At 70.5% G+C, this 56,236-nt stretch carries 53 protein-coding genes (2 of these 53 cut by a window edge); 29 read left to right on the forward strand and 24 right to left on the reverse strand.

Features of this window, described 5'->3' with window-relative positions:
• Positions 1-385, forward strand: the 3' portion of a protein-coding gene (locus BLQ63_RS23140) for a phosphotransferase (RefSeq protein WP_091039900.1). Its footprint begins 359 nt before the window's first position; only the last 385 of its 744 coding nucleotides appear in the window; its start codon lies beyond the left edge, outside the window; the stop codon is at positions 383-385.
• Between the two features lie 80 nt (positions 386-465).
• Here the strand turns inward: BLQ63_RS23140 and BLQ63_RS23145 are convergent, their stop codons facing one another.
• The 5 genes from BLQ63_RS23145 to BLQ63_RS23165 all read right to left on the reverse strand — a co-directional run bounded on the left by BLQ63_RS23145 (position 466) and on the right by BLQ63_RS23165 (position 6,746).
• Positions 466-876, reverse strand: a complete 411-nt coding sequence (locus BLQ63_RS23145) for a hypothetical protein (protein ID WP_091039901.1) — start codon at positions 874-876, stop codon at positions 466-468.
• Complete coding sequence (locus BLQ63_RS23150; protein WP_091039902.1) at positions 873-1,466, reverse strand: hypothetical protein; 594 nt, start codon at positions 1,464-1,466, stop codon at positions 873-875. Before BLQ63_RS23150 ends, BLQ63_RS23145 begins: the two co-directional genes overlap by 4 nt.
• Before the next feature lie 526 nt (positions 1,467-1,992).
• The gene (locus BLQ63_RS23155; RefSeq protein ID WP_091039903.1) at positions 1,993-4,938 is read right to left on the reverse strand and encodes an RICIN domain-containing protein; all 2,946 of its coding nucleotides are present in this window, start codon (positions 4,936-4,938) and stop codon (positions 1,993-1,995) included.
• 202 nt (positions 4,939-5,140) lie between these two features.
• On the reverse strand, positions 5,141-6,274 hold the full coding sequence (locus tag BLQ63_RS23160) for a PP2C family protein-serine/threonine phosphatase (protein WP_091039904.1): 1,134 nt from the start codon (positions 6,272-6,274) through the stop codon (positions 5,141-5,143).
• 76 nt (positions 6,275-6,350) lie between these two features.
• Positions 6,351-6,746, reverse strand: coding sequence for a winged helix-turn-helix transcriptional regulator (locus BLQ63_RS23165; RefSeq protein WP_091039905.1), 396 nt, complete (start codon positions 6,744-6,746; stop codon positions 6,351-6,353).
• 115 nt (positions 6,747-6,861) lie between these two features.
• Between BLQ63_RS23165 and BLQ63_RS23170 the strand changes: the two genes are divergently transcribed.
• Positions 6,862-7,719, forward strand: coding sequence for an SDR family oxidoreductase (locus tag BLQ63_RS23170; protein ID WP_091039906.1), 858 nt, complete (start codon positions 6,862-6,864; stop codon positions 7,717-7,719).
• 52 nt (positions 7,720-7,771) lie between these two features.
• Here BLQ63_RS23170 and BLQ63_RS23175 read toward each other — a convergent pair whose 3' ends face one another.
• From BLQ63_RS23175 to BLQ63_RS23185, 3 genes are all read right to left on the reverse strand, one after another.
• Entirely contained in the window at positions 7,772-8,590 is an 819-nt protein-coding gene (locus tag BLQ63_RS23175) for an NmrA family NAD(P)-binding protein (protein WP_091039907.1), read from the reverse strand.
• 315 nt (positions 8,591-8,905) lie between these two features.
• On the reverse strand, positions 8,906-9,874 hold the full coding sequence (locus BLQ63_RS23180; protein WP_091039981.1) for a zinc-binding dehydrogenase: 969 nt from the start codon (positions 9,872-9,874) through the stop codon (positions 8,906-8,908).
• A gap of 8 nt (positions 9,875-9,882) precedes the next feature.
• The gene (locus BLQ63_RS23185) at positions 9,883-10,425 is read right to left on the reverse strand and encodes a PadR family transcriptional regulator (RefSeq protein ID WP_091039908.1); all 543 of its coding nucleotides are present in this window, start codon (positions 10,423-10,425) and stop codon (positions 9,883-9,885) included.
• 76 nt (positions 10,426-10,501) lie between these two features.
• Between BLQ63_RS23185 and BLQ63_RS23190 the strand changes: the two genes are divergently transcribed.
• The 7 genes from BLQ63_RS23190 (at position 10,502) to BLQ63_RS23220 (ending at position 16,403) form a co-directional block, all read left to right on the forward strand.
• Complete coding sequence (locus BLQ63_RS23190) at positions 10,502-11,314, forward strand: ABC transporter ATP-binding protein (RefSeq protein ID WP_091039909.1); 813 nt, start codon at positions 10,502-10,504, stop codon at positions 11,312-11,314.
• Positions 11,311-11,967 carry an ABC transporter permease gene (locus BLQ63_RS23195; RefSeq protein ID WP_091039910.1) on the forward strand — a complete coding sequence of 219 codons (657 nt, stop codon included), beginning with the start codon at positions 11,311-11,313 and terminating at the stop codon, positions 11,965-11,967. The genes BLQ63_RS23190 and BLQ63_RS23195 overlap by 4 nt, the downstream gene beginning before the upstream one ends.
• Complete coding sequence (locus BLQ63_RS23200; RefSeq protein WP_091039982.1) at positions 11,964-12,677, forward strand: ABC transporter permease; 714 nt, start codon at positions 11,964-11,966, stop codon at positions 12,675-12,677. Before BLQ63_RS23195 ends, BLQ63_RS23200 begins: the two co-directional genes overlap by 4 nt.
• Positions 12,674-13,579, forward strand: coding sequence for an ABC transporter substrate-binding protein (locus tag BLQ63_RS23205; protein WP_091039911.1), 906 nt, complete (start codon positions 12,674-12,676; stop codon positions 13,577-13,579). Before BLQ63_RS23200 ends, BLQ63_RS23205 begins: the two co-directional genes overlap by 4 nt.
• Positions 13,580-13,624: 45 nt before the next feature.
• The gene (locus tag BLQ63_RS23210) at positions 13,625-14,149 is read left to right on the forward strand and encodes a hypothetical protein (RefSeq protein WP_091039912.1); all 525 of its coding nucleotides are present in this window, start codon (positions 13,625-13,627) and stop codon (positions 14,147-14,149) included.
• A gap of 176 nt (positions 14,150-14,325) precedes the next feature.
• Positions 14,326-15,516: a cellulose binding domain-containing protein gene (locus BLQ63_RS23215; protein ID WP_091039913.1), complete on the forward strand. Its 1,191-nt coding sequence runs from the start codon at positions 14,326-14,328 to the stop codon at positions 15,514-15,516.
• Between the two features lie 395 nt (positions 15,517-15,911).
• Positions 15,912-16,403 carry a VOC family protein gene (locus BLQ63_RS23220; protein ID WP_091039914.1) on the forward strand — a complete coding sequence of 164 codons (492 nt, stop codon included), beginning with the start codon at positions 15,912-15,914 and terminating at the stop codon, positions 16,401-16,403.
• Here BLQ63_RS23220 and BLQ63_RS23225 read toward each other — a convergent pair whose 3' ends face one another.
• From BLQ63_RS23225 to BLQ63_RS23250, 6 genes are all read right to left on the reverse strand, one after another.
• Positions 16,404-17,447: a glycoside hydrolase family 43 protein gene (locus tag BLQ63_RS23225; protein WP_091039915.1), complete on the reverse strand. Its 1,044-nt coding sequence runs from the start codon at positions 17,445-17,447 to the stop codon at positions 16,404-16,406. It lies immediately after the preceding gene.
• A 32-nt stretch (positions 17,448-17,479) separates the two neighbouring features.
• Positions 17,480-18,250 carry a helix-turn-helix domain-containing protein gene (locus BLQ63_RS23230; protein ID WP_091039916.1) on the reverse strand — a complete coding sequence of 257 codons (771 nt, stop codon included), beginning with the start codon at positions 18,248-18,250 and terminating at the stop codon, positions 17,480-17,482.
• Positions 18,247-18,627, reverse strand: coding sequence for a nuclear transport factor 2 family protein (locus BLQ63_RS23235; protein WP_177155069.1), 381 nt, complete (start codon positions 18,625-18,627; stop codon positions 18,247-18,249). Before BLQ63_RS23235 ends, BLQ63_RS23230 begins: the two co-directional genes overlap by 4 nt.
• 114 nt (positions 18,628-18,741) lie before the next feature.
• A complete protein-coding gene (locus BLQ63_RS23240) occupies positions 18,742-19,572 on the reverse strand; it encodes a class I SAM-dependent methyltransferase (RefSeq protein ID WP_091039918.1) in 831 nt (276 codons plus the stop codon).
• Entirely contained in the window at positions 19,569-20,255 is a 687-nt protein-coding gene (locus tag BLQ63_RS23245; RefSeq protein ID WP_091039919.1) for a haloacid dehalogenase type II, read from the reverse strand. The genes BLQ63_RS23240 and BLQ63_RS23245 overlap by 4 nt, the downstream gene beginning before the upstream one ends.
• A gap of 185 nt (positions 20,256-20,440) precedes the next feature.
• On the reverse strand, positions 20,441-22,537 hold the full coding sequence (locus tag BLQ63_RS23250; RefSeq protein ID WP_091039920.1) for an MMPL family transporter: 2,097 nt from the start codon (positions 22,535-22,537) through the stop codon (positions 20,441-20,443).
• Positions 22,538-22,729: 192 nt separating this feature from the next.
• On the opposite strand from BLQ63_RS23250, the gene BLQ63_RS23255 reads away from it, so the two are divergent.
• The 3 genes from BLQ63_RS23255 to BLQ63_RS23265 all read left to right on the forward strand — a co-directional run bounded on the left by BLQ63_RS23255 (position 22,730) and on the right by BLQ63_RS23265 (position 24,677).
• Positions 22,730-23,335, forward strand: coding sequence for a DUF402 domain-containing protein (locus BLQ63_RS23255; protein WP_091039921.1), 606 nt, complete (start codon positions 22,730-22,732; stop codon positions 23,333-23,335).
• 58 nt (positions 23,336-23,393) lie between these two features.
• Positions 23,394-24,284, forward strand: coding sequence for a phosphotransferase (locus BLQ63_RS23260; RefSeq protein WP_091039983.1), 891 nt, complete (start codon positions 23,394-23,396; stop codon positions 24,282-24,284).
• A 132-nt stretch (positions 24,285-24,416) separates the two neighbouring features.
• Positions 24,417-24,677: a hypothetical protein gene (locus BLQ63_RS23265; RefSeq protein WP_091039922.1), complete on the forward strand. Its 261-nt coding sequence runs from the start codon at positions 24,417-24,419 to the stop codon at positions 24,675-24,677.
• Positions 24,678-24,823: 146 nt separating this feature from the next.
• On the opposite strand, the gene BLQ63_RS28615 is transcribed toward BLQ63_RS23265, so the two are convergent.
• On the reverse strand, positions 24,824-24,988 hold the full coding sequence (locus BLQ63_RS28615; protein WP_177155070.1) for a hypothetical protein: 165 nt from the start codon (positions 24,986-24,988) through the stop codon (positions 24,824-24,826).
• Between the two features lie 164 nt (positions 24,989-25,152).
• Here BLQ63_RS28615 and BLQ63_RS23270 point away from each other — a divergent pair, with 164 nt between their 5' ends.
• From BLQ63_RS23270 to BLQ63_RS23290, 5 genes are all read left to right on the forward strand, one after another.
• Positions 25,153-25,797, forward strand: coding sequence for a dihydrofolate reductase family protein (locus BLQ63_RS23270; RefSeq protein ID WP_091039923.1), 645 nt, complete (start codon positions 25,153-25,155; stop codon positions 25,795-25,797).
• Between the two features lie 259 nt (positions 25,798-26,056).
• Positions 26,057-27,373, forward strand: a complete 1,317-nt coding sequence (locus BLQ63_RS23275; RefSeq protein ID WP_177155071.1) for an aminoglycoside phosphotransferase family protein — start codon at positions 26,057-26,059, stop codon at positions 27,371-27,373.
• Between the two features lie 210 nt (positions 27,374-27,583).
• The gene (locus tag BLQ63_RS23280; protein ID WP_091039925.1) at positions 27,584-28,504 is read left to right on the forward strand and encodes an alpha/beta fold hydrolase; all 921 of its coding nucleotides are present in this window, start codon (positions 27,584-27,586) and stop codon (positions 28,502-28,504) included.
• Positions 28,505-28,631: 127 nt separating this feature from the next.
• Positions 28,632-29,471: a serine protease gene (locus BLQ63_RS23285; RefSeq protein ID WP_177155072.1), complete on the forward strand. Its 840-nt coding sequence runs from the start codon at positions 28,632-28,634 to the stop codon at positions 29,469-29,471.
• Positions 29,472-29,761: 290 nt separating this feature from the next.
• Positions 29,762-30,463 (forward strand): hypothetical protein, encoded by a 702-nt coding sequence (locus BLQ63_RS23290; protein WP_091039927.1) that lies wholly within the window; start codon positions 29,762-29,764, stop codon positions 30,461-30,463.
• On the opposite strand, the gene BLQ63_RS23295 is transcribed toward BLQ63_RS23290, so the two are convergent.
• Both BLQ63_RS23295 and BLQ63_RS23300 read right to left on the reverse strand, forming a co-directional pair.
• The gene (locus BLQ63_RS23295) at positions 30,453-31,148 is read right to left on the reverse strand and encodes an NAD(P)-dependent oxidoreductase (RefSeq protein ID WP_091039928.1); all 696 of its coding nucleotides are present in this window, start codon (positions 31,146-31,148) and stop codon (positions 30,453-30,455) included. The two genes, BLQ63_RS23290 and BLQ63_RS23295, sit on opposite strands and share 11 nt — an antisense overlap.
• 82 nt (positions 31,149-31,230) lie before the next feature.
• Positions 31,231-32,256, reverse strand: coding sequence for an aldo/keto reductase family protein (locus BLQ63_RS23300; protein WP_091039929.1), 1,026 nt, complete (start codon positions 32,254-32,256; stop codon positions 31,231-31,233).
• Between the two features lie 251 nt (positions 32,257-32,507).
• Between BLQ63_RS23300 and BLQ63_RS23305 the strand changes: the two genes are divergently transcribed.
• Positions 32,508-32,948 carry a hypothetical protein gene (locus BLQ63_RS23305; protein ID WP_143015055.1) on the forward strand — a complete coding sequence of 147 codons (441 nt, stop codon included), beginning with the start codon at positions 32,508-32,510 and terminating at the stop codon, positions 32,946-32,948.
• A gap of 16 nt (positions 32,949-32,964) precedes the next feature.
• Here the strand turns inward: BLQ63_RS23305 and BLQ63_RS23310 are convergent, their stop codons facing one another.
• On the reverse strand, positions 32,965-33,780 hold the full coding sequence (locus BLQ63_RS23310) for an SDR family oxidoreductase (RefSeq protein ID WP_091039931.1): 816 nt from the start codon (positions 33,778-33,780) through the stop codon (positions 32,965-32,967).
• Positions 33,781-33,869: 89 nt separating this feature from the next.
• On the opposite strand from BLQ63_RS23310, the gene BLQ63_RS23315 reads away from it, so the two are divergent.
• The 6 genes from BLQ63_RS23315 (at position 33,870) to BLQ63_RS23345 (ending at position 41,805) form a co-directional block, all read left to right on the forward strand.
• Positions 33,870-34,256 (forward strand): winged helix-turn-helix transcriptional regulator, encoded by a 387-nt coding sequence (locus BLQ63_RS23315; RefSeq protein ID WP_091039932.1) that lies wholly within the window; start codon positions 33,870-33,872, stop codon positions 34,254-34,256.
• A 155-nt stretch (positions 34,257-34,411) separates the two neighbouring features.
• Entirely contained in the window at positions 34,412-35,164 is a 753-nt protein-coding gene (locus BLQ63_RS23320) for an SDR family NAD(P)-dependent oxidoreductase (RefSeq protein WP_091039933.1), read from the forward strand.
• A gap of 2 nt (positions 35,165-35,166) precedes the next feature.
• Complete coding sequence (locus BLQ63_RS23325) at positions 35,167-36,393, forward strand: metallophosphoesterase (RefSeq protein ID WP_218125457.1); 1,227 nt, start codon at positions 35,167-35,169, stop codon at positions 36,391-36,393.
• A gap of 533 nt (positions 36,394-36,926) precedes the next feature.
• Positions 36,927-39,959, forward strand: a complete 3,033-nt coding sequence (locus tag BLQ63_RS23335; RefSeq protein WP_091039935.1) for an NACHT domain-containing protein — start codon at positions 36,927-36,929, stop codon at positions 39,957-39,959.
• Positions 39,960-40,015: 56 nt separating this feature from the next.
• Positions 40,016-40,717, forward strand: a complete 702-nt coding sequence (locus tag BLQ63_RS23340; RefSeq protein WP_091039936.1) for an alpha/beta fold hydrolase — start codon at positions 40,016-40,018, stop codon at positions 40,715-40,717.
• A 221-nt stretch (positions 40,718-40,938) separates the two neighbouring features.
• Complete coding sequence (locus BLQ63_RS23345) at positions 40,939-41,805, forward strand: phage antirepressor KilAC domain-containing protein (protein ID WP_091039937.1); 867 nt, start codon at positions 40,939-40,941, stop codon at positions 41,803-41,805.
• Between the two features lie 205 nt (positions 41,806-42,010).
• On the opposite strand, the gene rhaS is transcribed toward BLQ63_RS23345, so the two are convergent.
• Genes rhaS through BLQ63_RS23365 form a run of 4 tightly spaced genes read right to left on the reverse strand, consistent with a single transcriptional unit; the run spans position 42,011 to position 46,602 of the window.
• Positions 42,011-43,078 (reverse strand): rhamnose ABC transporter substrate-binding protein, encoded by a 1,068-nt coding sequence (gene rhaS / locus BLQ63_RS23350; RefSeq protein WP_218125458.1) that lies wholly within the window; start codon positions 43,076-43,078, stop codon positions 42,011-42,013.
• A gap of 11 nt (positions 43,079-43,089) precedes the next feature.
• Positions 43,090-44,100 carry an ABC transporter permease gene (locus BLQ63_RS23355; RefSeq protein ID WP_091039939.1) on the reverse strand — a complete coding sequence of 337 codons (1,011 nt, stop codon included), beginning with the start codon at positions 44,098-44,100 and terminating at the stop codon, positions 43,090-43,092.
• A complete protein-coding gene (locus tag BLQ63_RS23360) occupies positions 44,090-45,109 on the reverse strand; it encodes an ABC transporter permease (RefSeq protein WP_091039940.1) in 1,020 nt (339 codons plus the stop codon). Before BLQ63_RS23360 ends, BLQ63_RS23355 begins: the two co-directional genes overlap by 11 nt.
• Positions 45,106-46,602 (reverse strand): sugar ABC transporter ATP-binding protein, encoded by a 1,497-nt coding sequence (locus tag BLQ63_RS23365; RefSeq protein WP_245681069.1) that lies wholly within the window; start codon positions 46,600-46,602, stop codon positions 45,106-45,108. Before BLQ63_RS23365 ends, BLQ63_RS23360 begins: the two co-directional genes overlap by 4 nt.
• A gap of 287 nt (positions 46,603-46,889) precedes the next feature.
• Between BLQ63_RS23365 and BLQ63_RS23370 the strand changes: the two genes are divergently transcribed.
• A complete protein-coding gene (locus BLQ63_RS23370; protein WP_091039942.1) occupies positions 46,890-48,110 on the forward strand; it encodes a beta-1,3-glucanase family protein in 1,221 nt (406 codons plus the stop codon).
• A 175-nt stretch (positions 48,111-48,285) separates the two neighbouring features.
• On the opposite strand, the gene BLQ63_RS23375 is transcribed toward BLQ63_RS23370, so the two are convergent.
• Positions 48,286-49,953 carry a sialidase family protein gene (locus BLQ63_RS23375; RefSeq protein ID WP_091039943.1) on the reverse strand — a complete coding sequence of 556 codons (1,668 nt, stop codon included), beginning with the start codon at positions 49,951-49,953 and terminating at the stop codon, positions 48,286-48,288.
• Positions 49,954-50,106: 153 nt separating this feature from the next.
• Positions 50,107-51,120, reverse strand: a complete 1,014-nt coding sequence (locus BLQ63_RS23380) for a LacI family DNA-binding transcriptional regulator (RefSeq protein WP_091039944.1) — start codon at positions 51,118-51,120, stop codon at positions 50,107-50,109.
• Positions 51,121-51,199: 79 nt separating this feature from the next.
• Here BLQ63_RS23380 and BLQ63_RS23385 point away from each other — a divergent pair, with 79 nt between their 5' ends.
• The 4 genes in view from BLQ63_RS23385 to BLQ63_RS23400 are tightly spaced (at most 3 nt apart) and all read left to right on the forward strand, a layout consistent with a single transcriptional unit that may run on beyond the window.
• Complete coding sequence (locus tag BLQ63_RS23385; protein ID WP_091039945.1) at positions 51,200-52,561, forward strand: ABC transporter substrate-binding protein; 1,362 nt, start codon at positions 51,200-51,202, stop codon at positions 52,559-52,561.
• Positions 52,558-53,493 carry a carbohydrate ABC transporter permease gene (locus BLQ63_RS23390; protein WP_091039946.1) on the forward strand — a complete coding sequence of 312 codons (936 nt, stop codon included), beginning with the start codon at positions 52,558-52,560 and terminating at the stop codon, positions 53,491-53,493. The genes BLQ63_RS23385 and BLQ63_RS23390 overlap by 4 nt, the downstream gene beginning before the upstream one ends.
• Before the next feature lie 2 nt (positions 53,494-53,495).
• A complete protein-coding gene (locus tag BLQ63_RS23395) occupies positions 53,496-54,362 on the forward strand; it encodes a carbohydrate ABC transporter permease (RefSeq protein WP_091039947.1) in 867 nt (288 codons plus the stop codon).
• Positions 54,363-54,365: 3 nt separating this feature from the next.
• On the forward strand, positions 54,366-56,236 hold the 5' portion of the coding sequence (locus BLQ63_RS23400) for a glycoside hydrolase family 2 protein (protein ID WP_091039948.1). It continues 196 nt past the right edge of the window; only the first 1,871 of its 2,067 coding nucleotides appear in the window; it begins with the start codon at positions 54,366-54,368; the stop codon falls past the right edge of the window.

Consider the following 56,236-nt stretch of genomic DNA (forward strand, 5'->3'; position numbering starts at 1 on the left):
CACCGTCTACGCCCATCCGGGCCCCGGTGCGCCGCCGATCGCGCTCATCGACTGGGACGGGGCCGCGCCCGGCGAGCGCCTCCACGACATCGCCCACCTGTGCTGGGAGTTTCTCAGGCTGGGCACCCCGGTCACCGACGTCGGCGAGACGGCCCGCAGGATGCGGCTGGTCTGCGACGCCTACGGCCTGGACGCCGACCGGCGCGCCCGGCTGGTCGAGACGGTGCTGTGGTGGCAGGACCGCTGCTGGCGCGGCATCGAGGATCGGGCGGCAGCGGGCGATCCGGCGATGATCCGCATCCGCGACCTCGGCGCGCCGGTCTGGATCCGGGGCGACTACGACTGGGTCCAAGCAAACCGGGCGGCCCTCGAAGCGGCCCTGTGAGCACCGTGAACACCCGATCGCCGGAGTGCCCGGCCCGGTGATACCGCGCGACGCGGGTCCCGACCGGGCGGGCCTGAAGTTCAGTCGACGCGGCTCGACCGGCTGATCGAACGCAGCATGCCCCGGACGGCGACCCGGTGGCCGCCGCTGCCGACCACCAGCAACCGGTAGACGCGGCCGGACAGACCCGGGAAGTCCGCGTAGGTCAGCGCCGCCAGCCCGGTCGAGCCTCCGCCGAGATCGTCGAGCTCGAAGTGCAACCGGTACTGCGCGAACCGATGGCGCCCTTCCAGTTCGAGCCACTTTCCGGGCGCCTGCGCCGCGATCGTGAACCCGGTGCGCGGCTCGGTCCCCAGGAGTCTGAACAGGGGACTGTCGCGGTCCTTCACGAGGGACCGCTCGCAGTAGTCCCGCGCGGCCGCCCACACGCGCTCGCGCGGCGCGCCGACGGTGATGCGGTGCTCGTCGACGAACGGCGGTGACCCGCTCACGCGACGCTCCCGGCGAGGACCCTCGTCGGCAGCGCCGACGTGCGGCGCCGGTAGTAGTGCACGGTCAAGACGGCCAGCAGCGGCCCCCACAGCGCGAGCGGCGCGTACGCGACCCAGAAGACGACGGTCTGCCAGCCCGAGACGACGAGCCGCGTGGGCTCGCCGTCGACGCCCAGGCCGAACCCGAGCATGACGAGCGTGTACGGCAGGAACAGCAGCAACGCGGCGCCGATCGCGGCCGGGACCACCGCGGCGGCCACCGGGACGCGGCGGCCCCGCAGCACCGGGACCCACCGCGGCCAGACCTCGCCCCAGGTGGTCACCAGCCCGACCGCGAGGAACGCCAGCGCTTCGCTGACGACGCTGAGCGAGACGATGTACCACCACGGGCCCTCGGCGAGGGTGCCGGTCTGCGTCGGTGCGGCGGCGACGTGCTCGAGCAGCGGCACCCCGGCGACCATCGCCGCGATCCGCCACAGGGCGGACGGCAGCGCGGTGAGCGCGGTGGCGTAGGCCGTCCAGACGGCCCAGCGGGGGACTCCCGGAGCGGTCCTGCCGTGGAGGCGTTCGGCGAATCCGACTGAGGTCATGCGGTACTCCTGCTCTCGAGGGGCCGGCGCGGCACCCGGCCCGGCCGGCTCCAGCGAGCATCGCCCGAACGGAGCGGGAACAGCCTCCCCCGAGAGCGCCGATGCGCTCCCCCGCAAGGGGGAACGACGAGAAGTACCGAAGGGAGCAGCGCGAAGGTTCCTCGCCTCGCGCTGGCGACCTCCGCGCCGCATCGGCCGTCACCGAGAATGTCGGACCCGTGTGTCACGGTTTTTGAACCGGGGGCCCATCGGACCGCCTCCGTCGGCTCGACCCCTGCCCGAAAAACGGCTCCGGAACCGAATGATTCTCGTCTCGCGCTGGCGACCATTTCGCCTCATCGGCCGTCGCGGAAAGTGTCGGACCCGTGTGTCAGGGTTTTTGAACCGGGGGCCCATCGGACCGCCTCCGTTGGCTCGACCCATGCCCGAAAAACATCCCTGCGGCCGGAGTCGCGATCCCTAGAGCACTTCGGGGCCCTTACCGCCGAACGGCGGTAAGGGCCCCGAAACCTCATACGACGATCGCCTAAGCGGCCGGGGCCTTCGCGTAGACCTCGATCTCGCTCAGGACGATCCAGCCGACGGTGCCTCCCGAGCCGGCGGTCATCGCCACCCGGATCGCCGAGGTCGTCGCGTTCACCTCGACGTCGATCACCGGCACCTCGTCGGTCGGCACGTCGACCACCGCGCCGGCGTTCTGCCAGTTCCCTTCGGCGTCCAGATATTGCACCTGGAGCGTGTCGGCGTAGCTCGCCCGGCCGCCGTCGCTCCAGAAGTGCGAGACCACCCGCGTCACGTCCCGCTCCTGGGGAAGCGCCACGGTGATCGTGTCCTCGGCGTTGAACGGCCCGGACTTCCAGTTCGACCAGCCCTTGTCCGTCAGATTCCCGTTGCGCAGCGCCTCGGTCGAATAGCCCGGCTCCGTGTAGGTCGCCGAGGTCGTCACGCCCTCGCCCGTCGCCACGTTGACCTCGATCGGGTCGGTCACCTCGACCTCCAGGACCGCGTCCAGCGCGGTCCCGTCGATGAGCGTGGCCGTGCCCTCCAGCGTCACCGTGCCGTAGTCGTCGAAGGCCCCCTCGGCGGGCTCCTCCCACACCACCGGCACCGCGGCCTCGGTACCCCTGTCTCCCAACGCGATCACCGTATCGGGCAGGTCCGGCGTGAAGCCCGGATACGTCACGGCCGATGCCGGGGCCGTCTCCGAGAACCGGTCGACGCTCACCTTCGCCTTGGCGCGGAACGTGTTCCCGAGCGCATCGGTCGCCTCGCCCCACACCGTCACCGTCCCAGGACGGTCCCATTTGGACTCTCGCGGCATGTCCCACTCGACCGGGAGCGCCCCGCGCTCCCCGTCCCGGTAGACCCCCGGCACGACGCCAGGCATCTCGGGCACGTGGCCGGGGACGGTGTACGTCGCGACGTCGGCCGCGCGCAGCACCGTCTCGTCGGTGACGCCCCAGCGCTGGTTGCTCGCCGCCGTCGGCGTGTACGTCTGGATCGGCGAACCGTCCGCGGTCGCCTGCCCCCACACGTCCAGCACCAGTCCCGTCGCCACGTTCACCGGCACGAAGGTCCCGTCACCGGTGGTCGAGAGGTACCACCGGGCCGCATCGGACGCGTCGTCCTCCGCGGACTCCAGCACCGCCAGCCCGTCGGCCACCGCCAGACGTGAACCCGTGTCGGCGTTGGTGATCGCGTACTCCTCGCGGTTGGAATAGCCGTCGGTCAGCTGCTCGACCGACCATAGCTGCCCGCCGTCGGACGCGTCGTCGGTGGCGAGCACGATCCCGGTGCCGTCCTCGGACGGGGCGATCGACCTGCCGCTCTGCACACCGTCGAAGCGGTACACGTGGCCGTCCTGGAACAGCTCGGCGTCGCAGTCGACGCCCGAGACGCCCTTCACCACGAAGGTGGTCACCGACTTGGCCGGGACCGTCAGCGTCGCGGACTCGCCGCGCACCTCGACCCGGTCGCCCTCGACGAGCGCGCCGTCGGCGCTGGTGACCACCGGGGTCACGGTCGCGCTGTGCTTGACGCGCTCGAACCCGGACAGGTCGAGCGTCACCTCGATCGCCTGCTCGGAGTTGTTGGTGTACACCACGTTCGCCCCGCCGCCCGAGGCCTCGATCGCGGCCGTCGCCGAAGCGCTGTCGGTCCCGATGACGTGGTCGCCCGGCTCGATGTAGTGCGTGAAGTTGCGGATCGTGTCGTACTTCGTGTTGGTCATGATCGGGCACGTCTCGAGGGTGTCCTCGGCGGTGCAGTCGAAGGGCAGCTGGATCTCGCCCCAGCTGTGGCCCTCGTTCCTGTCCTCGACCGGCTGCCACAGCACCCACGCCGACGGCTCGAGCTCGCGCAGGTCGTCGGTGATGCGGGTGGCGATGCCCAGGCCGTTCTCCATGGAGGTGTAGTCCTGGCCGTCGGTCCAGGCGCCGCCCACCTCGCTCATCCACAGTGGCTTGTCGCTGCCCTTGGCGAGGTCGCGGACGCCGGTGCGCCCGCCGGTGCCGTAGGTGTGGACGTTCATCTGGTCCACGTTCGCGCGCGATTCCTCGGTGTACGCGTTCCAGTTCGCGGTGAAGGTGCCCGGGTTGGTCTCGTCCATCGCGGCGATGACGGCCTCGGTCTCCGAGGCCGAGAGCCGCTCGGCGAGCGCGTTGACGACGAGCTGCTGGAGTTCGGGCCCGGCGTGGGCGCCCTCCTGGCGTCCGCCCGTGGGCTGCACGCCGTCGGCGCCGAGCTGGGTGCCCCAGTAGTCCGTGTTCGGCTCGTTGAGCGGGTCGACGGTGTCGAACTCGATGCCGTGCTCGGCCTCGACGTGCTCCATGACCTCGGTCAGGTAGGTCGCGAACTCGTCGACCGAGTCGGTGCGGATCTGGTCCTCGCTCGCGTCGAAACCGCCCGAGACGTAACCGGAGACGGTCTGGAAGTAGGGCGGGGAGTTCGAGAACGCCTCCCAGTGGGTGACGTCGTCCTTGACCTGGTCGATCCACCAGCGCTGATTCGCGTCGGCGTCCCAGTTCCAGTGGTCGGGGTTCTCGGGGTCCCACCAGTCCTTGTCCTCCTGGGTGGTGCCCTCGGGGGCGGCCCAGTATCCGGGGACGGCGGAGGCGCCGCCGCGCAGGTACCCGTTGTCGATGTTGGGGGCGTTGCCGCCGCCGATGTTGTACCTGGCGATGTTGAGGTTCAGGCCGTCCTCGCCGAAGACCATCTCGGCCAGCTGCTCGCGGATCTCGTCGGGGTAGCCGCCGGTCGCGTTGGCGAACCAGACGAGGCTCGTGCCCCAGCCTTCGAACTCGGCCTGCTGGTAGGAGGGGTCGAGCGTCACGGTGACGGCGCCGGTCGCGGCCTCTTCGGCGTTCGCGGCACCGGTCAGCTGGGGGAGGGCCGACGCGGCGAGCACCGCGGCGAGCCCGGTGGCGCCGGCCGCGGCCAGCGCCCGCCCTCGCCTCGGTCGGGGGGATGACATCGGTGTCTCCATTCGGGGGGCTGGAATCGAATCAGTTCGATATTTCCACAAAATCCCACGCTTGTGAACACCCTTTGTCTAACGGATTGAAAAACCATCGCCCGCGATGCCGGCGCCGCGATGTCACACCCCTATGTCACGGTTCTTGGATCGGGGGCGCTGCGAACGGGCCCCTTCGGCTCGGACCCTGCCCGCGAACCGCTCAGGCCGCCTCGGCTTCGACCGCTTCGATCCCGGCCGCTTCCGCGGCCTGTTCCCGACCGATCCTCGTGACCGCCAGGATGCTCACGTCGTCGTCCATCCGGGTCGCGAAGCGCGACGCGTCGTCCCACACGAACTCGATGAGCCGCCGCGGCGACGGCACCATCAGGCCGTTGAGGTGGCTCGCGAGCGGGTAGTAGTTCCCGTCCTCGTCGCGCGCCTCGACCAGCCCGTCGGAGAACGCCAGGAGCGTCTCGTCCGCGCCGAACGGCACCGCGACCGCCGTGCTCGGCCGGACCGGCGCCGCCAGCCGCAGCCCCAGCACCGGCGCCGGCTTCAGGTCGACCTCCTCGACCCTCTCGCCCCGCAGCATCAGCGGCGACGGGTGCCCGCACGACAGCAGCCGCACCTCGTCCGAGTCCTCCGCGAACTCCGCCAGCAGCACCGAGGCGAACAGCTCCGGCACGTAGCCGTGCACCGCGTCGGCGAGGATCCGCCGCTCCAGCCGCCATGCGATCCCGCCCAGTTCCCGCTCGTCCAGGATCGCCTCGTGGAACACCGACAGCAGCATCGAGGCCGTCCCCACCGCGTCGAGCCCGTGGCCCTGCACGTCGCCGAGGATCAGCCGCGTCCCGAACGGGCTGGGCCGCACGTCGAACAGGTCCCCGCCGATCCGGGCGCCGCGCTGCGCCGAGTGGTAGAGCCCGGCGCACGCGAGGTCCCCGACCCGCTCGGGCAGGTCCGGCAGCACCGCCTGCTGCGCGGCCTCGGAGACGCTGAGCATCGTGACCAGCCCCGCCTCGAAGCGGCGGCGGATCCAGGAGATGCCGATGGCCGTGGCGAACACGATGGCGACCACCACGATGTCGTCCCCGTCGAACCGCCGCGACACCGGCAGCGGCGCGGCGACGACTCCCAGGGCGAGTCCGGCGATGACCGCGGTCCACGCGGGCCCGAGGACGAACGCGGCGAGCACGGGCACGACGGCCATCGCGATCCCCGCGTGGAGCGGGTCGGGCCGGAACAGCTGGAAGATGGAGGCCGCGAACAGGGCTCCGAGCGGCAGCAGCCGGACCCACAGCGGAATGGCGGTGCCCGGCCGCAGTCGGATCGAACCCGAGACCCGCGCAGCCATGGCCCGAGTCTAGGACGGCTCGGGCCCACCACCTGCGATTTCGGACAGGTTCAATGCGCTTTCAGGACCATTGCGCTCAGGGCGCGGCGGGGTGGCGCGCGTCGTAGTCCTCCTGGGCGGCGAGGACCCGCGGCATGTCGTCGTACAGGTGCAGGACGAGCGCCGAGAGGTGCCCGGTGATCAGGCGGCCGGGCTCGGTCAGGCGGTACTCGACGCGGGAGGGGTAGCCCTCGGAGGCGATGCGGTCGACGAATCCGTCGCGTTCGAGCTGGCGCAGGCTCTGCGCGAGGGCCTTCTCGTTGATCCCGTCGACGGTGCGGCGGAGTTCGCTGAATCGCTTCGAGTCCTGATCCAGGGCGAGCAGAATGAGCGTGCCCCAGCGGCCGGTGACGTGGTCCAGGACCGTGCGGGACTCGCATCCTCTGGCCAGCACCTGGAAACCGGGGAAGGCGTCGAAGGACTTGGTGCTCATGGCGTGATGTTACCTCGATAACAGTGCTTTCGATTTGATGGTACTTTCAAAACGAAAGTGCTTTCATTTGGGCAGGACAATCGTAGACCCGTATCGCAGTCGAAGGAGCAACTACATGATCGTCGTCACCGGAGCCACCGGCAAACTCGGCACATTCGTGGTGGAGGGCCTGATCAACCAGGTCCCCGTCGAACAGATCGCCGTCGTCGCGCGCGACGCTGCCAAGGCCGCCCGCTTCGGCGAGCTGGGCGTCGAGGTCCGCGTCGCCGACTACAACGACCCCGCGAGCCTGACCGACGCCTTCCGGGAGGGCGACAAGGTCCTCCTCATCTCCGGCAGCGAAGTGGGCCAGCGCGTCCCGCAGCACAAGGCCGTCATTGACGCCGCGAAGAACGCCGGCGTCGCGCTCCTGGCCTACACCAGCGTCCTCGGCGGCCCGGCCGCCGACTTCGAGCTCGCCCGCGAGCACCAGATCACCGAGCGGTACCTCATCGACTCCGGCCTCCCGTACACGCTGCTGCGCAACGGCTGGTACCACGAGAACTACACCGAGGGCCTGCCCGGCGTCCTCGCGGCGGGCGCGATCACCACGAGCACCACCGAGGGTGCGGCCGTCGCCTCCGCCTCGCGCGCCGACTACGCCGCCGCCGCGGTCGCGGTGCTCACCGGCGTGGGCCACGAGGGCCGCGAGTACGAGCTCGACGGGGACACCGCGTGGACCTTCGACGAGTTCGCCGCCGAGGTCGCCAAGCAGAGCGGCACGGACTTCACGGTCAACCGCATCTCCGGCGAGGAGCTCCGCGGCATCCTCGGCGGCCAGGGCGTGCCCGAGACGATCGCGCCGATCCTGGTCGGCGTGGACGAGGCGATCTCGCGCGGCCTGCTCGTCAACGGCTCGGGGGACCTGTCGCGGCTCGCCGGACGCCCGACCACGCCCGTGTCCGAGGCGATCGCCAAGGGCCTCAAGGCCTGAGAAGCGGGCGGCCCGCGGGAGGACTTCCCGCGGGCCCGGTTTCCCTTACGGCTTAACGGAACGCGTCCGCGTGCTCGCGGGCCCACTCGGCGAACGTCCGCGCGGGGCGGCCGGTGACGCGCTCGACGGTGTCGGACGCGCGGGTCGTCCACGCCGGCGGGTCGGCCCGCCAGCCCAGGACGTAGTCGATCGTCGGGTCGTCCAGGCCCATGGCGCGCATCCGGTCCTTGCCTTGCTCCTCGCTCAGCACCTCGAACCGGACCTCCCGCCCGATGGCCGCGCTGATCGCGGCGACCTGGTCGGGGACGGTGAGCGGTTCGGGGCCCGTGAGTTCGTACGCCTTGCCCGCGTGGGCGCCCGTGGTGAGCGCGACCGCGCCGACCGCGGCGATGTCGGCCGCGTGCGTGGGCGCGTGGGCGACCTCCCCGAACGGTTCGCGCACCACGCCCTCGGCGCGGATGTCCTCGGCCCAGGTCAGCGCGTTCGACATGAACTCGCCGGGCTGCAGGTGCGTCCATTCCAGACCGCTCGCCTCGACGGCCTCCTCGACCGGTCCCTTGTAGCCGTTCCACAGTGTCGTGACGCGGCGGACTCCGGCCTTGACCGCCGCGGCCGCGATGTCGTCGCTGTTCGGCACGGTCTGGTTGGTGGACCCGACGGCCGTGAGCAGGTGCAGGCCGGTGACGCCCTCGAGTGCGGCCTCGACGCTCGCGAGGTCGGTGAGGTCCCCGGCGACCGCCTCGACGCCCTCGGGGAGCCGGGCCGCCGCGGGGTCGCGGGTGAGCGCGCGGACCGGGTGCCCGGCCTCGGCCAGTCGCGCTACCAGGTATCGCCCGACGTTGCCGGTCGCGCCGGTGACCAGGAAGGTCATGGTGTTCCTCCTCGAACTCGCCGGGCCGCGGTTCGGTCCCGGCGTGTTGCCAAGGCTAGGAACGGGTTCGTTCCGCCGCATCGGACCAGCGGCGGGGGAGCGGGTACATTGCAGGTCCTAAGACGGCCTCCGGGCCGGGGCAGGAACAGCCGCGCTCCCGCGCGGGCCGGACGGCCCCACGCCCGCAGCTCGCCCTTCAGGTGGCAGGAGCATCCCCTGCCGCACCGCGGCGTCGGAGACCCGGCGGGCGGCCTTCGCCCGGTCGAACTCGGCCCGCATCGCGGCGCCTCACGCACCCGCCGGCGCGCGTCGGAGTCAGGTCGTGACGACGAGCTTGCCCCTGGCCCCACCGGACTCCATGAGCGCGTGGGCGTCGCGGATGTGGTCGAGGTCGAACACGCGGTCGACCGGGACGCGCGCCCGCCCGGCGGCGACGTCGTCGAGGAAGCCCTGGAGCACCGCGCCCGGCAGATCGGCGGCGTCGCCCCCGTAGGCGGTGAGCCGAACCCCGCTGGGCAGGTAGCCGATCGGGTAGAAGTCCTTGACGATCCACTCGTTCGACAGCATCCCGGTGAAGCAGACGACGCCGTGCACGCGCGTCGCGCGCAGCGTGTCCGGGAGCGTCGGCGTGCCGACCAGCTCCAAGGCGGCGTCCACGCCTTCGGGAACGATCCGGCGCACCTGCGCGGCCACGTCGCCGTCGTCCACGAGCACGTGGTCGACCCCGGCGCGTTCGAGCACGTCCGCCTTCGCGCGATCGCGCGTGGTGGCGAGCACGGTCATGCCCCGGTGCTTGGCGAGCACGGCCGTGGCCAGTCCGACCGAGGACGTGCCGCCGCGGATGAGCAGGCACTGCCCCGGCTTCGCGTCGAGTCCCACGGTGAGGGAGCCGAACGCGGTCTGGAGCATCTCGGGCACCGCGCCGAGCGTCGCCCAGTCCAGATCGGACTCGAACGGGATCACCTGCGCGACGGGCACGCATGTGTACTCGGCGTAGCCGCCGTCGAAGACCCGGCCCATGCCGCCCATCATCGCCGCGACCTGCTGCCCCGGCCGGAACGCCCCGCTCGGGTCGGCGTCGACCACGCCGGTCGCCTCGATGCCGAGGACCCGCGGGAGCACCACGCCTTCGGCCAGGCCGAGCCGCGTGTGCAGCTCGGACCGGTTGAGCCCGAACGCCTTCACCGCGATCCGCACCCAGCCGTCACCGGGCTCGGGGACGGGCAGTTCGCGCAGGTGCAGGTTCGCGACCGGCCCCGGCGCGTCGAGTACGACGGCGCGCATCGTCGAGGTCACGGGTGACTCCTTCCGCTCGCGGTGACGGTATCGAGCTGCTCGCGCAGCCAGGCCAGTTCGGTGCTTCTGGCCGCCTTGGCCGTGATGAGGATCCCGCGCCGGTACGGGTCGCCGATCTCGGCGGCCCGCAGCGGGTGCGCCCCGTCGTAGAAGAAGCTCGCGGGCTGGTCGAGGAACGCCAGGCGGCGGCGCAGCACGGCCTGCCGCTCGGCCTCCTCGGGCAGGTGCGACAGGAACGCCAGGACGATGAAGAACCTGCTGCCGTCGGTGATGTCGTGCCCGTCCGCGTCCCGCAGGAGCCGGCGCAGCCGCTGGATCCCGAGCCCGGTGAGCTGGAGCGTGCCCCGGTTCGCCGCGGCATTCCCGGGGCCGATCTCGCGACGAACCGCGCCGGAGGCGACTAGACGGTTGATCGCGGGGTATATCGTTCCGTCACTGAAGGTCCGGGCGTGTCCGTGCAGTTGGGTCATCCTGCGACGCAACTCGTACCCGTGCAGCGGCCCTTCTGCGAGAAAACCCAGGATCATCAGTTCGATCACGGGGTCACCCTATACCTCGATTCGATGTATAGAATGTCCGCGTCCGCAAATCCACCGCCTGCGTCGGGAAGTCGTTGTGATCGAGTTCGAGTCGGTGTCGAAGACCTATCCGGGGCCCACAGCGGCCGTCTCCGAGTTCTCGCTGACCGTGCCGTCCCACCGCACCGTCGTGCTGGTGGGCTCCTCGGGATCGGGCAAGTCCACGTTGCTGCGCATGGTGAACCGCATGGTCGACCCCACCGGCGGCCGCGTCCTCATCGACGACGAGGACGTCCGCGACCGCGACCCCGTCGCACTGCGCCGCTCCATCGGGTACGTGCTCCAGAACGGCGGCCTCATGCCCCATTGGACCGTCCTCGACAACGTCGCCACCGTCCCGGTGCTCACCGGAACCCCGAAGCGGCAGGCGCGCCTCGCCGCGAAGGAACTGCTCGAACGCGTCGGCCTCGACCCCGCCATGGGCCGGCGCTACCCCGGCCAGCTCTCCGGCGGCCAGCAGCAGCGCGTCGGCGTGGCCCGCGCGCTCGCCACCGACCCCAACATCCTCTTGATGGACGAGCCGTTCGGCGCCGTCGACCCCATCATGCGCCGCGAACTCCAGGAGGAGCTGCTGCGCCTGCAGACCGAGCTGCACAAGACCATCCTCTTCGTCACCCACGACATCGACGAGGCCTTCCTCCTCGGCGACGAGGTCGTGGTCCTCCGCGAAGGCGGCCAGATCGCCCAGCGCGGCACGCCCGCCGAGATCCTCGCCGCGCCCGCCGACGACTTCGTGCGCGGCTTCACCGGCGTCGACCGGGCCGAACGGACTCTGTCCACCATGGAGGTCGACGGGCGCACGATCGCCGTCGACGGGACCGGCCGCCCGGTGGGGGTCTTCGCGCCGTGACCTGGCTGAATGCGAACTGGCCGCAAGTGATCGAGCTGTCGGGCGACCACCTGGCCCTGAGCGTCCCCGCGATCCTCATCAGCATCCTCATCGCCGTGCCCATCGGCCGCCTCGCCCACCGCCGGCCGAAGATCGGCACGCCGCTGCTCAGCGCGGCGACCCTCATGTACGCGATCCCGGCCCTGCCGCTGCTCATCATCATCCCGGTGGTCTTCGGCATCCCGCTGCGCTCGCCCGCGACGATGATCGTGGCCCTGAGCGTCTACGGGGTCGCCCTGCTCGTGCGCACCGCCGCCGACGCCTTCGGCTCGGTCGACGCGCGCGTGCGCGAAGCGGCTGTGGCCGTGGGCCACTCGCCGCGCAGCGTGTTCTGGCGCGTCGACCTCCCGCTCGCGATCCCCGTACTGCTCTCGGGCATCCGGGTCGTCACCGTCAGCACCGTGAGCCTGGTGACGATCGGGGCGCTCATCGGCGTGCCGAGCCTGGGCACCCTGCTCACCGACGGCTTCCAGCGCGGCATCGAGGCCGAGGTCGCCACCGGCGTGATCGTCACGATCATCCTGGCCCTGATCCTGGACGTGCTGCTCCTGGCCGCCGGACGGGCGGCGGCCCCGTGGACGCGGACGCCGCGGGCGAAGGCGGTGGCGGCATGAGCCTCTTCCTCGACGCCCTCTCCTGGCTGGGCGACGGCGCGAACTGGACCGGCCCCGACGGCGTCCCCACGCGGGTCCTCCAGCACCTGGCGATCACGGCCGCCGTTGTGGGGATCAGCGCGGCCGTCGCGCTCCCCGCTGGCGTCCTCATCGGACATTCGAGGCGCGGCGCCGGCGTCGTCGGCGCCCTCACCGGTGCGGCGCGGGCGATCCCGACCCTCGGGCTGTTGACGATGCTCGGCCTCGCGCTCGGCATCGGACTGCTGGCGCCGATGCTCGCGCTCGTGGTCCTGGCGATCCCGTCGGTGCTCGCCGGCGCGTACGCCGGCGTCCAGGCGGTCGACCCCGCCACCACCGGCGCGGCCAAGGCCATCGGCATGAGCTCGCGCCAGGTGGTCTTCCGGGTCGAGCTCCCGCTCGCGTCGCCGGTTATCATCGGCGGCCTGCGCGCCGCCACCCTCCAGGTCGTGGCGACCGCGACCCTCGCGGCCTACACCGCCGACTTCGGGCTCGGCCGCTACCTGTTCACCGGCCTCAAGTCCCGCGAGTACGCGGAGATGCTCGCCGGGGCGCTCCTGGTCGCCGTCCTCGCCCTCCTGCTCGAACTGGCCCTGGCCACCGCCCAGCGGCAGGCCGCCGTCCGCCTGGCGGCGCCCGGCCGCAACCCTTCGCAACGAACGCCCGACACCCGAGAGAAGGAACCCGCATGAACCGCCGAACCCAGACCCTGACCTTCGCCGCCGTACTGGCAGGCTCGCTCGCGATGACCGGTTGCGGCAACAGCGACCCGCTGTCCAGCGGGGACGGCGACGGCGACACGATCGTGGTCGGCTCGCAGGACTACTACTCCAGTGAGATCATCGCCGAGATCTACGCCCAGGCCCTTGAGGCCGAAGGATTCACCGTCGACCGGCAGTTCCGCATCGGACAGCGCGAGGCCTACGTCCCCGAGCTCGAGTCCGGCTCCATCGACCTGTTCCCCGAGTACTCGGGCCCGCTGCTCCAGTACTGGGAGCCCGACACCGAGGCGCGCCTCGCCGACGACGTCTACGCCGCGCTCCAGGAGGCCGTCCCCGACGGGCTCCGCGTGCTCGAGCAGTCGCCCGCGACCGACCAGGACTCCTACACCGTCACGCGGGCGTTCGCCGACCAGTGGGGCCTGACCACGATCGACGACCTCGCCAAGGTCACCGAGCCGATGACGATGGGCGGCAACTCGGAAGGCGAGACCCGGCCCAACGGGCCCCAGGGCCTGCTCGACACCTACGGCGTCGAGGTCGGGTTCACGCCGATCGAGGACGGCGGCGGCCCGCTCACGGTCACCGCGCTCCAGGACGGCGACATCCAGCTCGCCATCATCTACTCGGCCGACCCGTCGATCGCCGCGAACGACCTGGTCTCGCTCCAGGACACCAAGGGCCTCTTCCTCGCCTCGCACGTGGTGCCGGTGGCGAGCGACGGCGTCGACGACGACGCCGCGGCGGTCATCGACGAGGTCAGCGCGGCCATGAGCCCCGAGGACCTCGTCGCCCTCAACTCCCGCAGCGTGAACGAGGAGCTGCCGGCCGCCACCATCGCGACCGACTGGCTCGCCGAGAAGGGCCTCGACTAGGCCCGATGTCCTCGCGCCGTCCCGGTCCCACCACAGGAGGAACACGTGCGCAAACGCATCCTGACCATGTTCGCCGCGATGATCGCGGCGTTCGCACTCATGGGGGCCCCGGCGGCCTCCGCCGACCCCGCGGGCACCGCCGGCGAGTTCACCGCCGAGGCGATCGCCTCGGGCCTCACCGCGGACGAGGCCGCCGACCTGCAAGGGCGCGTGGACGACGTCCTCGGCGGCATCCCGGGCGGGACGCAGGTCTCCGCCACCGAGATCCGCTACGACGGCCTCGACGTCACCGTCGACCCGCTCCTCTCCGGGTCGGATTTCTCGGCCGCCGCCATCAAGTGCGACAGCGGCTGGTTCTGCATCGACGTGCGCGGCACGCGGTTCGAGTTCTACACGTGCAAACTGTGGAGCCTGTCGAGCTGGTCGGGCGGTTCGGCCTTCAACAACAACCAGTCCAAGGGAACGGTCGCCAAGGCCTACGACGAGGACAAGTCGACCGTGTGGCAGCACAAGGCGAAGGGCTCCGGCACGGTGAACGTCGCCTCGTGGGAGTACTTCCGACCCTGCTGAGCCCGTGACGCGGCGCAGGGCCTCCCCGCCGAGGCGTTCGAACCGGACGCCTCCTCCGGGGGAGGCCCTGCGCCGTTCCCTTTTCCTCCCCGGTACGGCATAATATTCGTCGATATCTATATATCTGTCCGCCGTCTGGTTGGGGTGGGGCGGACCCAGCCAGAGGAGGTCATGGCATGCAAGCCATGAGAAGCAGGCCGCGCAGGTTGGCGGCCGTCGCGGCCGTGTCCGGCGCGGTCGTCGCGGGAACGATCGCAGTGGTCGCGGCGAGCCCGGCACAGGCCGCAGCGTGCGAGTCGATCGACTACACCGTCGTCAGCTCGTGGGGCGGCGGCCACCAGGCCACTGTCTCGCTCACCGCCGGAAGCGAGGACGTGAACGGCTGGACCGTCGCGTTCGACCTGCCGTCCGGCGCCGCGGTCCAGAGCGCCTGGAACGTCGACTGGAGCCAGTCCGGCGCCACGTTCACCGGCGAGGACGTCGGCTGGAACGCCGCCGTCGCCTCCAGGCAGTCGCGAGAGCTGTTCGGCCTCATCGTCTCCGGCCCCGCCGCCTCGCCCGCGTCGTTCTCGCTCAACGGCGTCGAATGCGGCGTCATCATCGATCCGACCGAGGATCCGACGGACGACCCCACGGACGACCCCACGGACGACCCCACGGACGACCCCACGGACGACCCGACCACCGACCCGGGCGAGTGCCCGGCCGGGGCCGTCTGCGACGGCTTCGAGGACCAGGCGGGCACCGTGCCCGGCGGCGAGTGGACCGTCGGCGCGTCCGACTGCACCGGCACCGGGACGGCCACAGTGGACCGCTCGGTCGCCAACTCGGGCGACGCCTCGATCCGCATCGACGGCGGCGCGACCTACTGCAACCACATGTTCGTCGGGCGCGACCTGCCGGCCGACGCGGAGTGGTTCCGCGTCTACATGCGGCACAGCACGCCGCAGCCGGCGCAGCACACCACGATGATCGCCATGCAGGACCGCAACGACGCGAACACCGACCTGCGCCTGGGCGGCCAGAACAGCGCGCTGCAGTGGAACCGCGAGTCCGACGACGCGACCCTCCCGGCCCAGAGCCCGGCGGGCGTCGCGCTGAGCGAGCCGCTGCCGGTCGGCGAGTGGACGTGCGTCGAGTTCCAGATCGCGGGCGGCTTCCTGAACACCTGGACCAACGGCTCCCTCGTGGAGGGCCTGGTCGTGGACGGGGTCGCGACCCACGACGTGGACGCGCAGTGGCTCTCGAAGGCGGGCTGGAACCCGGACCTGGCCGACCTTCGCCTCGGCTGGGAGAGCTACGGCAACGACGCCGACACCCTCTGGTACGACGACGTGGCCTTCGGCCCGGAGAGGATCGGCTGCTGACGGTGTAGGGCCCGGCCCTCCTGATCGAGGGCCGGGCGTGACCGAGACGGTCGACACCCTCGCCCGTCCCGGTCCCATTCACGAGCCGAGGCGGGAGCACCAATGCCCGTTTCGACCCGATCGGCGAGTTCCCGAATCATGCCGGAGTATGCGTCGGCAACGGGCGGGCCGCAGGGCCTCCCGCCGAATCCGCTGCACCACAGCGGTTCCGATGGCGAGAGGCCCTGCTCACATGACCCGGGATCGCCGAGGCCTCAGCTTCATGGACGCGAAGACCGGAGCGCGGAGGCGCCCGTGTCCAGCGGGTTCCGCCCGATCCGGAAGTCTATCGGAACAAACAATTCCGTTCTGATATACTCGAACGGCACCGATCCCCACCGAGGAAGCGAGTCGCCATGAACGCCAAGCCCACCCCGATCCCCGACGGCTACGGCACCGTCACGCCGTGGATCGCAGGCAAGGACACCGCCCGCCTGATCGACTTCCTCAAGGAGGCGTTCGGCGGCGAAGAGCTCGGCCGCGTCGAAGGCGCCGAGCCCGGCTCGATCGGGCACGCCGAGGTCCGCATCGGCACCTCGATCGTGATGATGTTCGACTCGCCGTTCAAAGTGGACACGCCGGCGATGATGCGCCTGTGGGTCGAGGACATCGACGCGGCCCTCGCGCGGGCGGTCGACGCCGGCGCGTCCCTCGTCACCCCCGCCACCGACGTGCAGGCCTGGGGCGACCGCGTCGCCCGCGTGCGCGACCCGCTCGGCCACCTGTGGTGGCTCCAGGAGCACGTCGAGGAGCCGAGCCTGGAGGAGATGAGCCGGCGCATGGCCGAGCCGAAATACCAGAGGGCCATGGAGCAGACCCAGGTCATGGACGCCCCCGGCCTGATCTGATCAGTCGCCGTCGAGTTCGGTCCGCTGGCGCACGACGCGCAGATCGTCGCCGTCCCATGCCATCTCGTAGAACTTTCCGCGCGCCCCGGTGAACGGCCGGTGCAGCACGAGCATCAGGTCGCCCTCGAAGGTCGTGAAGAGCATCCCGTGCCCGGAGTCGCCGCGCACGAGCGGTTCGCGCTGCTCCCAGGGACCTTCGAGGCGGCCCGAGCGCGAGACCGCCCAGGTCTGCACGTAGTCGCCGTCGATCCCGCCCTCCGTGAGGCGGTTCTTCTCGTAGGTCGACCACAGGCAGACCAGCGCCCCGCCGGGCGCGCGGTGGAGCTGGGGCCCGTCGGTCACGTACGGCGCGATCTGGTTCGGGACCCCGGCCGGGATCTCGCGGGTGAGCCAGGGCGCGTCAGAACCCTTGAACAGCATGACCGCCTCGCCCGCGACCGCGTCCAGCCCGTCGGACAGCGGGAACGCCTCGACGGTCCCGTCGATGCGCTGCAGCCACTCGTTCGCGTAGACCATCCACGGCCGCCCGTCCTCGTCGGCGAACAGCGTCCCGTCGAGCGTCATCAGCCCGGCCGGGAGGATCGGCGCCTCGGGCTTGAGCATCCGGAACGGGCCCGTGAGCGAGTCGGCGACCGCGACGATCGTGGAGCGCCGGTGGTTCGCGACCGGGAACGGGGTCCCGTACGCGCCCGGCGTCGGCACCGGCAGCGGCGCCTGTGCGTCGTGCAGCGTGGTGAACAGGTACCAGCGGCCGTTCCAGCGGTGGACCTCGGGCGCCCACGCGCCCTGGACCGCCCACGGCGAGTCCTCTTCCTCCACCAGGAAGACCGGCACCGGCTCGGCCCACTCGAGGAGGTTCGGCGACCGGTAGACCATCGTGCCGACCCCGCCCGAGGCGACCGGCCCGGTCGACTCGGCGGTGAACCCCTGGTTCGCGGTGTACAGGTGGTACAGCCCGGTCTCGGCGTCGGCGACCACGTACGGGTCGTGCAGCGGCATCTCGGGGAGGCGCAGCGGGAACGCGGACGGCATCGGCTCGCTCATGATGCAAACGCTATCAAAGCCCGGGAGCGGCCCTAGTCGGCCGCGAGCGCCCGCAGCAGCGCCTCGGTCGCCGCGTCGACCGGGTAGTACGACTCGATGGAGATCTCCTCCAGCGTGATGTCCTGCGGTGTACCGAAAGTGGTCACGGTCGAGAACAGCTTCAGTTCGCGCTCCCCGTGCCTGACGACCATCGGCGTGGTGATCTCGTCCTCGATCGAGGCGCCGCCGTCGCCGGCGTGGGGCGCGAGGTACTCCTCGTACAGCGCGGCGAGTTCGGGATCGCGCGTCCGCTCCAACTGCCGCGACAGCCTGGCGCGCAGCACCGCCCGCACCTGGGCGAGGTTGACGATCCTCGAGCCGAGACCGTCCGGGTGCAGTCCCAGCCGCAGCATGTTGACCGGCGGCCGCAGCAGCGCCGGGTCGACGCCCGGCAGGAACCGCTCCAACGTGCGGTTCATCATGACGATGTTCCAGCGCCGGTCGATCACGACCGCCGGGTACGGCTCGTGCGCGCGCAGCACGGCCGCGACCGCCCCGTGCGCCGCCGCGAGGCCTTCCCCGTCGAGCGCCCGTTCGCGGTAGCGGGGCGCGTGCCCGGCGGCGAGCAGCAGCCGGTTGCGTTCGCGCAGCGGCACGTCGAGCCGTTCGGCCAAGCGCAGCACCATGGCCGCGCTCGGCCTCGACTTCCCGGTCTCGACCAGGCTGACGTGCCGCGCCGAGACGTCGGCGGCGATCGCCAGGTCGAGCTGGCTCATCCGCCGCCGCGTCCGCCATGCCCGCAGCTGCTCGCCCACCGTCGTCACGGCATGAGGCTATGGGGGACCGGCGCGGCGGCGTCCTCGGGGATCGGCTGGAAGACCTCCACGTGCTCGGCGATGCGGTCGCCCTCGAAGCGCCAGACGTCGGCCGCGGCGATCCAGTGCCCGGCCCACGGCAGCCAGCGCCGCGACAGCATCGTCACGTGGTCGCCGTCCTCCAGCAGCAGCCGGATCTCGATCTTCATGTCCGCCGCCGGAATCCGGCGCACCGCCTCGAGCCATTCGTCCTTACCGGACGCGACGATGCCCGGTCCGCGGTCGGTGAAGTCGTCCTTGAGGTACGGCTCGAGGGCGTCGGTGCCGCCGCTCCCGAACAGTTCGGCGAGCGCGGTCCTGATGATCTGCTTCTTGTCGGTGGTCATGCGGACGAGTGTCGCCCCGAGACGCGCCGGTGTCGATGACATCGCATTTCATGAAGCCGGTGCGCGATGACATCGCCGCAGTTCAGGGCCTTGAGAATACTTCGGTGACGACGGCTACGGCCGCCAGAGGGCGGCCTCGATCGGGCTCAGGCGCTCGGCGAAGCGGCCGGTCGGCGAGGCCTTCCCCAACAGCGCGCGCAGGTCGGCGGCGAACTCGTCCAGTCGATCGCCGAACAGGTGCGGCGCCGCGTACGACAGCGAGAACACGGCGGACACGATCGCCTCGGCCGAACGCTCGACCACCGACCCGGTGTCCACGGTGATGCGCACCGGACCGCGGTAGCCCGCTTCCCGCATGACGGCCTCTTCGCCGCCGGCGGTGCCGCCCGCCAGGAAGCCCTGCCCGGCGCGGCGCACCGGCCCCAGGTAGGCGGCGACGAGCGCGTCCACGTCCTCCCACGGCGGCCTCGGGAGCGGCAGCGTCTCGTCCACGATCCAGCCGCGGTGCGTGCTGGCGCTGACGTGGACCCACACCCCGCCGGGCTCGAGCATGTCGCGGACCTTCTGCGCCACAAGCGAACGGTCCATCCAGTGGAAGGACTGCGCGAACACCGCCGTCCGGAACGAGCCGAGGCCGGCCGGCAGCTCCTCGGCGCGCAGGTGCCGCCACGTCACGTTCGAGACGCCGGCGGCCTCGGCGCGGCGCCTCGCCTCCGCGAGCATGTCGGCGTCGGCGTCCACGCCGACCGCTTCGGCGAACCGGGGCGCCAGCGACAGCGTCAGCGAACCGGGCCCGCAGCCGACGTCCAGGAGCCTGCCGGTGCCGTCGAGCCCGAGTTCGGCGCCGATCGCCTCGGCGACCTCGGCCGGGTACGCCATGCGCCCGTCCGCGTAATGGGCCGCGCTGCCGGAGAAGAGCGTCGGGTCCCATTCCCAGTCGGTCATCGGAGCGCGATCTGGTCGACGACCTCGGCGAGGCTCTCGCCGCGGTAGTCGAAGCCGTCGTCCTCGGTCGGCGCGTCCCCTACGGGCCGTTGGACGAAGGCGGTGCGGAACCCGGCCGCCTGCGCGCCCCGCAGGTCCCACGCGTGTGCGGCGACCATGAGGATGCGCTCGGGCCCGACCCCGGCCAGGTCGAACGCGAGGCGGTAGACCTCGGGCGCGGGCTTGTAGCTGCGCGCCTCCTCGGCCGACAGCAGGTAGTGCCACCGCAGACCCGCGTAGGCGCTCAGGCGGATCAGGGTCTCGCGGCTCGCGTTGGACAGGCCGACCACGGGGAAGTGCTGCGACAGTCGCGCGAGCGAGTCGACGGTGTCCAGCCAGGGGGCGAGCCGCCGCTGCGAGGTCGCGAGCCGCTCGATCGCGTCCTCGCCGTCGAAGCCGCCCTCGGCGGCCACGATCTGCGCCGCCTCGTGGTTCAGGATGTCGCCGTTGACGAAGGGCCGGAGGCCGTCGACGATCTTCTGCTGCTCCGTCTCGACGTGGTCGAACCACCGGTCCACGAGCCGGTCGGCGTCGCTGCCGTCCGGAGCCGCTTCGCCGATCGCCTCGCGGACGCCGCCGGGTTCGTCGACGAGGGTCCCGAGGATGTCGAACACTACGAGGTCGATGTCGGTGTGCGCCGTCATGGTGCTCCGCCTTCCCAGCCGGTCGGTGATCCGCTTGCGTGGGGGTGCCCGCGGGAGGCAGTCTACCGCCGCGCGTGGGGGAGTCGGCCGACATTCGGTCGACCGCACCGGGACGCGGGGGACGCGCTGCCGCGTCCCCCGCGTCCCGATCGGTGGGCGTTCCCGGTGAACGTCCTTGCGCCCGTTCAGCGACCCGACAGTGCGGGCTCGGTCGCCGACTCGTCGGCGGACTCGACGTCGCGGCGCCGGAACAGCCTGCTCGGCCACCACATCCACCGGCCCACGTCCAACGTCAACGCGGTGACCAGGACCGAGCGGACGATCAGCGTGTCGAGCAGGACGCCGAACGCGACCGCGAACCCGAGCTGTGCGGCGAACACCAGCGGCAGCGACGCCATCGCCGCGAACGTCCCGGCGAGCACCAGCCCGGCCGAGGTGATCACGCCGCCGGTGGCGGACAGACCGGTCAGTGCGCCGCGCCTCGTGCCGTGCAGCACCGCGTCCTCCCGCACCCGCGTCACCAGGAAGATGTTGTAGTCGACCCCAAGGGCCACAAGGAACACGAAGACCAGCAGCGGGAACGACGCCTCCGCCCCGGCGAACCCGAACACCTCGTTGAACACGAGGCTGCTCACGCCCAGGGCCGCGCCGAACGACAGCACGACCGTCGCCATGAGCAGCAGCGGCGCCACGACCGCCCGCAGCAGCAACGCGAGGATCAGGAACACCATGACCAGCACGATCGGAATGATGACCTGCGAGTCCCGCGTCGCGGCGTCCCGCGTGTCGACCATGATCGCCGTGTTCCCGCCGATCAGGGCGCCGTCCCCGTGCACGGCCTCCCGCGCCGCCTCCACGGTCCCCATCGCGGCCTTGCTGCTCGGAGGGTCGTCCAGCTCCGCGAACATCAAGGCGTCGCCGTCGACGACGACCGGCTCCGAGACCTCCGCGACACCGTCCACATCGGCTAGATCCGCCCGTACCTCCTGTGCCGCATCGGCCTCGGCGATCACGTACAGCGGGTCGCCGGCCCCGGCCGGGAAGTGCTCGGCCTGGATGTCCTGGCCCACCGCCATCTGCGGCTCGTCGGTGAACTGGTCCCGGTTCGCGAGCCCGTCCGCCTTCAACCCGATCAGTCCGAGCGCCATGGCGCCCAGCACGACCGACGTCCCGATCCATACCGCGCGGGGCCGGCGCGCGACCGCGTCGCCCACCCGGGCCCACACGCCGCCCTTCGCCGAACCGGCCGTCCCGTACGCCGGCTTCATCGGCCAGAAGATCCAGCGCCCGCACACGACCAGCAGCGAGGGCATGAGCGTGGTCATCGCCAGCAGCCCCACGATGATGCCGACCGCGCAGGCGGGGCCGAGCCCCTGCGTGGACTTGAGGGTCGCCAGCATCAGCAGCATGAGGCTGACCGCGACAGTGGCGGCGCTGGCGATGATCGCGGGGGAGGAGCGGTGCAGCGCTTCGGCCATCGCCTCGTGCCGGTCCTCGTGGCGCCGCAGCTCCTCGCGGTACCGCGAGATCAGCAGCAGCGCGTAGTCGGTCGCGGCGCCGAACACGAGCACGGTCAGGATGAAGCTGGTCTGGGTGTTGACCACGAGCCCGAAGTCCTTGGCCAGCAGGTAGATCAGGGCCTGGGACCCGATCAGCGCCCCGCCGGCGGTGACGAGCGGCAGCAGCGGCAGGAGCGGGCTGCGGTAGGTGAGCAGCAGGATCAGGACCACCACGGCCGCGGTGATCACCGTCAGGTCGCCGCCGGTGCGGAACGCCTTGATCGAGTCGGAGGCGTACCCGCTCGGCCCGGTCACGTAGAACGCCATGCCGTCCGCGTCACGCTCGCCGACCTCGGTCATCGCGTCGACCACTTCGCCGAACCCGGCCCAGCCCTCCCCGGTGTTGTGCACCTGGACGATGGTCTGGATCGCCTCGCCGTCCTCGGACACCACCGGTCCCTGCGGCGTCCCCTCGACGTCGTCGATCGCCGCGAACGCGGCCGCGTCGGCCCGCGCCTCGGCGACGTCGGCGTCGGTCACGCCGCCGGGCCGGTGGTAGATCACGATCGCGGGCAGCGCGTCGGAGGACTGGAACCCGCCGACCCGCTCGACCACCTCGGTCGATTCCGAGTCGCCGGGCAGCCAGGCCGAATTGTCGTTGTCCTCGACGTCGCCGAGCCTGCCCGCCAGCATGAACGCCGGCACGAGCAGCGCGAGCCAGACGGCGACGATCACCCATTTCGCCACCCTGCCGCTGGGCAGGGCCACAATCCTTCGGAACACGGGAAGTCCTCAACATTCGGTGGTGGTGTGCGGTCTCTCGCGAACCCGACGAGACAGCCCCGCGAAATGTCAGGTCCCGCCGCCGATCTCACAGTCCGCGATCCGCGACCCGAAGTCGCGACCTGGACGCCGCGATCGGCGGGCTCCTAAACTGGCGGAACCGAACCCGCTCGAAGCGAAGGACGGAGCGCCATGACGGCACCAGGCGAATGCGAACGCGTCGAAGTGATGCGCGGCGGCCACAAGCCGGGGGAGCCCGACCTGTTCGGCCCGCTCCCGGGCGTGCGCGTCGGCGACGCGGTCATGTACGAGTTCGAACTGCCCGAATGGATCGAGCCCTGGCCCGGCCTCTCCCGCCTCGAGCGCACCTTCGTGCTCCTCGACCTCGGGATCAGCATGGCCAACCCGTGCTGGCAGCGCGCGGAGTTCCCCGAGGGCAACGTCGCCGAGAACCCGGTGACCGAGCGCCACTCCTGGTACGTCGACCTCATCACCGTCGAGCGCGAAGGCGACCGGTACGTCTTCCGCGACCTCTTCGTGGACGTCAGAGTCCCCACGGACGACGAGCGCCACTACCGGCTCCTGGACCTCGACGACCTCGCCGACGCCGTCGAGAACGAGGCGATCACGGTCGAGCAGGCCGTGAGCGGCCTGCGCCGCTGGCAGCGGTTCCTCGACCGGCACCTGCACGACGGCGGCTACCCGAGCGCCAAGTGGGGCGACTTCCCGCCCGCGGTCTTCGACCCGCTGCGCGCCCTCGACGCCCCGCTCGCCCCGCCGGTGCTCTGGGAGGGCTGAGCCGGCGCCGAAACGGCTTGCGCGGCTACCGTCGAGGTGCGAGGCTCCCGGCATGCAGATGCACCACGACCAGCTGGACGTGCCCCTCGCCGTCGTGCGCGAACTGGTCGACGCGCAGTTCCCCGAGTGGCGGCGCCTGCCGATCGCGCCCGTCGCGTCGCAGGGGACCGTGAACGCGATCTTCCGCGTCGGCGACCGGTACGCCGCGCGGTTCCCACTGCAGCCCAAGGACATCGCCGACGCCCGGATCTGGCTCGAATCGGAGGCCGAAGCCGCACGGGAACTCCTGGGCCGCAGCCGGTTCCCGACCCCCGAACCGATCGGCATCGGCGAACCGGGCGCGGGCTACCCGCTGCCGTGGTCCGTGCAGACCTGGATCCCCGGCGACATCGCCGCCGACCACGACCCGGGCGACTCGCCCGGGTTCGCCCTCGACCTGGCCGAGTTCATCGGGTCGGTCCGCGCGATCCCCACGCGCGGAGGGGTTTTCGGCGGCAGAGGGCGCGGCGGCGACCTGGGCGCCCACGAGGCGTGGATGTCGACCTGCTTCGCGGAGAGCGGGGAGCTGTTCGACGTGCCCCGCCTGCGACGCCTCTGGGCCGGACTGCGCGACCTGCCGCACGACGGGACGGCCGACGTGATGAACCACGGCGACCTCATCCCCGGCAACGTGCTCGTGAAGGAGGGCCGCCTGGCCGGGGTCCTGGACGTCGGCGGCCTCGGCCCGGCCGATCCCGCGCTGGACCTGGTGTCGGCCTGGCACCTGCTCGAGGCCGCACCGCGTGCCGTGCTCCGCGAGGCACTGGGCTGCGGCGACCTCGAATGGGAACGCGGCAAGGCCTGGGCGTTCCAGCAGGCGATGGGCGCGGCCTGGTACTACGTCGAGACCAATCCGCCGATGAGCCTCATGGGGCGGCGCACGATCCGCCGCATCCTGGCCGACTCCTGAACGCCGCGCCGGGCGCCTCGGTCATAAGCGGTGTGCGGTCTCGCCTGCCGTTCAAGGAGCCGCGGAGCCCTTGGCGCGCAATGCCCCTGCCACGGGCCCCCGTTGCCGTGCGGTTCTCACTAGGCTGGGTCGATGAAGGGTTTCGACAGTGAGATTGAGAAGGCCGTCGACCGGGCCGGGAAAGCCGCCGGTTGGATGTTCGCGCTCGGGGTGTTGACGCTGATCCTGGGCGGCGTCGGGAGTTTCAGGGACGAGGGCGGGGCCGTCTGGCTCGCACTCCCCGGCGCGGGACTGCTGTTCGGGATGGGCGTGGTGATCAACCTGCTCGCCATGCATCTCATGGAGACGTGGCGGCAGGGACGTCGACCCAGCGAGGAGGCCCCGGGGGAGTGAGCACCGGGATCGGACCCGCGGCGCCTGCCGCATCATTCGGGGGTTCCCGGACCGCCTCCGATTGAGCGGACCGGGGCACCTCTCCGGCCGCGGGCCGAAAAGGCGGGAACCCGATCGAATGGACTCTCCCGATCGGACCCGGTGGGTCAGGCCCGGCTGCTGGAGGCCTTTCGGCGGATGAATCCGAATATCACGGTTCCGACGAACAGCACAACGCCGATGATGGCCAGCCAGAGCAGGCCTTCAAGAGCGAACCCGACTATCGCGAGTATCGCCCAGGCTACGAGCAGAATCAAAATGACGGTCAACATACTTCAATCGTACGCCTTGTTTCCTGCTTGACATGCGATTACGCAGAGGAAACTCGTTTCCGCAATTGATGATTCTCTATGTTAATCAGGATGTCGGATGAATCTGACAGACTCGCGGAGTCTCGTCATTGTCGTCACGATGATCAGCAGCGAAGGGGAATCATATGAGCCGGCTTCTCAGGGTCCAGAACTTCACCGTCTCGCTGGACGGATTCGGAGCAGGCGAGGGTCAGGCCCTCGAGCGGCCGTTCGGTCACGCCGACCCTCGGGAACTGATGTCCTGGGCCGGTGCCACGGCGAGCTGGCCCAACCGCACCGATTCCGGTGGGAGCCGCGGACTCGACGACTACTTCGCGCGCGACTTCGCCAACAACATCGGCGCGGAGATCATGGGCCGCAACAAGTTCAGCCCCCAGCGCGGCCCCTGGGAAAACCACGACTGGCAGGGCTGGTGGGGCGAGGAGCCGCCCTTCCACACCCCCGTGTTCGTCATGACCCACCACCTGCGTCCCTCGTTCACGCTGTCGGACACCACATTCCACTTCACCGACGGCGACCCGGCCGCGGTCCTCGAACAGGCGCGAGAGGCGGCGCAGGGCAAGGACGTCCGGCTCGGCGGCGGCGCCACCACGATCCGGGAATTCCTCGACGCCGACCTGGTCGACACCATGCACGTGGCCGTCTCGCCGGTCGAACTCGGCTCCGGGGTCCGGCTCTGGGATTCACCCGACGAACTGCGCGACCGGTTCCACCTCGAGATCGTGCCCAGCCCGAGCGGCGTGACGCACCACCTGTTCTGGCGAAAGTGACCCGAATCGATTGGGGGGTAGGTGGGACCGGCCGGTCCCACCGATCGGCCGGCCCCGTGGGAGAGCTTAAGGTTCCGGACATTCCGGACGCTGGATCAACACGCGGGCGCTTTCCGCGTTCCGGTCGCACCACCGGGCTCCTTCGCCCCCGACCGTGCGTGGAAATCGGTTGCACCTCACTGCCGCACCCGGTTGAATACGCGGTGTGGAACCCGCACAGGTAGCTCGAGAACTCGGCCTCGGACCGTTGCTTGGACCGGTGTCCGTGCTCAAAGCCGATGAGCCGTACCCGGTCTGGAAGCTCACCACCGATTCGGGCACCTGGGTGGTGAAGGTCGACAAGCCCTGGGGCGATTACGTTCACGGCCTCGCCGATCAGTCCGGGCAACTGGAGGCCGCAGCCTGGCGGGCCGGGGTCTCCATGGCCGAACCGCATCTGGTCGATCCCGACTCCGACCTCGTCTGGCGCCCGATCGGCGACGACCTCCTGGCCAGGGCCACGAGATTCGTCGAGGGCGCGCATCCGGCGCTCCCGGCCGACCCGTCGCTGGCGCGGTGGGCGGGCGGAACCATCGCGGCGCTCGAACGGCTCGCGATACCCGCCGACCTCAAGGGCGACTTCGACTTCACCGTCCACTCCATGACCGACTGGGACGAATGGCTCGACCAGGGCGTGGACCTCGGCGTCATCGACGGCCCCGCCGCGCGGACGCTCAAGGACTGCGCCGAGCGGACCTACGAACTGCTCGACGCGGTCATTGCCGCGCCGCCGGTCAAACTGACCATGCACCGCGACTTCTCCTCGGACAACATCATGGTCACCGCCGAGGGTCCGGTCCTGCTGGACTTCGACAGCGCCGGCCCGCAGGCTCCCTGGTGGGAGCTGGTGTCCGTCGCGTTCTCCTTGGCCGGACCCGCACTCGGCGTCGTGCCGCCCGAGCGGGCGAGCGTCGAAGCCTGCGTCGAGGGCTACCTTGCGGCGGGCGGGCGGCTCGGGCCGACCGACGAGTCCGCGTTCGTCGGCACGCTAGCCGGCCGCCTCTCGAGCACGGCCTACGAACTGTGGCGAGCCTGCGGCCACCGCGGCGGCAGCGCCGAACTGCAAGCGCAGTTCGGCGGCCTGCTCAGAGCCTCGATCCCGGCACTGCACCACCAACTCGACGCGACCGCCGAATGGGCGTCCTGGCTGCGAGGCCGACCGTCCGGCTTACCGCGGCGCGGACCGGTGCCGCCGCAGCATCACCAGCTGAAACGTCGCGATCGCCAAGCCGGCGGCCAGCGCGACGCCTCCCTTGACCACCGACCAGTGCCAGCCGTAATCGGCCGTATAAGCCGTCGGGCGCTCGGCCTCGACATCGAGCCGCACGTCTTCGATTGCCTCCGGCATCGGGTCGGAACGCTCGATGCGCTCGCCCTTCAACTCCACGTCCTGCTCGGTGACCGTGCCGTCGGCGCCGGTGAACTCGCCGATCAGCGCGCAGTCCTCCTCGCAGGCGTCCCTGGAGGCGGGAGTGAACGTCCCGACCGGGCCCTCCTCCAGCGTGCGGCGGCCGTCCACGCCCTCGGCGATCAGTGAGAAGCCGATGCCGAACGTCAGCAGCAGGACGAACGCGAACAGGACCCACATGAACACTCGGCCTGCGGTGCTCATCGGCTTCGGTGGCTGCTTGGACATCATGATGCGGGGAACTGTACTGGGCGCGGGCCAGCAAGGCGACATCGAAACGTTCGGGGCCCGCGAGACCAGGGAGGTGCATGTGACTCCCGATGGTGTAGACACGAGCGCATGGCTCTCCCCGCTGACATCATCGCCCCGGAACTGATCGAGGTCGCGCCGGGGCACCGGCTCGCGGTGCGGCGGCGCGGCGCGGGCGGCGTGCCGCTCCTGCTCGTCCACGGGTTCCCGTGCACCAGCCGGATCTGGTCCCACAACATCACCGCGCTGGCCGAGGCCGGATTCGACGTGGTCGCGCCCGACCTGCGCGGTTACGGCGATTCCGATTTCGCACCCGACGACTACTACGACTTCAACGCGTTCAACACCGACCTGATCGGCCTGCTCGACGTGCTCGGCTGGGACCGCGCCGTCGTGGCCGGGCACGACCTGGGCGCGATGATCACCATCGACATGGCGACCCGCCACCCCGGCCGGGTCGACCGCGTCGTGATCCTCGACGACTCGATGCCCGACCTGGACGCGGCCTTCGCGGAGGCGGGCATCCCGCCGAGCCGGCCCAAGCCCGCGGTCTACGACTACCAAGGGCGCCAAGGCCGTCACGCCGACGCGCTGGTCGCCGAGCTGGACACGCCCGAGCGGCGCCGGCGGTACGTGGGGGAGTTCTACGGCCACCGCATGTGGTGCCCGCCGGACGCCTTCGACGAGGGCGACCTCGCGTACCTGACCGAGCCCTACGGGGACGCGGCCCGGCTGCGGGCCTCCTTCGCCGACTACGAGGTCGTCATGGGCACCCGCGCGCTGTCGGCCCCGGAGATGATCGACCGCCCGGTCCCGCACCGGACCCTGATCCTGATCGGCGCCGACCAGGTGACCCTGGGGGAGCGCATCGAGGAGCGCTGTGCGATCGCGTTCCCGAACGCGGTGGGCCCGTACTGGATCAAGGGAGCCGGACACTTCATGCCCTGGGAGCGGCCCGAAGTGGTCAACCGGGCGATCCGGTCCTACTGCGGCGACCTCCTGGGGCACTGACTGCGGGTCGACTTCGCTTGCCGCCGCAGCATTCAGGGACCGGGAGGGGTCCCGGACGAATCCGGATACTTTCGGGATCAGGAAGGCCAAACGGCCTAACCCTCACATCCACCCCGAAAGGATCACAGTGGACAAGAAGAGGAAGCGCCTGATCCGCCTCGGCGCGGGCGTCGCCGCGGGCCTCGGTGCCGCCGCGATCGCCTGGACCGGCTTCGCGGCCAACGCGGAAGAACCGTCCACCGACGGCGACTTCGAGGTCAAGATCATCGGCGGCGAGCCCGCCGAAGAGGGTCAGTACCCCTGGCTCGTCGCCCTCGGCACGGCTGGAGAGGGCACCCCCTGGGAGCGCCAGCGCTGCGGCGCCTCGGTCATCACCGAGAACATCGTGCTGACCGCCGCGCACTGCGTCGAGACCGTCACCGATCCCGAAGACCTCGTGGTCTTCTCCGGCTCGGTCGACCTCGAGTCGGCCGACCTCGTCGAGACCTCCGTGGCCGACCTCCACATCGCCCACGACTACGACGACCCGGTCGACTACGCGAACGACTGGGCGCTGCTGCTGCTCGACGAGCCCATCGACGCGGAGCCGATCGCGATCGGCACCGAGCCGACCGAGTTCGACGTCCTCGAGGTCGCCGGCTGGGGCGAGACCGGTTCGGGCTACCCCACGGTCGCCCGATGGGTCGAGGTGCCGTTCATCGACGACGAGGCCTGCGCCGACGCGTACCCGGGCGAGACCGACGCGGCCACGATGCTGTGCGCGGGCGACCTGGAGAACGGCGGGATCGACTCGTGCCAGGGCGACTCGGGCGGTCCGATCATGGCCCCCGGTGACGACGGCGAACTGATCCTCGCCGGCATCGTCAGCTGGGGCTACGGCTGCGCCGAGCCCGGGCAGCCGGGCGTGTACGCCGAGGTGGCCGACTTCAACAGCGCGATCGACGACGTCATCGAGGACTGGGAGTAGGCTCGCCTGCTCGATCACCCCGCGGCCGGGAGGGTTCGCCCTCCCGGCCGCACGAGGGTCGACCGGCCCCGGACGAGCAAGGGCGCCCGGGGCCGGTCGGCGCACGCCGCGCAGCAGGAGGCGCATCGGGGAGCCGATGCGGTGCACCCGCAGGCGCATCGGGAGCGAGGAGTCGCAACCGTGCGAGCGCGCACTCTCGCGGCCTCCGGGCGCGACCGGTTCGACCGTCCGGCACCGGCCCGCACCCGGGCCCGGCAGAATGGGGCCGAGCCCGAGAGAGGACCCGCGCCATGCCGCCCAGCACTCCGCCCGCATCCGGCGAGACCGCGATCGCCGACCGCTTCGGCGTCTTCGACTGGGTGGCGCTGGCACTCGCGCTGGCCCTGCTCGCCTGGGCGCCCTTCCTGATCGCCGACGTCGCGGGCGAGACCGTCGAATACCGCCGGGGCGTCCTGGACCGGGAGTCGCCGGGCTGGATCGCCGGGCCGGTCGTCATCGTGCTCGGCCTCGTCTGGCCCGCCCTGCGGCTGATCCCGCTGGCGCGGCGCATGACGGCGGTCCGGATCGACGCCGAGCGCATCAGGCTCTACGCCGAATTCCCCACCGGAGGCAACTTCCGCTCGCACCCCGCCGCCCGCGTCGACGCCCTTTGGTCTGATGTGGACCGTCTCGTGCTGTGGCGCCTGCGCGTCAAGCGGTTCGGGTTCATCCCCGGCTGGCGGCCCCAGCTCGGCGTCGTCACGACCGCCGACCAGTACGGCGTCTCCCAGAAGGAGCCCTCGCGGCGCCAGCGCCTCAGCGAGGACGTGCGGCGCGACGGCGTGCCGGTTCGCCTGGGCCACATGATGAAGGCCCGCAGCGTCAAGCTCTCCGCGAGCCGCGCCGAGGACGTGGCCGCGGCGGTGCGGCGCGTGGCTCCGCGCGTCGCGCTCGTGGACGAGCGCAAGGCCGGCACCTCGCCGAATATCGAACCGCCGCGCCTCAGCTCTTAGCGAGCGCTTCTCGGCGGATCCACTGGAGCAGCGTCGGATTGTCGGCGGTGGTGATGACACTGACGGTGGCGCGCATGAAGCGGTCGCCGTCGAGCAGGGACAGCATGCTCGCGGCCAGATCCGCTCGGGCGGTGAACCTGCCGTCGGCGTGGCCTTCGACCACGGTGTAATCGGTGACCGACGGCAGCCCGTAGAGCCCGCTCGGCCGCACGATCGTCCAGTCCAGGTCGCTGTCGCGGAGCACCGATTCCATGCGCCGCATGTCGTCGTACAGCGTCTTGCCCAGGATTCGGGTGACGTACGGCAGTAGGAGCCGGTTGAAGAAGAACCCGCCGTCGGAGAACGCCTGCGGCTCGACCCCGCTCGAACTGACCACCGCGACCCGGCGGACCCCGTGCCGATCCATCGCGGCCACGATGTTGGCCGCCCCCTTCGAGTAGGTGCTGATCGGCTCCTTCCCGGCGGGCACCCCGAGCGCCGACAACACCGCGTCCTGGCCTGCCACGACGGCGTCGACGGCCGGCGGATCGAGCACGTCGGCGCCGGCCACCTTCAGCCGGTCGTGATGCAGCGGAAACGAATCCGGTTGCCGGGTGACCGCTGTGACCTGATGTCCGGCATCGAGCGCCTGACCGGTCAGCAGGCGGCCGGTGGGTCCGTTGGCGCCGAAGACTGCGATGCGCATGGTGTCCGTCCTTAGGGTCGAGTCCGTCTCACCCGTGACGAACCGACCCGGCCATATGTGACCGGGGGCGGACAGCGCCTCGCTATCGCTTCCAGGCGTCCATGATCGCGAACATCTGCGCGGTCTTCGCCGGGTCGCGCTCGACCAGGTCGCCGTGCTCGGAGTCGATGAACGCGGCGTCCACCGCGGCGAGCACGTCGCCTTCGAGTTTCAGCCCGGCGCCGGCGACGTTGTCGCGGATCTGCTCGGGCCTGGACGCGCCCATCACCGCCGAGGCCACCGTCGGCCGGCCCAGCACCCACGCCAAGGCGAGCTGCGCCACGGACGCCCCCAGCTCCTTCGCGATCGGGTCCAGGCGCGCCACCGCGCCGAGCACCGCGTCGGACATGTAGCGGCCGACGAACCGCTCGCTCTCCTTTCCGGCGGCCCGGCTCGTCTCGGGCGGGGCCTGGCCCGGCAGGTACTTGCCGGTGAGCACGCCCTGCGCCAGCGGCGAGAACACGATCTGGCTCAGGCCCGACTCCAGACACTGCGGGACCACCCGCTCCTCCACGACCCGCCACAGCAGGCTGTACTGCGGCTGGTTCGAGACCAGCGGGACGCGCAGCTCGGTCGCCAGCGCGGCGGCCGCGTCGATCTGCGGGGCGGTCCACTCCGAGACCCCCAGGTACCCCACCTTCCCCTGGTGCACCAGGTCCGCGAAGGCGACCATGGTCTCCTCCAGCGGCGTCTCCTCGTCGTACCGGTGCGCCTGGTAGAGGTCGATGTGATCGGTCCCGAGCCGCCGCAGCGAACCCTCGCAGCCCTCCATGATGTGCTTGCGCGACAGGCCCTTGTCATACGGCCCGTCGCCGACGGGCATGCACACCTTCGTGGCCAGCACGACCGATTCGCGCCGCACTCCCGCGAGCGCCTCGCCGAGTGCCCGCTCCCCGGCCCCGAACTCGGGCCTGCCGTAGATGTCGGCCGTGTCGAAGGTCGTGATGCCGACGTCGAGCGCCGCGTGCACGCAGTCCGCCGTCAGCGAAGGATCGGCACCGGGAAGCCAGTTCCCATAGGTGATGACGCTGACCTTGAGACCACTGCCGCCGAGACGCCGATACTCCATTGCGGGACCTCCCCGTCGAAACCGATGAACCCGAGTCACGGTACCCCCCAACGGCTCACCGGCCCGCACGGAAGCGAAACCCCCGTCGGACGCGGCGCATCGGCATGGTGACTTGCGGTTCTCGTTGGCCGATCGAACCTTATCCGCATTGGGTGAATCGGCCGAGTGGGCCATGCCGCCTGGCCGCCCCTGTGTCAAAGCGAGCTGTTCGGTGGATGCGGAACCAGGTCCCGGCGGGGTAGAACTGGTGAATGCTCGAACTGAATCCGTCCCTTTGGGATGAAATCGATCTGCCGATGCTCCACCGCATCGTGGCCTTGTTCGACCGTTCCGGTCCGTTCAACGCCGACTTGCTGGCGCAGCAATTCCGGATCGACCTCGAGCCCCGCGAGATCGCGTTCTCGGCCAAGCGCCTCGCCGACCACGGGTACATCGAGTCGCAGAACCGCGCGGGCGGGTTCCCCCACACCATCACCAGCATCAGCGACAAGGCCCGCCAGACCCTCGCCGGCCGCCCCGCGCCCCGCGCCGACGCCTCGGCCCCGTCGTTCGACGAGCTGATTCCCCAGCTCGACGACCTCATGACGAAGGTGACGTCCGCGTTGCGGGCGAACCCGAGCCACCCTGAGGCGCCGCGCTGGCGCAACCTCGTGGCGGCGGCGACGGACATCAGGGTGGCGCTCTCGGCGTAGGCGGGTCCGCCACGGGTCAGCGGAAGGCCGCGGCGTTCCGCTCCGCCCATGCCGCGAACGTGTGCGGGCTGCGGCCCAGCACCCGTTCCACGTCCGGGCTGATCGCCTGCTCGGCCTCGTTCGGGTCGCCGATCACGTCGAGCGTGCCCGCGACGATCTCGTCCGCCCAGAACTGGACCAGCTGCGCGTGGGCCTGGGCCCGGGTCTGCTCCACGAACTCGACCGGTTCGCCGATCGCGGCCGCGACGGCCTCGGCCTGCTGCCGCGGCGTGACCAGTGCCGGGCCGGTCAGCGTGTACGCCTTCCCCTGGTGCCCGTCCTCGGTGAGCGCGGCCGCGGCCGTCTCGGCGATGTCGAGCGGGTCGATCAGCGGCAGGCCCACGTCGCCGAAGGGCGCGATCAGCTTGCGCTGCTCGCGCACCGGGGCGGCCCCTAGGAGCGCGTTGGAGGCGAAGCCGCCCGGGCGCAGGATCGTCCATTCCAGACCGGACGCGGTCACGGCGTCCTCGTGCCCCGACAACCGCTCGTGCGGTCGGGTCGCGACGCGCTGGGAGGAGAGCAGCACGATCCGGCCGATCCCGGCGGTCTGGGCCGCCTTGACGACCGCGGCGATGTCGAGTTCGTGGTCGTGGGTGATCAGGTACAGCCGGTCGGCTCCCGCGAAGGCCGATTCCAGCGACGCGGGCTCGTACAGGTCGGCCCGGCGGTGACGGGCACCGGCCGGGAATTCGGCCTCGCCCCTCGACACGGCGGTGACGTCTTCGCCCTTGGCGAGGAGGGCGTCGACCAGTGGGCGGCCCGTGTTTCCGGTGGCTCCGGTTACTACGATCATCTTCGGTTTCCTCTCGATGGCGGTGTGAAACCCAAGGTAGGTCCAAGACTTACTTTCGGGAAGGACGTACCTTCGGGTAAGCTCCTGACATGCCGGGAGGAAATCAGATCAGTGTGGCCGCTCTGCCGCACGGCAGTGAGGGGTTTCACTCGAACTGCCCCGCAAGGCAAGTACTCGACCACATCACCAGCCGCTGGGGCATCTGGGTCCTGATCGCCTTGCGCGAGAAGGAACTTCGCTTCTTCGAGTTGCGCGAGCACATCGAGGGCATCAGCGAGAAGATGCTCTCCCAGACCCTGCGCACCCTCGTGCGCGACGGCCTCGTCTGGCGCGAGGTCGAGCCCTCCGTCCCGCCGAAGGTCACGTACGGCCTCAACGAGGTCGGCCGCGGCACCAGCGACCGCCTCGTGGACATGTTCGACTGGATCAAGGACAACGCCGAGACGTTCGGCCAGGACGGGTACGACCCGGTCTGACCCGGGCCGGGCGGCGCCCCGCGCCGCGTCCGTCACCGGTCGCCTCCCCGGAGTCCGCCGGCCCGCCATGCGAGCGCGATAGCATCGGCGAGGCCGGGAACCGGCCCCGGCGCCGCGACCCGGCCGAATCCCGCGCGGACACGAAGGAGCAGCACATGGCACGCACAGCAGTCGTCAGCGGCGGCGGCACCGGCATCGGCCGCGCCGTCGCCGCCCGCTTCGCCGACGCCGGCGACAACGTCATCCTCGTCGGCCGCCGCGCCGACGTCCTCGCCGACACCGCGGTCCTCTTCGGACCCACGACGTCCTACGTGGCCGCCGACCTCGCGACCGTCGAAGGCGCCCAGCGCGTCGTCGACTACGCCGTCGAGAAGGCCGGAAGCGTCGACGTCATCGTCGCAGCCGCCGGCGGCAACGCCGGCATCGGCCCGCGCGGCGACCTCGAGGGGCTCGAGGGCCTCGCTCTCGCCTCCGCGGTATGGAACGCGAACCTTCAACTGAACGTGCTCACCGCCGTCCACCTCGTCGAAGGCCTCAAGCCGCACCTCGCCGAACACGCCCGCATCGTCCTGTTCAGCTCCATCGCCGCCTACCGCGGCTCCGGCTCCGGCAGCTACGCCGCCGCCAAGTCCGCCCTGCACCCGTACGCGATCGACCTCTCCGCGCAGCTCGGCGACCGCGGCGTCACCGTGAACGTCATCGCGCCCGGGTACATCGAGGACACCGAGTTCTTCGCCGACACCATGACCCCGCGCCGCCGCGGCCGCCTCGCCGAGCAGACGCACAATCAGCGGCCCGGCACGCCCGCCGACATCGCCGCCCTCACCGCCTGGCTCACCTCGCCCGAGGCCGGGCACGTGACCGCGCAGATCATCCAGTCCAACGGCGGCGCCTTTCCCGGGCGCTGAGGGTGGACGCACTCTGGTCGACCGTCCCGGACATCGCGATCCCGGTCGGGTTCACCGTCCTCCACGTCTACCTGTGGACGCGGCTGTTTCGCGACACCACCCGCCGCGGTTCGCGATGGCGCCCGGCCGGGGCCGTGCTCCTCGCCGTCCTCGGCACCCTCGGGATGCTGGCCCAGTGGTTCACGCCGTCCGTCCACGGCCCCATGTGGTTCCAGGCGGCGGTCGGCTGGCCGGGCTGGATCTGGTTCGGCGCCATGATGTACCTGACCGGCGTCCTCGTCCTGGCCGAGCCGGCCCGCTGGTTCATATTGCGCCGCAAGCAGAAAGAGAAGACGGAGACGGCGAACCTCGCCCGCCGGGTCATCGCCGGTCCCGAGGACTCGCCCGAGGGCCTGTCGCGGCGGCGCGTCGTCTCCCGCGCGATCGGCCTCGGCGCCACCGCGATCGCGCTCGGCACGGTCGGGCACGGCCTCTACGAGGGCTACCGCACGCCGCAGCTGAAGGCCGTGACCGTCCCGCTGGCCCGCCTGGACCGGCGCTTCGACGGCTACCGGATCGCGATCGTCGGCGACACGCACTTCTCGGCGATCCGCGGCCGCGGGTACTGCGAGCGCGTGGTGGAGCGGATCAACGGCACGCAGGCCGACCTCATCGCCTTCGTCGGCGACCTCGCCGGCAACGAGGCCGACCAGATCCGCGACGCGACCGACCCTCTTGCGGGCCTGGCGGCCCGCGACGGCGCGTTCTTCGTGGCGGGGAACGCCGAGCACTACGTGGGCGCCGACGCCTGGTACGACCGGGTGGCCGAACTCGGGATGACCGGCCTGCCGAACAAACGCGTCGAGCTGCCCGGCTTCGACCTCGCCGGCGTGAACGACCTGATCGTGGAGCAGCGCCACATGGAGGACACCGAGACCGGCCCGGACTTCGAAGCGGCCCTAGATGACCGCGACCCCGCCCGCCCGGTGGTGCTCCTCGCGCACCAGCCGAGCGCGGTGGACCGCGTCGCCGGGTACGGCGTCGACCTCCAGCTGTCGGGCCACACGCACGGCGGCCAGATGTGGCCGGTGCACGTGCTCTCCCGCCTGCGCAGCGGCCAGCTGAGCGGCCTCGAGGACCACGACGGCACGCAGGTCTACGTGACGAACGGGGCGGGCACGAACGGCCCCCCGATCCGCGTCGGCGCCGACGCCGACATCACGGTGATGACCCTCCGCTCGGCAAGCTGACCCGGGCGGCCCGGAGCGCCGCGCGTTCGGCGGCGGCGTGCCACCAGGCGGGCGGGGACGGCCCGTCGACCTTCGCGGCGGGCTGGTCGGGATGGAGACCGACCCGCCGCAGCGCGTCGCCGTCGACCCGGACGTCATACCAGCCGCGCCAGTGACCTTCCGGGTCCGCCGAGCAGATCAGATCCGCTCGGATCTCGCACTCGCCGAAGGGCATCCAGTCGATGCCGCGATCGCGCAGTCAAGCGCGCACGGCCGCGTCCGGCCGGAGGCGGCCCGGCAGGTTCTCGTAGACGGCGATGGAAATCCATTCGATGCTCGGAGCGTCCATAAGTCCAGCATGCCAAATGCCCGCAACTGCGGTGAAAGCCGACCAGCGGTGAAAGTAGTTGTGGCGGTCAGGAGTTCGAACCCGTAATGTCAATTACTCGGACGGCAGATTCAGTCGCAGACGATGAGTCCCCCAATGAGTCCAGCGCTCACTGCGCGAGGCGGGAACGCCCCCTCAGAACTGCCGAGTTCACGATGGGAGACCGGTGACCGACACGCCAGCCAAGATCTTTCGCCACATGGAGGCGTCCTACGCCCCGAGAACGATGGGCCGGCCCCGCGGCATTCACGAGGGCTTTTCGGTCCTGGACTTCGAGCTTCGCTTTCTCACACTGCTGGCCTTGGCGACGGTGCGGGCTGCAGGGGTGACTCCATCCGCCCTCGGCTGGTCTCCCGGACTCGGAGAGTGGAGTGGCTACCTGAAGGGGGCCTTGAAGCAACTCGATGCTTGTCCCACTGCCGCGGCGGCTCATGTGGGTCAGGCCATCAGAGTGGCTCTGGACCTCTATGGCCAAGACGTCCCGAACGCACCTCCCGGCCTGCAGAACCTCAAGGGTCTTCGTGACCATGTCAGCCACGGAGGGCCGCTACCGACCGGTCAGAGCGAGTTGGCCACGCTCGACGGGCTGATCAAGGGGATCTCCGACACCATCGTCGATTGCCTCTCCGAAGCCGAAGTACAGCTGCGCCAAGAGGAACGGAGCGCCTCGGACCTGCGGCCGTCGTTCATCTGGGGACAGGACGAGGTCCTGCTGTGGCCTCTCGTCTTCGTGGACACCAGCGATACCTGGCATGTCTACTCCCGATTTCGCGGGTCCAGTCCCACGTACCTCGGTTTCGGCGGCGACCGAGTGAGAGTGACCTCTTCAGACGAACGGATTCAATCCGAGCTGCGTCGCCTTCTCAAGCCGAAAGGCCAGGAAGATGCCACGCTGCAGCACTTTGTGAAAGACGTCGAACGGGATCTCCACGGCTTCGCTGACGACGACTCCGAAATCGTGTACTCGGATCAGGGACAGGGATTCGAGTTCTACTGGACCAAGGCCACCGGTGAGGGCACCGGAACCCAACCCCGCCGGGACTACTTCCGGCTTGGTCCGGACAACGCGAGGCAATGGAGCAACGAATCCGACTGGGTGCCCTATTCCGAGTACTTGCGGAATCTGGCGAACTGGCAGGTGGTCGCAACTCGCCTGCGACAGAAGCTGGAGCAGATCGAGTCGCAGCTCGTCGCCGAGGAACGCGAGACCCTCGGCTGGACGCTACCTGAAAGCGGCACGACCCGAATGGCCAAAGTGATCGTGTCGGACATCGACGGCAGCCACTTGGAGCCGGCCTGCACCTTCGCCGAGCTCATCGGCGAGGTCGACGAGGACCTCCAGGCCAATCGCGGTCAGACGCAGGTGGTCTTCATCAACGGTGAGGCCGGCATCGGCAAGACTCGGGCGATGGTGGATGCCGCGAAGTCGCGCGCTCAGGCCGTCGAGCAGGCGCTAGAAGAGGGAGCTCCCTCAGATCTCCCCCTATTCCTCTATGTTCGCTCCACCGGCCAAGTGCTCGACAGTCTGCCGACGGTGGTGTCGAGCGCGGTGGCGTCCACCCGAAATCTCACTGACGCAGGTGTCAAGGCTCTCTGCCGGAACGGGCTGATGACGCTGCTGATCGACGGATTCGATGAGCTCCTGGGCGGCGTCGGTTACAGCGACGCCGTCGGATCCCTGCGGCCCTGGCTCAGTGAGCTCGGGGGACGCGGCGTGGTCATCGTCTCGGCCCGCTCTTCTTACTACATGGGCCAATATCGTTCGAGCGTCGAAAGGGCGAACGAGCAGGGGCTGGCTCTGGTCCGGCACCGCATCGCGGAGATACAGCGCTGGTCTCCCGAGGACGTCCTGTCGTTCCTGGTCGCGTGCGGAGTCTCGCCGGAAAGCCTCGACGGACTGTCCGAGTCGGACCGCCAACTCCTCGGACTCCCGTTCTTCGCGCGCGTGTTCGCCGAAATCTGTCGGGACCCCAAAGAGAGTGAGATCGAGGAGGGCGGCCTCACCGAGCGATTGCTGAGCAAGTACGTGCACCGTGAAGAGGGAAAGCTCGCGGCACTGCTCAGCAGTGCTGAGCTGCGGCGGATGTTCGAGTACGTCGCGGAATTCATGGCGAGCAACGAAGAGCGCGAGGCGGACATCAGTGAGCTGGAGATCGCCGCTGAGAGCGCGATCGGAGAGGAGCTGTCCAGCACTGGCAGGCGCCGTCACCTGAAACAGCGGCTGACGGTGCTCTGCGGTCTCGCCGCCACCTCAGATGAGACGTCCGCTTCTCGTTTTCGATTCCAACATGAGCTGTTCTTCGACCAGTTCTTGGCAGGGGCCGCAAGTGAATACCTCAAAAGCGGACAGATCAAATTGTTCCACACCATGCTCACACAGGCCCACTGGCGGTCGGCGACCATTGCAGCATTGGTAGGCGCGGTCGGCCCGGAGCCTATTGCCGAGGCGATCAGCGGTTTTCGACTCAGTTCGGCAGGCGCCGGTCAGGTTGTGGCCGCGACAAACCTGGGGTCCCTCTGGTCGGCAGTCATTCGAGGAACTGGCCGGATGCCAGGGCTCGACATCGTCGGCGCCGTATTCGCAGACGAACTGGATCTCAGCCAGACGCGGTTCACCAGCGCACGCATGACCGATTGCGACCTGTCCTCCCTCTCGCTACCTCGTTCGCCTGGCTGGCGGCTTCATCTTGAAGGGACCAAAATCAGGAAACTCCGTGTCACCGGATCACCCTCCGACCTTTCAGGGCTTCGCGAGATGCGCCATGCCGACTTGATCGAACTCTGGCTTCCCAAGGTGCTCCTGGTTCGGAAGGACGAAATCCTCGAGGCGTTGCACAGGTACGGGTCTGAAATCGTCGATGCCGAGGTTCAGAGTCTTCAGGCTCCCTCGAAGGATGAACAGGCGGCTCGCCACTTTCTCGCCAACATGTCCAGGCGATTGGAAAAGTCGGTGATCCTTCTACGTGATCACCAGCCGGACGATTCCCGGCTGAAGTGGATGCGAGATTACGGGTCAGACGCCTGGAAGAAGTTCGTCAGCGACTTGTTGTTCATGGGGCTCGCCACGGAGGAGCAGATCTCCGCCAGCGGCGAACCGAAATTTCGGTTGCGTCTCGTATACACCGCGTCCGCGATCATGGACAACGACGGGTCGCAGCCAGATGTGTCCGATTTCTGGGAGCGACTCAAGAGGGGGTGACCCCCGACGCGAGGAAGTGGGCCGGAGTGTCGTACCCGGCCGTTAGGGTCGGGGGCATGGACATCATCCTCATTCCCGGGTTCTGGCTCGACGCGTCCTCCTGGGACGAGATCGCGCCCGCCCTCGAAAAAGCCGGGCACCGCACGCACGCGCTCACGCTTCCCGGCATGGAGTCGGCGGACGCCGACCGCAGCGGCATCGGCCTGCGCGACCACGTCGACGCGGTCGCCGCCGCCGTCGACGCGATCGACGGCCCCGTGGTCCTGGTGGGCCACTCCGGCGGCGGCGCGGTCGCGCACGCCGTGGCCGACGCCCGCCCCGATCGCGTCAGTCGCGTGATCTATGTGGACTCCGCCCCGCTCGGCCCCGGCGGCGTCATCAACGACGAGCTTCCCGTCGTCGGCGGCGAGATCCCGCTGCCGGACTGGAACGTGTTCGAGGACGAGGACCTCGTCGACCTCACCCCCGAATTGCGCGAGGCATTCCGCGCCAGGGCCATCCCGACCCCCAAGGGCGTCGCCTTCGACGAGCAGCGGCTCGGCGACGACCGCCGCTTCGACGTCCCGATCACCGTCATCTGCTGCGAGTTCAGCAGCGCCATGGTCCGCGCCTGGGTCGAGCAGCAGATCCCCTTCGCCAAGGAACTCGCCACCGTCAAGGACGCGAGCTACATCGACCTCCCCACGGGCCACTGGCCCCAGTTCACCAAGCCCGCCGAACTCACCGACGCGATCCTCTCCGCCGTCGGCCACGCATAAGGGACGAACCGGGCCGCCGGCCTTCGGGTCGGCGGCTCTTCCCATGCCGGGACCGGGCCCGTTCGAACACTCGAAAAATAGTTCCTGAGCTGCGGACATCGCGGTGCGTGACGGCTTGGAATTGTCATACCTCGAACGTATGATCGAAGATGACGCAGTACAGTCCTCCGCCCGGAACACCACCTCCGGCGGCGGGCGAACGCCAGAGAACGGAGCCCACCATGCGCGAAGCCACTCCGAACCCGCAGGCCCCCACCCGCACCGCACCCGACGACACGATCGTCCTCTTCGAACAGGCCAAACGCCTCGACCAGCGAGGCGCCTACTGGTTCGCCCGGGACCTCATGCCGCTGCTGGGGTTCCGCTCCTGGCAGCGGTTCAAGGACGCCGTCGACCGGGCCGCCGTCTCCTGCACGATCGCCGACGGCGACTCCGCCGCTGAGTTCGCGCCGGTCCCCGGCACTCGCCCGGACTACCGCCTGACCAGGTACGCGGCCGGCCTCATCGCCATGAACGGCGACGCCCGCGACCCGCTCATCGCCGCCGCCCAGACCTACTTCGTCGTCAAGGCCCCCGAGGTCGACGTCCTCGAAGCGCTCGACGAGATCGAGGTCGCCCGCAAGTACCTCGCGGCCCTCGAAGCCAAGCGGGAGCTGCAGAGCAAGGTCGCCGACCTCACGCCGTCCGCCGCCTCCTGGGAGGTCCTCGCCTCCGGCCGGGGCGACTTCTCGGTGTCCGACGCCGCGAAGATCCTCTCCCGCGACCCGTCCATCCAGATCGGACAGAACCGCCTCTTCAGCGCCCTCGCCTCCTACTCCTGGGCCTACCGGCAGCAGGGCGACCACGGCTGGCGCGCCTACCAGTCCGCCGTGAACGCCGGCTGGCTCTCCGAGCTCCCGCAGTCCCACTCGCACCCCAGGAGCGGGAAGCGCGTGCTCGACCCGCCCCAGCTGCGCGTGACCGCCAAGGGACTCGGGGAACTGCGCCGCCGCCTCGGCGGCGGCAAGGACGCCGCGCTGGCGGGCATCGACGACGCCAACACGCCGCTGGTCGGCACCGTGATGAACCGCGCCGAAGACCGGCGCTGAACGCCGCGGCGGTCCCGGCCGCCGGGACCGCCGAAGAGGGCGCCATCGCCCTGCGAAGCCACCTGCCCGAGCGGGCGGCCGGGGCCGCCCTCGGCTCCCAGACCTCGCCGCGCGCAGGACAGCGCAGTCCCCGTCTTACCGGACCGCGGCGACAAGAGCGGGCGGCCTCCCCAGGAGGCCGCCCGCTCGGGCGCTTTCTCGACCGCTAGAAGTCGAAGTCGCCGATGTTGTCGGCGTTGAACCGCGTCGGCGGGCCCAGCGTCACGACGCCGTCCGCTCCCACGGTGTACTCGCCCAGGTCCCCGGCGGTGAACGTCTCGCCCTCGGCGCCGGTGATGATGCCCGACGCGGCGGCCGCGCCCGTGTAGGCGGCCAGCTCGCCCAGCGCGGTCGGGTCCCACAGCGCGAACTCGGTCACCGTGCCGTCGGTGACGAACTCCCGCATCTGGTTCGGCGTCCCGAGCCCGGTCAGCGCGACCTCGCCCTTGTACTCCGAACCCGACAGGTACCTCGCCGCGGCCGCGATCCCCACCGTCGTCGGCGAGATGATCGCCGACAGGTCCGGGTGCGCCTGGAGCAGGCCCTGCGTCTCCGAGAACGACTTCTCGTCCTCGTCGTCGCCGTACACGACGTCGACCAGCTCGATGTCGGCGTACGACGGGTTGGACTCCAGCTCGGACTCGATCACGTCGATCCACGCGTTCTGGTTGGTGGCGTTGGCCGTCGCCGACAGGATCGCCACCTCGCCGTCGCCGCCGATCTGCCCGGCGGCCATCTCCAGCAGCGCGAGGCCGACCTCGTCGCTGTTGACCTGCGACACGAACAGGTCCCTGCACGCCGGGTCCACATCGGAGTCGAAGGTGACCACGACGCTCCCGCCCGCGCGGGCCTGGTCCAGCGACGAGCACAGCGCGTTGGGGTCGTTGGCGGACAGCAGGATCACGTCGGTCGCCTGCTGGCTGAGCGTGTCGATATAGCTGACCTGCGAGGACGCCGAGGCGTCCGACGGGCCCGTGTACTCGAACGTGCCCTCCAGCGCCGTCGCCGCGGCCTCGGCGCCGCTGCTGGAGGCGTCGAAGTACGGGTTGTTGACCGACTTGGGCAGCATCGCGATCGACAGGCCCGTCTGGAAGTCGGCGTTCGGGTCGGCGCTGGCGCCCTCGTCGGCGGGACCGGCGTCGTCCGCGTCGTCCCGAGTCGTGCCGCCGCAGGCGGCGACCAGGGCGAGGGCGAGGAGCGGTGCGGTGTAACGGAGGAGTCGGATGCGGGACATGGCGGAACCTTTCATGCGGTGCGGCGTCGGCGTCGGTGGAGGGCGCCGCGAACGGCACTGGCGGCGTTCGGGGCGAGGACGGCGGCGATGAGGAGCGAGCCGGTCACGACCGTGAGCGCCTCGGTCGAGACGTGCGCCAGCCGGAGCGCGTTCTGCAGGGACACCAGGAGCACGACCGCGGCGAGCACGCCCGGCAGCGCCCCCTTGCCGCCGAAGATCGACACGCCGCCGAGCAGGACCACGGCGATGACGGTGAGCTCCAGGCCGTACGCGTTGTCGGCGCGAGCCGAGGAGTACCTGAGCGTCCACAGCACGCCGACCAGCCCGGCCATCGCGCCCGAGGTGACGTAGAGCCAGAACTTCAAGCGCCCCACCGCGATCCCGGTGTAGGCGGCCGCGATCGGGTTGGCGCCCGCCGCGTAGACCGACCGGCCGATCGGCGTGGCGTGCAGGACCAGGCCGAACACGATCGCGAGCACGGCCATCGGCGCCAGCACGTTCGGGACGGCGCCCTCCCCGATGTTCCCGAGCGTCCAGCCGGTGAACAGCCGCGGCCAGTCCGCGACGGCCGTGTCGCCCAGCAGCACGTAGGCGAGCCCGCGGTAGAGCGCGAGCGTACCGATGGTGACCGCCAGCGACGGCAGTCCGAAACCGGTGATGAACAGGCCGTTCACCGCCCCGAGCACCGCGCCCAGGAGCACCGCCAGCGGCATGATCGCCTCCAGCGTCATGCCGGCGTTCCACATGACGCCCATGGCCGCGCTGGTCAACCCGACGGTGCTCGCCACCGACAGGTCGATCTCGCCGGTCGTCACGATGAGCGTCATCGCCAAGGCCAGCAACAGGATCGGAGCGAGGTCCAGGATGATGTACCCCGCGTTGCGTGCCGTCCCGAAGTGCTCGACGGTCTGCGCGGCGACGACGAGGAACACCAGCGTCACGCCGATGATCGCGGCGTCCCACGTGGTCGCGGCGCGCAGCAGGGCCGAATCGCGGCGCCGGGCCGGAGCTTCAGTCGACATGGGACCCCTTCTGTCGCAGCGCACGCGCGGCCCGGATCGACACCAGCCGGTCGAGCGCGATCGCGGCGAGGATGAGCGCGCCGATGATGGCCTGCTGCCAGAACTGGTCGATGCGCAGCACCGGCAGGGCGTTGTTGATGACGGTGAGCAGCAGCGCCCCGAGCGCGGCGCCGAGCACCGTCCCCGAACCGCCGAAGATCGCGACGCCGCCCACGACCACGGCCGCGACCACGTTGAGCTCCATGCCGAACCCGGCCGAAGCGTCCACAGTGCCGAACCGCGCCGCGTACAGCACCCCGCCCAGGCCGGCCAGCGATCCGGACAGCACGTAGGCGGTCATGAGCCGCCGCCCGGCCGGCAGCCCTGCGAGCCGGGCCGCCTCCGGGTTCGAACCGAGCGCGTACAGGTCACGCCCGGACCGGTACCGGCCCAGGTAGACCCCGACCAGCACGAGCACGAGGACCGCGACCGCGAACAGGTACGGGACGCCGAGCAGCCGCCCGTTGCCGAAGTCCAGGAAGGCGCGCGGCAGGTCCGAGGCGTTGATGCGCGAACCGCCCGCCAGGAAGTACACGACGCCGCGCAGCACGTACAGCGTGCCGAGCGTCGCCACCAGCGGCGGCACCTTGCCGAAGTGGACGATCACCCCGTTCAGCGCCCCGCACGCCGCGCCCACGGCGAGGCCGAGGACCATCGCCGGACCCGTCGGCATGCCCGACTCGGCCAGCACGCTCGCGGTGACGTACGCCGACAGGCCCAGCACCGAACCCACCGACAGGTCGATGCCCCTCGTCAGCACCACCACCGTCATGCCGCACGCGAGCAGCACCGTGATCGCGGCGGCGAACAGCACGTCCCGCACCGACTGCCCGCCCAGGAACCGCGGGTTGACCGCCGTCGTCACGGCCACCAGCGCCGTCAACGCGACGAGCAGCCCCAGTGCCCGGAACCGCAGCACGAGATCCAAAGCGGTCGAACCGGTCCGGGCCTTCACACCGACGGCGCTCACGCGGCCGCCTCCTGACCCGTGGCGAGCCGCATCACGGACTCCTCGGTCGCCTCGGCGCGCGACAGCTCGCCGGCGATGCGCCCCTCGCGCATCACCAGGACCCGGTCCGCCATCCCGAGCACCTCCAGCAGCTCCGACGAGACCATGAGGACCGCGACCCCGTCGGCGGCCAGCGCCGACAGGAGCCGGTGCACCTCGGCCTTCGTCCCCACGTCGATGCCCCGCGTCGGCTCGTCCACGATGAGCACCTTCGGATTCGTCGCGAGCCACTTCGCGAGCACGATCTTCTGCTGGTTCCCGCCCGAGAGCGTCCCGGCGGCGTCGGTGAGCCGCCCGTACTTCGCGTTCAGCCGCGCACCCCACTCGGCCGCCTCGCGCCGCTCCGCACCCCCGATCAGGAACCCGAAGCGCGACAGGCGACCGCGCCCCGGCAGCGTCGCGTTGCGCAGCACCGACAGGTCCAGCAGCAGGCCCTGCTGGCGGCGGTCCTCGGGCACCAGGGCGACCCCGGCGCGGATCGCGGCCCGCGGATCGCCCGAAGGGAGCTCGCGGCCGCCGACCCGCACGGTCCCGGCGTCCCGGTCCTCGACGCCGAACACGGCCTGTACGACCTCGCTGCGGCCCGCGCCCACCAGCCCGGCGAGGGCCACGATCTCCCCGGCCCGCACCTGGAAGCCGACGTCGCGGCACACGCCCGTGCGCGTCAGGCCCTCGACGTCGAGCACGACCTCGCCGGGTTCGACCTCCTGCTTGGGGAACATCGCCCCCAGATCGCGACCGACCATGCGCCGCACCAGCTCCTCGACGCCGACGTCCGCGAGGAGGTCGGTGGAGACGTGGGCGCCGTCGCGCATCACCGTGACGCGCTGGCACAGCGCCTCGACCTCGTTGAAGCGGTGGGAGATGAACAGGACGGCCGCGCCGCCGGCATCGGCATCACTGCCGGAATCGCCGTCGCGCAGGGCCCGGACCACGCCGAACAGGCGTTCGACCTCGACGCCGGAGAGCGCGGCGGTGGGCTCGTCCATCACGAGCACGCGCGCGTCCAGCGAGATGGCCTTGGCGATCTCGACGAGCTGCTGGTCGGCGATCGACAGGCCCTTGGCCGGCCGGTCGGGGTCCATCGGGACGCCGAGCCGCGCGAACAGCGCCGCGGCCCTGCGGTTCATGGCCGCCCGGTCGATGAATCCGAAGCGGCCCTTGGGCTGGCGGCCGATGAAGAGGTTCTCGGCGACGGTGAGATCGCCGAACAGCGCTGGCTCCTGGTAGATCACGGCGATCCCGGCGGCCATGGCCGCCGCCGTGTCGCTGAAGCGCACCGGCTCGCCGTCGAGCTCGATCGATCCGGCGTCGGGCCGGTACAGCCCGGCGAGGATCTTGATGAGCGTCGATTTCCCGGCGCCGTTCTCGCCGACGAGCGCATGGGCCTCACCGGCGTAGAGGTCCAGGCGCGCGCCGCTCAGGGCCTGGACGGCGCCGAAGGACTTGCTCAACGCGCGGAGGGAGACGACCGGGACGGGTTGGGGCGGAACGGAGTCGGGGTGACGGGCGAGAGCGGACACTGAGCCCCCAGTCAACTGAATCGTTTCAATACATCGATCTAACAAGCACTGTACAAACCCGGTGCGGTCCGGGTCAAGCCCTGTTGTCGGATGCGTACACGCAAGCGCTTGCAGCGCATACGGTGAGCGCTTATGTACGATATTGCCCCTTTAATCTTTAAATAAACCATGCTAATCTCGGCCGAATTCCTCAAGGTCGCACCATTTGGAGGTATTCCATGGTTTCGCGCAGAGCGATGATCACCCTGACCGCCGCCGCCGGCGCGGTCGCCGCGAGCTCCCCCTGGTGGCGCTCGTTCGGCGTCCCGGACGCCTCGGCCGCACCGACCACTTGCGAGCTCGCGCTCGTGAACGACACCGACACCAACGCCGTCAACGCCTACGTCACCGGGCGCGAGTTCGGGACCGACCGCATGATGCTCCTGCGGGCCGGGCAGGGCCCGTACTACATCGAGGAGCCCGGGGGACCGAACACCCCGCTCCCGGTCGACGCCGCGATCCCGCTCGGCGCCCCCGGCGCCGCCCCGGTCGTGGTCACGCTGCCGCGCATGTACGGCGCGCGCGTCTACTTCGTCCGCGAGTCGAAGCTGGAGTTCTTCGTCAACCCCGGGCCGGCGCTCGTCGAGCCCGCGCTGCACAACGAGGCCGACGCCAACTTCGGCAAGATCGTCTCGTTCTGCGAGTTCACCTTCAACGACGTGCAGCTGTTCGCGAACGTCAGCTACGTCGACCTCGTGACCGCCCTCCCGATCGGGATGCGGCTGCAAGGGGACGGCGACCACTCGGTGGCCCCGCTGCCGGCGAGCGCGGTCGAGGCCATCGCGGCCGACCTCGAGGCCCAGCAGGCCGAGGACGGCTACCCGTGGGGCGACCTGGTGATGCACGGCGACTCCGGCATCCTGCGCGTCATGTCCCCGCAGAACATCATGGCCCCCCATGTTGGCCAGCCGGACATGCCCTTCGCCGACTACTGGAACGGCTACGCCGACCAGGTGTGGGAGAAGTACCGCGGCACCGACCTGCGCATCGACCTCCAGGGCGGGCGCGGGGTGCTCACCGGCCGCGTCAACGGCGACAACCTCGTCTTCGACGACGGCTCGACGTTCGCCAAGCCCGGGTCCTGGGACGTCTTCACCTGCAACCACGGGCCGTTCGCGAACGTCCCCACCGACAACGACGCGAAGAAGGCCGCCCTGGCGCGCCTCGCGGCGGCGTTCAACCGCAGCACCGTCCACAGCCACGCCGACCAGCCGAACGGGCCCGGCGTCGCCGACTTCTACACCAATCCCGTCACCAACCACTACGCCCGTGCGGTGCACGCGAACTCGCCGATCGGGTACGCCTTCCCGTACGACGACGTGACGCCGGACGGCATCCCGGACCAGTCCGGTGTCGCCTTCGACGGCAACCCGAGCAGGTGGACGCTCACGGTCACGTGAGAGAGCGCTCCCTGACATGAATTCGGGCCGCATCTCGGCAATGCGGCCCGAATTCATGCGCTATACACCGATCGATCACTGGTTATATCGATCACGAGGTAATCCATTCACTCTTGGGGTTGCGGGCGCCGCGGCGCCCGCAACCCCAAGAGATCGACAGGACTGAAGACTCCTCTCAGGACGGCACGTTCCAGACCTGCGTCCACAGGCCGTTGCAGTCGTAGATCTGGAGCTTCGTCCCGTCCGCGGTGCCCCCGGCCGAGATGTCCAGGCACCGGCCCGACTGCGGGTTCAGCAGCGACCCGTTCGCCTGCGGGGTCCACACCTGCGCCCCCGAGCCGTTGCACTCCCACAGCTGCACCGGCGTGCCGTTCGCCGTGCCCTGCGCGTCCACGTCGAGGCACTTGCCGAACGACCGGAGCGAACCGTCCGCGTACCGCGACCAGTCCTGGCCCGAGGCGATCCCGCACGCGTAGATCTGCGCCCGGTTCCCGTTCGCCGCGCTGTTCGTGTCCACGTCCAGGCACTTGCCCGTCTGCGGGTTCACCACCGCGCCCGTCGCGCCCGGCAGCGTGCCGATGCCGAACCGGACCTCGCACTGGTTGTTCTGCCCCAGCCAGGTCGCCGCCAGGTACAGGAAGCTCGTGCCGTTCTCGCGTGGGATCGCCGGCGTCGAATAGCCCGGGCACGAGGGCACGCCGCTCGCGTAACCGCCCGTGGGATTCACGGTGACCGGCGCGGTCGCCTCGAACCAGTCGCCCGCACCGAGGTTCCGGTTCGCGAACAGGACCGTGCCCGACTCCTCCAGCACGGTCTTGTTCCCGGTCGGCCCCGCGACCACGCGCTGGCCGGAGATGAGCAGCGTCCCGTTGGGGCCGCCGCCGGGAGACCATGAGACGTAAGGGGTGTGGAGGAGTTCGCGGTCGTCCGAGGTCTGCACGAGGGTGCCGCGGTCGCCCGCCGCGCCCCAGTTCAGGCCGTCCTCGCTGAACTTGATGTAGACCTCGCACGCGTGGTCGGCGTTGGTCGCGTCCCGGCACAGCTCGTAGCTCATGACGAAGCGCCCGTCGGGGAGCTCGGCGAAGGTCTGCATGCCCGGGCGCAGCAGGTTGTCGGCGGGGAAGACCACGTCGTCCTGGATGCCCGAGCTCCAGCTCGCGCCGCCGTTCGTCGACGTGTAGTGCGCGATCTTCTGGTTGTTGGTGGCGCCGCCCGAGGGCCGCTCGTCGGAGATGAAGCACGCCAGCGTGTTGTTGTCGGCCACCAGGAACGTCGGCTCCCAGATGCCCTGGCCCCACGAGTTCGGCTGGCCCGAGGTCTGGGTGCAGTTCGACAGGTACGACCAGGTGTAGCCGCCGTCGGTGCTCTTGAAGACCTCGACCTTCTGCGCGGTGTAGTCGCCGACGTCCCAGGCGGTCCCGGCGGCGAGCAGGTCGCCCGCGTTGAGCCCGTTGATGTTCCGCGGCACCTCGAAGAGCGTGGGGGCCTCGAGGTCCCAGCCGGCGGTGTTCGAGCCGATCTGGCTGATCTGGCTCCAGCTCTGGCCGCCGTTGGTGCTGCGGTAGATCGGGAGCGTGGTCGGGGCGTTGTGGCCGCCCTTGGCGAACGTGGCGAGCATCGTCTCGTTCGCCGAGCCGTCGTGCTCGAGGCCGATGGCGCGCGGGTAGCCGGCGGTGCCGCTGGGGAACGTGGAGAGGTTGGGGGAGTAGAGGACCGTGCCCGGATACGCGGCCTCTGCCGGGGCCGCGACGAGCGCCTGCGCGCCGGCCGCGGCCAGCACCGCGGCCGCGAGGAGCGCGGCCCAGCGCCGCGCCTTGGCGGTCCACTGTCTTGTCACCGTCATGGGGGTTGCCTCCTGTGGAGATGGGCGCCTGCGGCTTTGCAGACGTTGCAAACACCATCTCAGTAATTTGCCGACGTTGCAAGAGGCTGTTTCGGGGGCAAATCGACCACGTGCCTGATCAAGGCGCGGCCGGATTCCGATCGGGACGGAGCCCTAAACGGCGGCCGTGCTCTCGCGGACGACGAGCCGGTGCGGGGCCACGACCTCCTCGGCCGGGGCCGAGGGGTCCTCGATCCGCGCGGCGATCCGGCGGACCGCCTCGCGGGCGATGAACGGCGTGTCGAGGGAGACCGTGCTCAGCGACGGCCGCGCGAACCGGCCCTCCTCGATGTCGTCGATCCCCACGACCGCCACGTCCTCGGGCACGCTGAGCCCGGCGTCGAAGACCGCGCGCATGGCCCCGACCGCGAGCAGGTCCGAGAAGCAGAAGATCGCGTCCGGGCGCGGGGAGAGCGCCATGAGCGCCGTCGCCGCCTCGTACCCGTCGGTGCGGCTGTAGTGCGGCGCGGGGGTCGCGTACGACGCGGGCGCTTCGAGTCCCGCTTCCTCAAGGGCCGCTTCGTAGCCGGCGGTGCGCAGCAGCGGCGTCGAGTACTCCTCCAGCGGTTGCGCGCCGATCGCGGCGATGCGGGTCCGCCCGCTCGCCACCAGGTGCGCGACGGCGTCCCGCGCGGCCTGTACGTTGTCGATCGCCACGTGGTCGAACCGGCCGTCGAACTCGTGCTCCCCGAGCAGCACCAGCGGCATGTGCTCGGAGCGGTGCATGTCAAGCAGTTCGGACTTGGTCACCAGCGGGCTGAAGAGGATCCCGTCGAACAGCATCGTGCGGTCGTCGCCCATGAGCAGGCGCCGCTCGCGCTCGTGGTCGTGGCCGGTCTGGTCGATCATGACGCGGTAACCGAACTCCGCGGCCGCGTCGATCACGTCCCGGGCGAGTTCGCTGAAGTACGGTACGTCGATCTCGGGCACCACGAGCGCGAGCATTCCGGTGCGCCCGGTGCGGAGGGTGCGCGCCACGGGGTTGGCCCGGTAGTCGAGCTCCTCGATGGCGCGCAGGACCTTCTGTCGCATGCGCTCGCTGACATGCTCGTAACCGCTCACCACGTTGGAGACGGTGCGGACGGAGACCTGCGCCAGTTCGGCGACGTCGCGGAGTGTTGCCGGCATACGGCCCATCCTACCGTTTGCAACGTCGGCAAAGGGGTGCTAGATTTTGCACACGTTGGCAAATCACAAGGGAGTGCCCATGCAACGCCACCACCTCCGACGACGCGCACTGCTCGCGTCCGCAGGCCTCGCAGCCGCGGCCCCCGCCCTCGCGGCGTGCGGCCCCGACATCACCGCAGGCGAGGACTCCGACGAGTCCCGCCTCCTCAAGGCGCCCGAAGGCGACAGCCCCGAAGGCGAGATCACCATCTGGGACCGCTCCGGGGACCTCTTCGAGGTCTTCGAAGGCGTCATCGCCGACTTCAACGCCGCCTATCCGGGCATCAAGGTCAACCACGTCGCCGTCGACATCGACGCGAAGCTCCAGAACACCCTCATCACCGCCACCGACGTGCCCGACGGCGTGTTCCTCGACGACGCCAAGATCGGCGGCTTCGCCGACTACCTGTGGGACCTCAGCGACGTACTCGCCCCTTACGCCGCTGACATCGCCCCGCAGAAGCTCGACGTCAACACCATCGACGGCGGCATCTTCGGGGTCCCCTTCGACCTCGACCCGGGCCTGCTGTTCTACAACGCGACCGCGCTCGAAGCGGCCGGCGTCGACGTCGAGGCCATCGAGACGTACGACGACCTCCTCGCCGCCGCCCGCGCCTACCAGGCCGCCGTCCCCGGCTCGGCCCCGATCCACCTGGAGCAGTCCCCGTTCCTCGGCCAGCTCCAACTGGAGATGTACGCGAACCAGCTCGGCACCTCGATCGCCGACGCCGACGGGCAGCTGCGCCTCGACACGCCCGAATTCGAGCGCATCCTCACCTTCCTCGACACGGTCCGGCAGGAGGGCCTGGGCACTCGCGCCGAGTACCTGACGCCCACCGACATCGCCGAACTCGACAACGGCAACCAGGTCTTCTACCCCTGGGCCATCTGGTTCAGCTTCGCACCGGAGCAGACCCTCACCGAGACCAGCGGCGACTGGCGCGCGACCCAACTGCCCTCCTGGGACGCCGGCGGCGCCCGCTCCGGCGCCATGGGCGGCTCCTCGTTCGTCCTCCCCAGGGACGGCGCGAACGCCGACCTCGCCTGGCTGTTCTACGAGTTCCTCATGTTCGACCCGGCCGGGTACGCCGCCGTGTGGGGCCCCGGCGACGTCTACCCCGAGGGCCTGGCCACCTCCATCCCCAGCTACACGCCCGCGGCCGACCCCGCCGCGCCGCTGTACGGGGCGATCACCGCGCTCGGCGGCCAGGACCTGTGGGCCGTCGCCACCGAGGCCGGGGCCGAGATCCCCGGCGGCACGCCCACGCCCGCATGGTGGGCCGGCGCCGTCGACTACCTCGGCAACGACCTCCAGCGGATGCTCGACGGCGACCTCACCCCCGGCGAGGTGCTCACCCAGTCCACCGACGCCATCCAGACGAACCTGGTCGACCGCCAATGACGACCCTCCCGGCCACCCGCTCCGCCGCCGACCGGGCGGCGGAGCCCCGGCGCGGGCGCCGCCACGGGGGCACGCGCCTGCGCCGCCGCCTCGCGCCGTACGTGTTCGTGGCGCCGTTCCTCGCCGTGTTCCTCGCGTTCAGCGTCTACCCGCTGTTCTTCACCGCCCGACTGAGCTTCACGAACTGGCGCGGCACCGGAGCCGCGGAGTGGGTCGGCTGGGACAACTACACCTACCTGCTCTCGAGCCCCGCGTTCTGGGGCTCCCTGGGGAACTCCGCGGCGCTGTGGCTGCTCATCGTGCCGGTCCAGATCGTCCTCGGCATCCTCGTGGCCGTGCTGCTCAACAACGCGAAGCTGAAGCTCCGGGGCCTGTACCGCGTCGCCTTCATCGTCCCGTTCGTGACGCCGCTCGTGGCCGTCGCCCAGATCTGGGTCGTGCTCTTCGACGGCCGGTACGGCGCCGTCAACGCGTTCCTCGGCCTCTTCGGCATCCCCGAGATCGGCTGGCTGACCACCAGCGCCTGGGCCAAGCCCACGCTCGCGCTGCTGTTCCTGTGGAAGACCACCGGGTTCATCGTGATCATCCTGCTGTCCGGGCTCCAGTCCATCAACGGCGCGATCTACGAGGCGGCCGAACTCGACGGCGCCTCCAAGTTCCGTCAACTGTGGAGCATCACGGTGCCGCTCCTGCGGCGCACCGTCATGTTCGCCGTGGTCCTCCAGACCCTCGCGGTCTTCCAGATGTTCGCCGAGCCGTTCGTGGTCACCCAGGGCGGCCCGTACAACTCCACGACCACCGCGGGCTACTACCTCTACAACCACATCACCCGGGCCGACCTCGGCACCGGCGCCGCGAACTCGTTCCTGCTGGTCGTCCTCGTGATGGCCCTCTCGCTCGGGTTCGTCCGCCTCCTGCGAGCGAAGGACTGACGATGACCTCCACCAACGCCGTCCGCCGCGAGCGCCCGCGCATCGGCTCGCACGTGTTCCTCATGCTCCTGCTCGTCGCGTTCCTCGCGCCCGTGGCATGGGCGCTGCTGTCGGCCTTCAAGCCCGCGAACGACATCATCCGCTCGCCCTTGACGTTCGATCCGACCGCGTTCACGCTCGACAACTACACGGCCATGTTCCAGGACGTCCCCATCGGACAGGGGTTCGTCAACACCGCGATCGTGCTGCTGTTCAAGGGCGCCATCACGATGTTCTTCGCGCCCCTGGCGGCGTTCGCCTTCGCGAAGTATCGCTTCTGGGGCCAGAACCTCGCCTTCGGCGCCGTGCTCATCACGCTGATGCTGCCCACGATCGTGCTGATCATTCCGCTGCTGCTGGAGATGAAGACGCTCGGCTGGGTCAACACGTACCAGGCGCTCGTCCTGCCCGGCGCGGTCGACGCGTTCGCGATCTTCTGGATGCGCCAGGTCATCAGCGCGGTGCCGGACGAACTGCTCGACGCCGCCCGCGTCGACGGCTGCGGCGAGTTCGCCATCTTCTGGCGCGTCGTCGTGCCCGTCATCCGCCCGGGCCTGGCCGGGCTCGGCGTGCTGACCGTCATGAACATCTACAACGACTTCGTCTGGCCCGTCGTGGTCGCGAGCTCCGAGCGCATGGCGACCCTCCAGGTCGTGCTCTCCACGCTCGCGCAGAACATCACCGGCAACCGGATCGGCGCCGACTACGCCACCGTCACCGGCGAACTCCTCGCGGCGAGCTCCGTCGCACTCATTCCGCTGCTGGTGCTCTTCATCCTGCTCCAGCGGCATTTCATCAACGGCATCCTCGCCGGCAGCGTGAAGGGCTGACGCATGACACCGAACCCGTTCCCGATCCCCCGCCCCGAGTACCCCAGACCCGACCGCGACCGGTCCGCGCGCTGGCGCAACCTCAACGGCGTCTGGGACTTCGCGGCCGAGGGCTACGACGGGACGATCACGGTCCCGTTCGCCTGGGAGAGCGAGGCGTCGGGCGTGCACCGGACCTGGATGGAACGGGGCGTCTACCGGCGCACCGTGACCGCGCCGTCCGATTGGGACGGGTCACGGGTCGTGCTGTCCTTCGGCGCGGTGCACCACCACGCGGTGGTGAGCGTCGACGGCGTCGTGGTCGGCGAGCACACGGGCGGGTACGAGTCCTTCGAGATCGACGTGACCGGAGCCCTGGCGCCCGGCGTCGAAGCGGTGCTGGAGGTGGCGGTGACCGCTCCGGCCGACAAGCGCGCGATCCCGCACGGCAAGCAGCGGTCGATCCCGCGCGACGACTACGACGGGGTCTCGTTCACGCCGACCTCGGGGATCTGGCAGACCGTGTGGCTGGAGGCCCGGGGGCGCACGTACGCGCGCTCGGTGGTCCTGCGCGGCGACAGCCTCACCGGGATCGACGTGACCGTGGCACTCGCGGGCGACGCCCCCGCCGGGCACGCCGTGACCGCGACGGTCGCGGGCCGGACGGTGTCGCTCACCGCCGACGGCTCCGGCACCGCCAAGGGCCGCATCGAACTCGACGATCCTCGACTGTGGACACCGGCGGACCCGCACCTCTACGAGGTCGAGATCCGCACCGGCGACGACCGCGTCATCGCCGCGACCGGGCTGCGCCGCTTCGAGGCCCGCGGCGAGGAGCTGTACCTCAACGGCGACCGCGTCTACCTGCGCGGCGTGCTCGACCAGGGCTACTGGCCCGACACCGGACTGACCGCGCCCGACGCCGACTCGCTGCTGCGCGAGCTCGAACTCGCGCGCGGCCTCGGATACAACCTGGTGCGCAAGCACCTCAAGTTTGAAGAGCCCCTGTGGCTCCACGAGGCCGACCGCACCGGGATGCTCGTGTGGGCCGAGCCGGCGTGCCCGAGCCGCTTCTCGCCCGAGGCCGCGGCCGCGTTCGAGGCGCAGCTGCCGGCGATGGTCGAGCGCGACGGGAACCACCCGAGCATCGTGATCTGGGGGCTCTACAACGAGGAATGGGGCCTGGACTGGGACATCCCCGGGAGCCCGGCCCGCGCCGAGGCCGCCGTCCGCGCGTACGAGCGGCTGCGCGAACTCGACGACACGCGACCGATCGTGGAGAACTCCGGCTGGTCCCATGTGCGCACCGACCTGGTCGACTGGCACTACTACGAACCGGACCTGGGCGAGTGGAAGGACGCCGTCGCGCGCCTGGCCTCGGGGGAGCAGGACGCGTTCGCGGTGCGGCTCGGCCCGGACTTCACCGTGGACAAGTCGTTCTACGGCTCGCCCGACGTGCCCCGCCGGGGACTGCCGATCGTCAACAGCGAGTACGGCGAAGGCTTCACGAGCCTCGAACGCGCCTGGCACCTGCGCTGGGAGACACAGGAACTGCGCCGCCACGACCGCTTCGCCGGCTACGTGTACACCGAGTTCGCGGACGTGGAGCACGAGGCCGCGGGGCTGCTCGACATCGACCGCCGCGCCAAGGACTGGGGCGGGTGCGTGCCCGCCGACGTGAACGCCGAGACGGTGCTGGTCCTCGACATGGTCCCGGCCGCGGCCGGTGCCGACATCACCCCGCCGGACTCGCCGTTCCGACTCGACGTCCATGTGTCCCATCACGGCGGGACCGAAGTCAGCGGGACGGTCCACGCCGCGTGGACCGCGCCCGGCACACCGACCGCCACGGTCGCCGCACCGGTGGCGAGCAGCGAGCCGGTGAAGGCCGAGCC

The organism is Glycomyces harbinensis, assembly GCF_900101745.1.
Lineage (GTDB): Bacteria > Actinomycetota > Actinomycetes > Mycobacteriales > Micromonosporaceae > Glycomyces > Glycomyces harbinensis.

What these genes read in the sequence shown, in the direction of transcription:
- BLQ63_RS23150 (WP_091039902.1), bottom strand. Translation starts at nt 1,466, where the DNA reads ATGACCTCAGTCGGATTCGCCGAACGCCTCCACGGCAGGACCGCTCCG.
- BLQ63_RS23155 (WP_091039903.1), bottom strand. Translation starts at nt 4,938, where the DNA reads ATGTCATCCCCCCGACCGAGGCGAGGGCGGGCGCTGGCCGCGGCCGGC.
- BLQ63_RS23160 (WP_091039904.1), bottom strand. Translation starts at nt 6,274, where the DNA reads ATGGCTGCGCGGGTCTCGGGTTCGATCCGACTGCGGCCGGGCACCGCC.
- BLQ63_RS23165 (WP_091039905.1), bottom strand. Translation starts at nt 6,746, where the DNA reads ATGAGCACCAAGTCCTTCGACGCCTTCCCCGGTTTCCAGGTGCTGGCC.
- BLQ63_RS23170 (WP_091039906.1), top strand. Translation starts at nt 6,862, where the DNA reads ATGATCGTCGTCACCGGAGCCACCGGCAAACTCGGCACATTCGTGGTG.
- BLQ63_RS23175 (WP_091039907.1), bottom strand. Translation starts at nt 8,590, where the DNA reads ATGACCTTCCTGGTCACCGGCGCGACCGGCAACGTCGGGCGATACCTG.
- BLQ63_RS23180 (WP_091039981.1), bottom strand. Translation starts at nt 9,874, where the DNA reads ATGCGCGCCGTCGTACTCGACGCGCCGGGGCCGGTCGCGAACCTGCAC.
- BLQ63_RS23200 (WP_091039982.1), top strand. Translation starts at nt 11,964, where the DNA reads ATGAGCCTCTTCCTCGACGCCCTCTCCTGGCTGGGCGACGGCGCGAAC.
- BLQ63_RS23205 (WP_091039911.1), top strand. Translation starts at nt 12,674, where the DNA reads ATGAACCGCCGAACCCAGACCCTGACCTTCGCCGCCGTACTGGCAGGC.
- BLQ63_RS23215 (WP_091039913.1), top strand. Translation starts at nt 14,326, where the DNA reads ATGCAAGCCATGAGAAGCAGGCCGCGCAGGTTGGCGGCCGTCGCGGCC.
- BLQ63_RS23220 (WP_091039914.1), top strand. Translation starts at nt 15,912, where the DNA reads ATGAACGCCAAGCCCACCCCGATCCCCGACGGCTACGGCACCGTCACG.
- BLQ63_RS23225 (WP_091039915.1), bottom strand. Translation starts at nt 17,447, where the DNA reads ATGAGCGAGCCGATGCCGTCCGCGTTCCCGCTGCGCCTCCCCGAGATG.
- BLQ63_RS23235 (WP_177155069.1), bottom strand. Translation starts at nt 18,627, where the DNA reads ATGACCACCGACAAGAAGCAGATCATCAGGACCGCGCTCGCCGAACTG.
- BLQ63_RS23240 (WP_091039918.1), bottom strand. Translation starts at nt 19,572, where the DNA reads ATGACCGACTGGGAATGGGACCCGACGCTCTTCTCCGGCAGCGCGGCC.
- BLQ63_RS23245 (WP_091039919.1), bottom strand. Translation starts at nt 20,255, where the DNA reads ATGACGGCGCACACCGACATCGACCTCGTAGTGTTCGACATCCTCGGG.
- BLQ63_RS23255 (WP_091039921.1), top strand. Translation starts at nt 22,730, where the DNA reads ATGACGGCACCAGGCGAATGCGAACGCGTCGAAGTGATGCGCGGCGGC.
- BLQ63_RS23260 (WP_091039983.1), top strand. Translation starts at nt 23,394, where the DNA reads ATGCACCACGACCAGCTGGACGTGCCCCTCGCCGTCGTGCGCGAACTG.
- BLQ63_RS23265 (WP_091039922.1), top strand. Translation starts at nt 24,417, where the DNA reads ATGAAGGGTTTCGACAGTGAGATTGAGAAGGCCGTCGACCGGGCCGGG.
- BLQ63_RS28615 (WP_177155070.1), bottom strand. Translation starts at nt 24,988, where the DNA reads ATGTTGACCGTCATTTTGATTCTGCTCGTAGCCTGGGCGATACTCGCG.
- BLQ63_RS23270 (WP_091039923.1), top strand. Translation starts at nt 25,153, where the DNA reads ATGAGCCGGCTTCTCAGGGTCCAGAACTTCACCGTCTCGCTGGACGGA.
- BLQ63_RS23280 (WP_091039925.1), top strand. Translation starts at nt 27,584, where the DNA reads ATGGCTCTCCCCGCTGACATCATCGCCCCGGAACTGATCGAGGTCGCG.
- BLQ63_RS23290 (WP_091039927.1), top strand. Translation starts at nt 29,762, where the DNA reads ATGCCGCCCAGCACTCCGCCCGCATCCGGCGAGACCGCGATCGCCGAC.
- BLQ63_RS23295 (WP_091039928.1), bottom strand. Translation starts at nt 31,148, where the DNA reads ATGCGCATCGCAGTCTTCGGCGCCAACGGACCCACCGGCCGCCTGCTG.
- BLQ63_RS23300 (WP_091039929.1), bottom strand. Translation starts at nt 32,256, where the DNA reads ATGGAGTATCGGCGTCTCGGCGGCAGTGGTCTCAAGGTCAGCGTCATC.
- BLQ63_RS23305 (WP_143015055.1), top strand. Translation starts at nt 32,508, where the DNA reads ATGCTCGAACTGAATCCGTCCCTTTGGGATGAAATCGATCTGCCGATG.
- BLQ63_RS23310 (WP_091039931.1), bottom strand. Translation starts at nt 33,780, where the DNA reads ATGATCGTAGTAACCGGAGCCACCGGAAACACGGGCCGCCCACTGGTC.
- BLQ63_RS23315 (WP_091039932.1), top strand. Translation starts at nt 33,870, where the DNA reads ATGCCGGGAGGAAATCAGATCAGTGTGGCCGCTCTGCCGCACGGCAGT.
- BLQ63_RS23320 (WP_091039933.1), top strand. Translation starts at nt 34,412, where the DNA reads ATGGCACGCACAGCAGTCGTCAGCGGCGGCGGCACCGGCATCGGCCGC.
- BLQ63_RS23340 (WP_091039936.1), top strand. Translation starts at nt 40,016, where the DNA reads ATGGACATCATCCTCATTCCCGGGTTCTGGCTCGACGCGTCCTCCTGG.
- BLQ63_RS23345 (WP_091039937.1), top strand. Translation starts at nt 40,939, where the DNA reads ATGCGCGAAGCCACTCCGAACCCGCAGGCCCCCACCCGCACCGCACCC.
- rhaS (WP_218125458.1), bottom strand. Translation starts at nt 43,078, where the DNA reads ATGTCCCGCATCCGACTCCTCCGTTACACCGCACCGCTCCTCGCCCTC.
- BLQ63_RS23355 (WP_091039939.1), bottom strand. Translation starts at nt 44,100, where the DNA reads ATGTCGACTGAAGCTCCGGCCCGGCGCCGCGATTCGGCCCTGCTGCGC.
- BLQ63_RS23370 (WP_091039942.1), top strand. Translation starts at nt 46,890, where the DNA reads ATGGTTTCGCGCAGAGCGATGATCACCCTGACCGCCGCCGCCGGCGCG.
- BLQ63_RS23375 (WP_091039943.1), bottom strand. Translation starts at nt 49,953, where the DNA reads ATGACGGTGACAAGACAGTGGACCGCCAAGGCGCGGCGCTGGGCCGCG.
- BLQ63_RS23380 (WP_091039944.1), bottom strand. Translation starts at nt 51,120, where the DNA reads ATGCCGGCAACACTCCGCGACGTCGCCGAACTGGCGCAGGTCTCCGTC.
- BLQ63_RS23385 (WP_091039945.1), top strand. Translation starts at nt 51,200, where the DNA reads ATGCAACGCCACCACCTCCGACGACGCGCACTGCTCGCGTCCGCAGGC.
- BLQ63_RS23390 (WP_091039946.1), top strand. Translation starts at nt 52,558, where the DNA reads ATGACGACCCTCCCGGCCACCCGCTCCGCCGCCGACCGGGCGGCGGAG.
- BLQ63_RS23395 (WP_091039947.1), top strand. Translation starts at nt 53,496, where the DNA reads ATGACCTCCACCAACGCCGTCCGCCGCGAGCGCCCGCGCATCGGCTCG.